The following is a 57,671-nucleotide window of genomic DNA, read 5'->3' as shown; positions in this document are numbered from 1 at the left end:
GACCAATTCCATTTACAGATACGTAAACTCTATTGGCTGGAATCAGGCTGGCCAGTAATCTCTGCTTCAATCTATCAAGGAAGTGTTTCACGAATGCCAGAGCAGGAAACTCTGTTAGGAAAGTGGGAAATCATCCAATTTGATCATGAAGCTCAAGTTATATCTTCTCAACTGCAAGAAATAACAGCATTAAAAAAAGAAGGACGAAGTTACTTGTGGGGAGAAAACGAATTTGTCCCATATTATGAGTACATCGACCAAAAAGAAAGGTTGTTTTTCTCTGGAATCAATGATCAAGGCGTTGCGTTTCTTGGTCGAAAAGTGTACGAAGAATAAAAAACAAGCAGCACAATGAGTAGGTTACATTGTGCTGCTTATAAACGTATGCTGCTGCCGGCTTTACTAAATACTGCCTTTGAATAATCGGACACCATGAGTAGGAACCTCAGCATCGGCAATTGTTTGTTCTTTTTGTTGCCATAACTCAGTGCCGCTTTTAATTGGTAGTAAAGCAGCGATCGATTTTGGGATGGTTTGTGTTTGATCAGAAACATTGAAAATGGCATAGTAGACTGCTGTGTCGCTCAACGCCTCCCAAATGATCCACTCTTGATCACGATAGAACTCTTTTTTCGTATGGATTCTTCGATACATTTCTAAGACTTCAGTATTCGTCAATAAACGTAAGGTAAAAGGATCGATGTCTGGTAAAGTACCACCGAACATCAATGGAGATTGGAAGATCGTCCATAAACTCATCAATAAGTATTGCTCGTCTTTCGTAAAACGTGTCCAGCTGTCACCACCGCCACCATCAACTGCTCGAATGCCGATATGACCCAGCGGTAGCATATCACAGTCAGGCCAGTTACCTGGACGAACGAAAGGTGCCCACTCTGCTGCTCGGTCAAACATGGAGTAAAGGGCGTCCCAATGATCCCAAAAGTCATCCGTCAAGCGCCACATATTGGCATGATTTTGAAAGAAACTACCATTTTTGAGGGCAGCTGGTCCGGGAGACAAAGAAAGGACGATCTCTCGACCCGATCGATCGATCGCACGGCGAATCGCTTTGATTTCTGCTTTATGGGCATCACCGTAAATTTTCGAATCGCCGATATCATCCACCTTTATAAAGTCAACACCCCAAGAAGTATATAATTCGAGCAAGGAATCATAATAAAGCTGTCCTTCAGGCAATGAAACATCGACCCCATACATATCGGAATTCCAAGGACAGATTGAATTCATAGCAATGTCCCGTGCCCGTTTATCCGTTCCTTTGATCGGCGTATTTTGATGAACTGCTTGTCGTGGAATGCCGCGCATGATATGGATACCAAACTTCAGCCCTTTTTGATGCAGATAGTCACCAAGTTTTTTGAAACCAGCGCCATCTGTTGCTGAAGGGAAGCGGTTCTCAGCAGGAATCAAGCGAGAATAGTCGTCCATACACAACGGATAAAAATCATTGTACCTTGTAGACTTTGCTTCTGGTTCGCTCCATTGAATATCCACGACGACATACTCCCAACCATAAGCTTTCAAATGCTCTGCCATAAAATCAGCATGGGCGATCACTTCTGCCTCGGTTACAGAAGCGCCATAGCAGTCCCAAGAATTCCATCCCATTGGGGGTGTTTGTGCAAAATGTAAAAAAGACATCGATTTCCTCCTAGTACGTTTTTCTTATAGTATAGTAAGCAATAAAAAAGAGAGGGAAAGTTTTGTCTACTAGAAATAAAAAAGAAAGAAATCGTCAACGAATGAAAAAGGAGTTGATCAATGGTGTTTCCACAAGAAACAAACTATGCGAAGATTACAGCATACTATAGTGTTGCCCTTGAGCGTTTTTCCATGGATCCACATCAACACCCAGCGTGTGAGATCATGTTTGTGACCAAAGGGAAGTGTAAGATAAAGGTGCAAGATCAAGTAATTGTTCTGGAAAGAAATGATTTCGTTTTCATAAATGCGTTTGTGGAACACGCCTTACTCGTTGAAGGAGATTCCTGCACATTACTGAATATTGAATTTCTTCTAAGTGAGACACCGTCCGCCCTTTGTGTTCGTGATGTTTTTGCATACATCAAAGGAAATGTACAATTGAATGAGCCTTACGCGAAAAGTCGCGATGTCCGCCAATTTGGACAAGCGATCAAGTCATTGCTGCAGCTGCTAATGATCGATGATACTCAAGAGCAACCGTCTGCTGAACGGCAATTTACGATTGAGCTCTTGTTTAAGCGGATGCTGATGGAATTAGCCTTTTCATTACGTACGAAAGAAACCAAACGGGGCAATTGCTATGTGAACGCTGCGATCGACTATATTCAACAGCATTTTGATGAAGATATTCAAGTCCCCCAAATCGCAGCGGCGGTGGGGATTACGAAAGCCTACTTGCATAAACTCTTTCATGAGCAACTGGGAGTGACGGTCAACCATTTTCTCACCAGTGAGCGTCTGAAGCAGGCAGCATTTTTACTAAGCAATAGTCAGCTGCCAATCGTCGAAATTGCCGCTCAAGCAGGATTCAACAGCAGGCAGCACTTTAGCAATACCTTTAAACAGAAAAAAGGCATGAGTCCTAAAGCCTACCAGCTCTTATATAAGCAAACGATCAAAGAGGAGGCAGGGCAACATATCACAGGAGATGATCCGAACTTTTTATTAATGAAGTAAATATGAATTGAATGATCAAGCATAAAAAAGTAAAAGAACAGGAGAACGTAATGAAAGAATTCGCATTAAACAAGATCCAGCTCACGGACGAGTTTTGGCAAGGATACCAAGAGCTTGTTCGCAAAGAAACGATTCCTTACCAATACCAAGTCCTAAATGATGAAATCGATGTAGATGTTCAAGCAGAACGGGAAGATCCCAATTTGCCAGCTGGGAAAAGCCATGCATTGGCGAATTTTCGCATCGCCGCAAGGCAAATGGAAGGAGAACATTTCGGCTGGTTTTTCCAAGATAGCGATGTCTACAAATGGATCGAGTCAGCTGGGTATAGCTTGTTGAATACTAGCGATCCGCAATTGGAAAAGACAGTAGATGAAGTGATTGACTTAGTTGCTGCGGCGCAAGAAGCAGATGGCTACTTAAATACCTTCTTTCAATTGACCCGACCGAAGTTAAAATACCGTCAGCTGTATTTCAGTCATGAACTTTATTGTGCCGGGCATTTAGTCGAAGCGGCTATCGCTTATGATCAAGCGACAGGCAAGGATAAATTACTGACCGTGGCAGAGAAAAATATCGCCAATATTTGCACGCATTTTGGGCGGGAGCCTGAAAAAATTCAAGGTGCAGATGGCCATCAAGAGATTGAATTGGCGCTGGTGCGTTTGTATGAATACACCGGTAAACAAACCTATTTGACATTAGCTGATTTCTTTCTTGAAGTACGTGGGGAAGATCCTGCCTTTTACGAAAAAGAAATTTTGAAAAACCAAGCGGATGGCTTATCGGATGAAACGCCAAGGGTAGACCTCACCTATTTACAAGCCTACGATCAACCTAAAAAGCAGCATGAAGCCAAAGGTCATGCGGTACGAATGCTGTATATGGCAAGCGGGATGGCAAAAGTCGCCCAGCATACCCAAGATCAAGAATTAATCGACGCTTGTGAAGCGATTTGGGAAGACATCGCCTGTAAGAAAATGTATGTGACCGGTGGCGTCGGCTCAACCGTTCACGGGGAAGCCTTTGTCGGTCCCTATGATTTGCCAAATGATACGATGTATTGTGAAACCTGTGCTGCCATTGCATTGGTCCAATTTTCTTTTGAGCTGTTCAAACTAACCAATGAACCAAAATATTTAGCGACGATGGAACGAGCGTTGTATAATAGCGTCCTTTCTGGTGCGGCAATTGACGGCAAACACTTTTTCTACGTGAATCCTTTGGAGGTCAATCCCCAACGAGATCAAGAAAATCCTGGCAAAGGTCACGTCAAAGCCCAACGACCCGATTGGCTCGGTTGTGCGTGTTGTCCGCCGAATTTTGCACGGATGGTCGCTTCGCTGCAGCGCTTGGTTTACACTTGCGATCAAGAGAAGCTTTACGTGAATTTATTTGTAGCAAGCCGTTTAGAAGAACCTGATCAATTTACGTTTGAACAAACGGGCGGGTTTCCTTTTACAGAGGACCTCACGATTCGCTATCAAGGCATTCCAAAGACGCTTATCATCCACAAACCTAACGGACTAAGTAAGTTTCAAATCGATAGTGAACACGAATGGCAGGAGACGAACGAGGCAATCATCTTTGAGGCAGTCGAAAACGTGACGGCCAATATCCGTTTTGAACAACCATTGCAAATCCTGCGTGCGAATCCTCAAGTTATTCAAGCTATCAATCAAGTCGCATTGCAACGTGGCCCCTTCGTGTATTGCATAGAAGAAGCCGACAATGGTCAAGCACTCTGGCGTTGCCGCATCGACCCACAGGCGCTGGAGGCGACCTTTTCGAAAGAGGATACGTTGTTGCCAACTACTTTACGTTTGGCGATCAAAGGCTACCAAAGCGAAGAATGGTCGGGAACAACCCTTTACGAAGAACGAGCGGAAACGGTCATACCTCGTACGTGGCAACTGATCCCATACCATTTATGGGGCAATCGGGGCATAGGCGAAATGCGCGTTTGGCTGCCGCTCGTTGGAAAGGAGTAAGAAGTAAGCAGGGCCAAAGAGCTTCCCAAAAAGGAGGCTCTTTTTTTTCTAAACCTAACCTTCTTGGATTTGTTGCATGATTTCTTTAATTTGTTCCTATATTCCGATCTTTGAAAGCGTTATCGTTTTAGTGTAGGAATGTTGGCGGGTTTATGTAAAACAAGGAGGAAGAAGTGTGACAAGGAAAATCAGTAAAGTTGGCGTATCTTTGTTGGTATTGGCAGCGGCAACGGCAATCGGTGGCTGCACCCAAAGTGAGGCGAAGACAACTGGAAAAGTCGTTTACCAAGAAACAGCCAAAAGTACGTTGGAAAAAGCGATGGACAATCAACCGGAGTCGTCTTATTGGTTCCCAGAGGATTTGTTGGCATGGTCTTTTGAAAAAGATCCAGATGCGAAATACAATACCAGCGTTGTTCCATTAGCGCAGCGGGCAGCTAAAGAGACGTTGCCGAAGATGAATGACACGCAAACGGCAGAAACCAAAGTCGTGGCGCTTTCGATCATGAATAGCAGTACGAGCGGCAATGCACCACGAGGGATCAATACCTTTGATGCCAATGTCTTTTCTTATTGGCAATACATCGATCAATTGGTTTATTGGGGCGGCTCTTCTGGCGAAGGGATCATCGTACCGCCAAGTCCTGATGTGACAGATGCTGCTCATAGGAATGGCGTGCCGGTTTTAGGAACGATCTTCTTTCCGCAAACTGCCCATGGTGGGAAGCTGGAATGGCTAGATACGTTTTTAGCTAAGGATGAGGACGGCAATTTCCCGATCGTAGAAAAAATGATCGAAGTTGCCAATAGGTATGGCTTTGATGGCTGGTTCATCAATCAAGAAACCGATACGGCGGTCACTAGTTTTGATGATGCAGCGGAAGGTGTCGAACAATCGGGGGCTGATGGTAAAGGACTAAATGAAAGCCACGCCAAAGCGATGCAAGAACTGATCGCCCAATTCAAAGAACAAGCCGACGATCATTTAGAGATCATGTGGTATGATTCCATGACGAGTGATGGGAAAATGGATTGGCAAAATGCTCTGACGGATAAGAACAAAGCCTATTTAGTGGATGCAGAGATGAACCCATTGGCAGACAGTATGTTCTTGAATTTCTGGTGGACCACTGACAAACTGGCGGACAAGGAGCTGTTGAAGGCCTCCAATGAAAAAGCCCGTGAAATCGGTGTCGATCCTTACGATCTTTTTGCTGGGATCGATGTACAAGAAAATGGCTATGCAACGCCTGTGCGCTGGGATCTGTTTACGGATGAAAAAGGCGTTCCTTATACTTCATTGGGCCTGTATGTGCCTAGCTGGACCTATTCTTCTGCTAGTACGCCGGATGACTTCCAAAGCAAAGAGAATGCTTTTTGGGTCAATAACACGGGTGATCCTCGGGAAAGCCAGCTGCCAGAAGCGACAGAGTGGCCTGGGATCTCCACCTATGCCTTGGAACAGACCGCTATCACAGAGCTGCCTTTTGTGACGAATTTTAGTCTGGGGAATGGCTACAACTATTTTATCGAGGGAGAAAAAGTGTCCAGCCGCAATTGGAACAATCGGAGTTTGCAAGCTGTTTTGCCGACCTATCGTTGGGTCTTTGACCATGGAAAAGACAATGATTTGGCTGTATCAATCAATTATGCGGATGCCTACAATGGCGGAAATGCACTGAAACTACGTGGACAGATGACAAAAGGCAGTACCAGTCACATGGCATTGTATCAGACAGCATTTCCTGTGACGAAAAAGACGAAGCTGACGACGACTGTCAAAGCAACGGTACCGACAACTCTTGATTTGGTCGTGACCTTAGCCGATGGTTCGACACAAACAATCAAAGGAGACAAAGAGGTCGCAACAGACTGGACGACGATCACCTACTCATTGAAAGACATCAAAGGAGAAGTGACAGCGATCGGTTATGACATAACCACGAAAGAAACCAGTGATGTCTATGAATTGAATTTAGGGCAATTAACGATCGGAGATCAGAAAGCGGAGAAATTCGCTGCCGAAGCATTGACGGTTGAGGATGTGCTCTTTGATGAAGAAGAGGGCAACTATGCGGGTGTCCGTTTAACGTGGGAAGCTGCCAAGGACAAGACAGCTGCGGTTTATGAGGTCTACCAATTGAACGATGACGGCTCACGCTCTTTCTTAGCAGCTACGCCAGCAACCAACCACTATTTGAATGCCGTTGAACGACCAAAAGGGACGAGAACCAAGTTCGCGGTGGTGGCAGTGGATCGCTATGGCAATCGCGGCAAGCTATCCGATACGGTGGAGATCACTTGGCCGAACAATCAGCTGCCAAAAGCAGCCTTTACAGCCTCTAAAACCTTAGCGGCACCGGGGGAAACGATCACCTTCACGAATACCTCATCTGCGAATGCCGAAGCATTTGAATGGACGTTTGAAGGCGGCGATATCACCAGCAGTACAGAAGAAAATCCCCAAGTGACCTATTCGGAACCAGGTACCTACAAAGTCACGCTTGTTGCCAAAAACGAAGCAGGAGAGACCCCTCTGGAAATGGCGGGATTGATCACGATTTCTGCTGATGCGCCGAAAGAGTTGCTGCTGCTTTCAAAAGATGCCGAAGCAACTGCTTCATCGTTTGTCAATGATGCCGAAGCACCGGCTTTTGCCCTCGATGGTGATTTGAGTACGAAGTGGTGTGCGACAGGCAATGCGCCTCATGAGTTGATGATCGATCTCGGTCGACCACAAACGGTCAGTGAAGTACGCCTCGCTCATGCGGAGGCTGGTGGAGAAGGTCCAGACATGAATACGCGGGCGTATACGGTGCTCATCAGTGAAGATGGCAAAGACTATGAGCCAGTTTCACGAACGTTGAAAAATGAAGCCGGCAATAGCACCAATACGTTTGCCGTCCAGAAGGTGCAATATGTAAAAATCAGTATCGATAAACCAACACAAGGAGCAGATTCGGCAGCCCGAATCTATGAAGTCGAAGTATACGGAATGGATAAATAGCAAAAAAGAGCAGGGCGTTAACCCTAAAAAGGGAAGCGGCTGAAGCGATGCTTTTCTGAAAAATGACCGAACCAAAAAAGCCGTTGCGACCAATAAATGGTCACAACGGCTTTTGCTTTTTCCCAATAAGTTTAGCGTGAAGTACGGCTGGCGGGATCTAAGCGGCGTTCAATAAAGCTTAGCCCAAGATCCGTAATGATTGCCATCAAGGCAGTTGGTAAAGCACCGGCTAAGATGATCGATGCTCCATCTGTCGCATTGGTTCCGCGGATGATGATGTCCCCCAGTCCACCAGCACCAACGAAAGCGCCAATGGCGGTGATACCGATCGCCACGACTAAGGCGTTTCGAATCCCTGCCATGATCACCGAAACAGACAATGGCAATTCGATCATATACAATCGTTGCCAGCTAGTCATCCCCATCCCTTTGCCGACATCTAACGTATTGCGGTCGACTTGGCGCATGCCGGTATAGGTATTTTTGATGATCGGTAACAAAGAATAAAGGAAAATCGTTAAAATCACGACATTCACACCTAAGCCCATGCCGATCATTAAAATCGAGATCATCGCTAAAGATGGAATCGTCTGGATGATATTGGCGAAACGAATCACCCAATCTGCCAAACGCATTTTTTTAGAAATCAAGATCCCGATTGGAATCCCGACGATCGAGGCAAAAAGTACCCCGTAGATTGAAATCAAGAAGTGACGAATGAACTGGGCAAAAACATAGCCGCCATTTTCTTGAAAATAGAAAAGAAATTGTTGGAATAAATTCATGTCTGCCATTTCGTCACTCTCCTTCGAAGTAATTATTTTCTTCTAAGAAACGTTCAGCAACTACCGTTGGTTCTAGAAGGTCATTATCCACTTGGTAATTCAATTCTTGCATTTTTTCGGTATCAATTTTGCCTGCTAATTTGTTCAGGGCATCGCCGATTTCAGGTGTTTCTTCCAATAATTTGTCATCGACGATCGGTGCGGCATCATAAGGCGGGAAGAAGTTTAGATCATCTTCTAGCATCACGAGATCGTAACTGCCGATCCGGCCGTCGGTTGAGTACCCTAAAACGATATCCATTTTTCCGTTATCAACAGCATCATAGACAAGACCGATCTGCATCGGTAGGATATTTTGGAAAGAGAATCCATAGGCTTTCTGGAAGCCATCGTACCCATCACCGACCCGTGTGATCCACGCGGTATCGACCCCTGCGACCAATTGATCTGCGACATCTTTCAAGTCACTGACTTTTTCCAATCCGTATTTTTCGGCAGTGTCTTTCCTGACAAGAAAGACATATGTGTTATCAAAGCCGTAAGATGGGAACCAAGTCTGTTGGTACCGTTGCTCAAATTCTGATTTGACTTTGTCAAAGGCGGCTTGCGGATCAGATTCTGGTTCCAACCCTAACGTAGTGGTCAAGTCAGTTCCTGTGTAGCGGGCAGCTGAGATCGACGCATCGCCATTCATCATCGCTTGGTGATTGATGGTCGTTGTTGCTAAGTTGTTAATGACGGTTGTGTTTTTATCCGTATAGTGTTCGACCATACCGGCAACCACCGCGCCAAGAATTTGGGCTTCGGAAGTGATCCCACCTGTGATCGCCACGGTATTCTCATCAGAAGTCGAAGCTAAACCGGGAAAGGAACAGCCGGACAGTAAAGCGACACTTAAGGAAAACAACAGCGCTAATTTTGAAGTTTTTTTCATTACGCATCCCCCCTTAAGGCAGCTGGTGTCAGTTTGTTTTCTAACAAACCCAGTAACCAGTCAGCTAATAAAGCAAAGATCGTCACTGGAATCGTCCCAGCAAAAATCAAAGGCGGTTGGTAGTTGTTTAGTCCGCTAAAGATCAAATCACCAAGTCCACCGGCACCAATGTAAGAAGCCAAGGTAGCCCAGGCTAAAACATACACGGCCGATAAGCGGATCCCTGCCATGATCGTTGGGATCGCTAGAGGTAATTCCACACTGATGATCGACTGCAAGTTGGTCATCCCCATCCCTTTGGCAACATCGCGGTAATTCCAATCGACTTTTTTCATTCCAATGTAGGTATTTCGCAAAATCGGCAACAAGGAATAAATGAAAAGAGCGACGATAGCAGGGACTTTTCCGACACCTAAAATCGGGATCATCAATGCCAATAGTGCCAAAGAAGGCACGGTTTGCAGCGCACTGGTGATGCCGATCACGACCGTTGCTGCTTTGGGGAAACGGGTCAAGATCACACCGATCGGTACAGCAACAAGAATCCCTAAGAGCAAAGCCGCAAAGGAGATATACAAATGTTCGAGACTTTTGGTGACCAATTGGCCGCCATATTCATTAAAGAAGCTTTGCATGCGCTAGACCTCCTCAGTTTCTTCAGGTTTCGCCGACTCAATGGCTTCCATGATCGATGGCTCATCGCCCCAAATCACATCATAAACGATATCAACTAAGGAAGCACGGGTCAAAATCCCGACTAAATGTTTGTCGGCATCTACTACTGGGACATATTTTAAGCCGCGTTTTAAGATACGTTGCAAGGTATCCCGCAACAAGGCGGTTTCGCGAACGAAAAAGACATCTTTGTTCAAGATATCGCCGACACTAGTAACTTTGCCACGGTTGCGGTCGATGGATTCGACATCGATGTAGCCTTTTAGCACGTTGCTATTGTCGGTAACAAGCAAGGTATCGACCCGTTTTTCCCGCATCAAGTGAATCGCTTCTTGTAAGGATTTTTCTGGTGTGATAGCGATCGGGGTATTTAACATTACGTCTTTGACTGGCGTCGTGTCAGGTTTTGCTTGTAACAAGCGGTCTTCACCGATCAACTCTTCCACAAACGGTGTTGCTGGGTGTTGCAGAATATTTTCTGGTGTATCAAATTGAATGACTTTTCCTTCACTCATGATCACGATGCGGCTAGCAAGCTTCAATGCTTCGTCCATATCATGGGTAACAAAGACGACAGTTTTTCCAAGCCGTTCTTGCAAGTCTTTAACCAAATCTTGTAAGGAGTCACGAGTGATTGGGTCTAGTGCGCCAAAAGGCTCATCCATTAAAATGACATCTTGGTCAGCTGCCAGGGCACGGACAACACCGATCCGTTGCTGTTGTCCTCCAGACAATTCGTTGGGGTAACGGTCGAGCATTTCTCGCGGCAATTCCACTAAGTCGATCATGCGCTCGGCAGTTTTGTTGCGTTCTTCTTGGCTGACTTTTAACAATTTTTGAACCAATGTGATGTTTTCCCGAATCGTCATGTGAGGCATCAAACCGATGCTTTGGATCACATAGCCGATTTGACGGCGTAATTCCACGGGGTTGATCTCTGTAACGCTTTTTCCATTGATCAAGATTTTTCCTTTAGAAGGATCCGTCATACGGTTGATCATCCGCATACAAGTCGTCTTTCCACTACCACTTGTCCCGATGAAGCAAATGAATTCGCCTTTTTCAAAGGAAAGATTCACATCTTCAACAGCGACTTTACCACCTTTGTAAATTTTGGATACCTGCTGAAACTCAATCATGATGTCACCTCTATTTTTATTTAAGCAATCTGAATAATGGCTTATAATCTGTACTAAGTATGCCGAAAAGTCACGTGTTATTCAAATAATCTGCCCATTTTTTTCATAATTGTATAGACAAAACTGAAAATAGCGCCATAAGCAAGTCCAAATTAAGGAGCGATGCATAGAGAAAAGAAGCAGCGGAAATATGTCGTTATTTTTCATTGGGAAAAAGGAGACTTTTTTGCTGAACGCCTTGGCAGCAGTCTCTTTAATTTTTTCTAAGAAAGGGCAGAATTAAAAGCTGTTTTTTCAATTTTTATAAAAACATGCTAGAATAGAGAAGAATTTAGGGAAAGAGAGGAACAACATGCTTACAACTGAAGATTTTGATTTTGACTTACCGGAAGAACTGATCGCTCAAACGCCATTAAGTGATCGCTCAAGTTCCCGTTTATTAGTGGTTGACCGCGAGACTGGCAAATTTGAGGACAAGCACTTCTATAACATCATTGATGAATTGGAACCAGGGGATGCCTTGGTGATGAATGATACGCGGGTGCTACCAGCTCGTATTTATGGCGAAAAACAAGAAACAGGTGCCCATCTGGAAATCCTTTTACTGAATAATATTGAAGGGGATACGTGGGAAACCTTGATCAAGCCAGCCAAAAGAGCCAAAGTCGGCACGAAGATCACCTTCGGCGACGGACGATTAGAGGCAGTGGTGGAAGAAGAGCTCGATCACGGCGGCCGGATCATTCGTTTTCAATACAAAGGAATCTTTTTAGAGATTCTGGAATCACTTGGCGAAATGCCGTTACCGCCTTACATCAAAGAACGGCTAGAAGACCCAGACCGCTATCAAACGGTTTATGCCAAAGAAAACGGCTCAGCTGCCGCACCAACTGCCGGCTTGCATTTTACCCCAGAATTGCTGGAGCAGATCGCCGCAAAAGGCGTCAAGTTGGTTTATCTGACTTTGCACGTTGGTTTAGGAACGTTTCGTCCAGTCAGTGTCGATAATATCGCTGATCATGAGATGCACAGCGAATTTTACCGTTTGACAGAAGAAGCTGCCGCGCAATTGAACGAGGTTCGGGCAAATGGCGGCAAGATCGTTGCAGTCGGAACGACTTCGATCCGTACATTAGAAACCATTGGGACCAAGTTTGATGGGCAAATCAAAGCCGATAGTGGGTGGACGAGTATTTTTATCACGCCAGGCTATCAGTTTAAAATCGTGGAAGCTTTTTCTACCAACTTCCACCTACCAAAATCAACCTTAGTGATGTTAGTTAGTGCCTTTGCAGGACGCGACCTAACACTTTCTGCCTACCAACATGCCATCGATGAGCGGTATCGCTTCTTTAGCTTTGGCGATGCGATGTTCTTAAAATAAACAAAAAAACTGAGCGACGTAAGCGGCTCTTTAAGTTGAATCAATTTCTCAACTTTTAGAACTGCTTTTTTTGTCGCCCAGCTTACTACTAGAGGAAGGTATAAGTGGTGGTCGCTTTTTGTGGTCCATGCAAAGCAATGTTTCTCGAAAATTTGTTTTCATTTACAAACTTACACATGTTTCGTGTATTCCGATACAAAATGAGACGTATCATTTTTCGATATGGAAATGTTCGATCCTTGTTACGTTTTTCTTCTTGTTACTTTACACGTTTGGTACTAGGTGAAACTTGTACGTTCAACAACTTTTAGTAGATTGAGTTTGCGATATTTACGAAAACCACCAACAGAGTTGCTACCTTCCTTACACGTATACTATAACACGAAACGGAAGCGTTTGCAAAAGAAAACGATTCTTTTCTTCAAAAAAAAGACCGGCGAACCGATCTTTTAAGCAAGTGCTCGTTTAGGCAGATTGTCATAGAATGCTGCTTTGGTTGCACTGATGTATGGCGTCAACCATAAGTAGCCGATTCCTGCTGTCATGATGGCCAAAATGTGCCAGCCGATGAAGCTCAAATCTAGGATGAACAATTGTCCTTTGTAGCCTTTCATTAAATGACGACTCCCCGTGATACAGCTGAGAAAATCTGGCCGCATACCGGTTTCTTCGTAGGTATCATAAAAGACAAAATATGCTTGAGAATAAGAATAAGCTTTGATGATCCCAGGAATGATAAACAGGAACGTCCACAACGTCGTGAAAATAGTCGACAAAATATAGATGACGATGATCCCTAACACGAAAGCACCACTGAAGCCACGAAAGACATCAGAAAAGGGCTGGATCGATTGCTTCTTACCGCGTAAAATGTCAAGGAAAGTCCAAGAGATCCCCGCACCGAATAAGGCAGAAAATAGACCGCTGATCAAACCGCCGCCACCACTGCCACCGCTTCCGCCAGCGGAATTGACTGCATCGGTAGAACCAAGATCATTGAACATACCGCTTTGATACAATGGAATAACAGCAAGAACGATAATGACGAGTGCGATAGCGATCGAGATCAAAGTCGGTACAATACACATCAAAACACTGTCTTTCCAGCGGCCTCTCAGGATTGCTTTTGCTTCTGCTTTTAGTTCTCTATTTGATTTCATTTCAAAAAACCTCCCTTCAATATAAATAACATGATAGCAAACTTTCGCTAAATCTTCAAAAAAAAGTAATAGATGTTTCGCATAACTAGGAGAAAATACTCTTAGTTTCTTTAAACTTCCTTGCAAAATGTAAGGGCAACCCTTATCATAGATAGGGTTGCACAGTTAATCGAGTTTAGAGAGAAAGTAGGGAAATGAATGACGGAACCAGCCATTCGTTATCGTCTGATAAAGAAAGAAAAGCATACCGGTGCCCGTTTAGGCGAACTGATCACGCCTCACGGAACCTTTCCAACGCCAATGTTCATGCCAGTCGGCACATTAGCAACGGTCAAAACCCTTGCCCCTGAAGAGTTGAAAGAAATGGGTGCAGGCGTCATTTTAAGCAATACCTATCACTTGTGGTTGCGTCCAGGAGAAGACATTGTTGCAGAAGCAGGCGGCTTACATAAATTTATGAATTGGGATCAACCGATCTTAACAGATTCTGGTGGTTTCCAAGTCTTTTCATTAGCCGAAATGCGCAACATCGTCGAAGAAGGTGTCCATTTCAAAAACCATTTGAATGGGTCGAAAATGTTTTTATCTCCTGAAAAAGCGATTGATATCCAAAACAAATTAGGATCAGATATCATGATGAGTTTTGATGAGTGTCCGCCATTTGATGAAAGCTATGACTACGTCAAAAAATCGGTGGAACGGACGTCTCGCTGGGCAGAACGTGGCTTGAAAGCTCATGCCAATCCAGATCGTCAAGGCTTGTTTGGGATCATTCAAGGTGCAGGCTTTGAAGACTTGCGCAAGCAAAGTGCCCAAGACTTGATCAGTATGGACTTCCCAGGTTATTCCATCGGCGGCCTGTCAGTTGGCGAACCAAAAGCGGAAATGAATCGCGTGTTGGAATTTACGACCCCTTGGATCCCAGAAAACAAACCACGTTACCTGATGGGCGTTGGGGCAGCGGACTCCTTGATCGATGGCGTGATTCGCGGTGTCGATATGTTCGACTGCGTTTTACCAACACGGATCGCAAGAAACGGTACCTGTATGACTTCAAAAGGTCGTTTAGTCGTGAAAAATGCGCAATATGCCCGTGACTTTCGACCAATCGACGAGAAGTGTGATTGCTATACATGTAAAAACTATTCTCGTGCGTATATTCGTCACTTGATCAAATGTGATGAAACCTTTGGTATGCGTTTGACGTCTTACCACAATGTCTACTTCTTATTGAATCTAATGAAAAATGTCCGTCAAGCCATCATGGACGACAACTTGTTGGAGTTCCGTGAGCATTTTATTGAAGAGTATGGGTTCAACAAGGAAAATGCGAGGAATTTCTAACATTCTCTACTAAAATGGTGGGAATAATAGAGGAATTCTGATAAAGTATCTTATAGGAAAGAAAATAAATCGAGGTGAAAAAAATGGCACAATCTTTACCAATGCTCTTTATGCTGGTTGCTTTAGTGGCAATGTGGTTCTTTATGAGTCGTTCACAAAAGAAACAACAGCAAGAGCGTAAAAATCTTTTAGAAAATATGAAAGCTGGCGATGAAGTCGTAACCATCGGCGGACTCCACGGCGTTCTTTCTGAAGTCAACACAGAAAAAAGCACCGTGATCATCGACTGTGAAGGAATTTTCTTAGAGTTTGATCGTTCAGCGATCCGCACAGTGAAACCTGGAACTGTTGCATCCGTTGAAACACAAATCGAACCAGCTGATGTCGAAGACGCAACGAGCATCCAAGACGAAACCAAAGAATAAGCACAAACGCACCGTCGCTTTCTCAGAAGCGATGGTGCATTTTTTTAGTAGTCGGACAGTTTCTAAAATAAAACAAACACCGCAGCAAAACAGAGATCGCTCGTTTTGCTGCGGTGCTTTGATTGCCTTCGTTACTCGATCGGAATCAGTTTCTTTGACGCTTGTTTGCCTTGGTCTTTTGGCAACGTCAATTTCAAAATTCCTTCAGCGTAAGAGGCTTTGATTTCATCCTCTTTGACGTTTTCTAACAGGTATTGTCGCCGAACGCTTGTCAAGCTGCGCTCGCTGCGAACCAGACGTCCTTTTTCATCTTCGGTCGCATGATCCGTCTGGTGTTGTCCCGTAATCGTTAAAACCCCATTCTCATAGGTTACTTGAATATTTTCCTTAGGGATGCCAGGCAGTTCTGCTTCAACGAGAAATTCATGGTCATTCTCGTGAATATCGGTTTTGATCAGGTTCGATGGAAACCCATCAAAAAAACTGCGGCCAAAATCTTCAAAGAAATCAAAAGGTGTCATACTGTATGAATCTGAGCGGCGTGGCACAATCTCATGTGTCATAAGAATCATCCTTTCTTTATTCTTTTGTTTTTACACTTTTTATTTTATTCATTTTTTAGCGAATTTCAAGTGATTTACTCGCTTTAAAAAAATCTTAAAAAACCTTTGATACCAACGTTTTACTCCTTGATTTTGGCGTTTTTTTACATTGCTTTGTTTCCATTTCCGCCTTCATTTCGCCTGCTTTTTTCGCGTGACAGTATATACTTAATGATATATACTAAAAGCGAAGTGGAGGAGGAAAAACATGGCACGTTATAGAAAACGAATGCTTGTTGCTTTGATCTATGCATTGTTGTCGTCGATTGCTTTAAATCTCTTTTGGCTGCCGGGAAATATTTATGCGAGTGGGATCACTGGTTTGTCGCAATTGTTGTCGCAGCTTTTAGACGAGCAGTTGAATCTGCAGCTTTCGATCCCGCTTTTGGTGCTTTTTTTTAATGCGCCATTGTTAGCGGTTGCTTGGGTCAAAATCGATCGAGAATTTACCATTATGACGGTTTGTACCGTCGTCCTGTCTTCTGTTATGATGAAGGTGGTACCGATCATTGCTTTAACGACCGATCCGGTGATCTGTGCCGTGTTCGGCGGATTGCTGCACGGGGTGTCGGTGGGCTTGACATTGAACGACGATTTTTCAACGGGTGGGCTTGATATTTTAGGGATTTTAGTGAAAAAAGCCACTGGTAGAAGTATCGGTAGCTTATTTATCGGCTTCAATGTCAGTTTGCAGCTAGCAGCCGGACTGATCTTTGGCTGGCCCTATGCTTTTTATAGTGCCATTTCCTTCTTCATCAGTGGGCGGATGGTCGACTACGTCAACCTGAAACAGCGGCGTGTGCAGCTGCTGGTCGTTACAGAAAAAGCAGAACCCGTCATTACGACGCTGCAATGTGCCTTGCAGCGAGGCATCACGGTCATCAACGATGTCGAAGGTGGATTTGATCATAAACAGAAAAAACTATTATTACTGGTCATTTCCCATAGAGAACTCAAGACCGTCGAAGGCATGATCCAAGGAATCGATGAACAAGCGTTTGTCAGTGTTTCTTCTGGCGTCAGTGCCAATCGATCGTTTTATGAATGGTAGCAAAGTGAAAGAAAGTAGGAGAGACGTTGAAAAAACAAGCAGTATTTCAAGAAGTTGCCCAGCAGATTGCGCAACGGGTTCATGAAGGTACGTACGTGACGAGCCAAAAGCTTCCTTCCGATTATGATTTAGCAGAGGAATTTCAGTGCAGCCGTTTAACGGTGCGCAAAGCCATCGATCTATTGATTGGCCAGAATTTGTTAGTGAAAGAAAAAGGCAAAGGAACCTATGTCATGAAACAGCCCAAGATCCAAAGCGGCTCTGGCGGGCTCCAAAGTTTTACTGAAACTGCAAAGATCCAAGGGAAAAAGACCCGTACGGAAGTTTTGCATATCGAAACTGTCAAAGAGCTCCCGATAGAGATTGGGCAGCTGTTTGGCGATTATGCCAAGGAACCGATCGTTTATTTGGTGCGTTTGCGTTACTTTGATGATGAGCCGATGACGGTGGAAAATCTTTACGTACTGAAACGCTATCTGCAAGAAGACACTGCAGAACTCACGAAAGCTCAATTAGAGTCGTCTTTGTATCAAGTCATTGAAGCCAACATCGAGATTGGTTATTCCCATCAAGAGGTGGAAGCTGTGAAAAGTCCTGCCGATATTGCGAAACTTTTGCAGGTACCTCAAGAGGAACCGATGCTTTTGGTCCATTCGATGACCTATTCCGCATCAGCCAAACCGATCTTATACGATACATCCTATTACCGAGCAGACAAATATACCTTCAAAAATACATTAGTGCGTCAAAAATAAAATCAATCCTTTAGAGGTGAAGACAATGGATCCACTCACAGCAAGTATTGAAGCCAATTGGCCAGAATTTCTCACGCTTTTGGACGAAGTGATGCAGATCGCAAGCGTCAAAGGTGAGCCGGCGCCTCATGCGCCTTATGGCAAGGGACCACGAGAAGTGTTAGCATACGTCATGGAAAAAAGCGCAGCATACGGGTTTCAAACAACGGTCATTGATGATGCGATCGGCTATGCCCATTGGGGACCAACGGATACCGACTATATCGGTGTGTTAGGACACTTGGATGTCGTCTCGGCAGGTTCTGGCTGGAGCTACCCACCCTTTGCACTAACTGAAAAAGACGGCAACTTTTATGGCCGAGGGATCTTAGATAACAAAGGCCCGATCATCAGCTGTTTGTTTGCCATGAAATTATTGAAAGACCTTGGTCATCAACCGCAATTACCGCTGCGGATTATTTTCGGTACAGATGAAGAAAGCGGCATGTCGGATATCCCGCATTATCTAGCGGTTGAGCAGCCACCGCGTTTTGGTTTTACGCCAGACTGCAAGTATCCAGTGGTTTACGGCGAACGAGGTGTCGTCAATGTGCAACTTGATTTTCCATTGCCCGCCCAAGAACAGCAGCTGTTAGCGGCGTTTTCTGGCGATCAATTCCGCGATCATGTGCCAGACCACCTATCGGTAACCGTAGGCAGCCAGTCCTTTGAAGCACTAGGCAAACGTTCCCCTAGCAATGCCCCTGAGCTAGGGGACAATGCCATTACAAAGCTTGCCCAGCAAGCAGCACCGCAACTAGCAGCGACACCATCCTTGCAAGCAGCTTTGCAGTGGATCGCCCAAAGTTTTCACCAGCAGCACTATGGCGAAGGCATTGATTTGGTACTAGAAGATGCTGATTCAGGAAAGTTGATCTTGACCCCTGTGGTTCTCCAAAAATCCGCCAGTGGACTAGCGTTAGAAGTGGCCTTTCGCTATCCGGTATCGGTAACGGAGGAACAAGTACTCGCTGGGGTGCAAAAGGCATTGCCAAAAGGGGCAAGTCTTACGATCCTTCGCAGCATTCCGGGGTTCTGCCGATCAAAAGATGCCCCCGAAATCCAAACGCTATCGACGATCTATCACCAAGTAACGGGCAATGATCCAACCCCCGTGACGACTACAGGAGCAACCTATGCCCGCAAGATGCCAAACATCCTTGCTTTTGGTCCGTCTTTTCCAGGGCAAAAAGGGATCGCTCATAACCAAGATGAGTACATGGCGGTTGCCGATCTACGGATGAATCTTGAAATTTATTTGCGCAGCTTACAAGCACTGACAAAATAAGCGAAGACACGGACGAAGAAGAGTTTTTCCAATTTTTTTGAGAAACTCTTTTTTTAGTATAGACATAGTAGTATATACCGTATAGAATATACTTGAAAGCGCTATGAAAAATGGAGGGATATTTATGTGGGGAATGATTGCTACATGGCGGATGGCATACGATGGCGTGCTCGCTGCTAAAGCACTATTAGAGCAACAAGGCTCCTGCCAAGATGCAGTAGAAACAGCCATTAAAGCAGTGGAAGATTATCCATTTTATAAATCGGTGGGGTATGGCGGACTGCCCAACGAAGAAGGCGTGTTGGAAATGGACGCTGCCTTTATGGATGGTGATACCTTCAAAATTGGTGCCGTCGCTGGGATCGTCGATGTGGAAAATCCTATTTCCGTGGCACGCCGCCTAAGTGAGGAAAAATTCAATAGTTTTCGGATCGGCCAAGGAGCGGTCGCTTATGCGCTTGCTGAAGGATTCCAGCCCAAAGAGATGTTGACACCGCGAGCCAAAACCATTTGGGAAAAGCGCAAAGCAGAGATCGCTGCCAACAACCTCGATCCCTATGACGGCCACGATACAGTGGGAGTAGTTGCGCTGGATGAGCACCAAAGCATGGCAGCAGGAACCTCTAGTTCTGGTCTATTTATGAAAAAAAGCGGTCGTGTCGGCGATTCACCGTTATCTGGTTCTGGTTTTTATGTGGATAGTGAAATCGGCGGTGCCGCCGCCACAGGGTTAGGGGAAGACTTGATGAAAGGCTGCCTTTCCTACGAGATCGTCCGTTTGATGGGAGAAGGGCTAGCACCGCAAGAAGCATGTGATCAAGCCGTTTACGACTTTGAAGCGCGATTGAAGAAGCGCTACGGCAAAGCCGGCGCCTTCTCGCTGATCGCCTTAGATAAACAGGGGCGCTGGGGCGTGGCAACCAATGTAGAATTTACCTTTAGTGTCGCAACCACCAATCAAGAGCCAGCTATTTTTATGGCAACACCAGGACCTGAGCAGACAACCGTGATCGAACCCATCACGCAAGAATGGTTGGAGGCTTATGAAAAACGAATCAAAGCGCCGGTCTAACAACCGCGATTGAGAAAAACAAACATTGGAGGAATGGATATGGCAACGAAAAAAATCTATTTGTTTTGTGAAGCTGGAATGTCAACGAGTATCATGGTCAATAAAATGATGGAAGTCGTCAAAAAGCACAACATGCCTTTGACGATCGAAGCATTCCCTGCGATCCATGCAGAAGAAAAAGTCGAACAAGAAAAACCAGTTGCTATTTTGTTAGGTCCACAAGTACGACACTTAGATAGCAAAATGAAAGCAACTTTCGAGCCAATGGGGATTCCAGTCGGCACGATCGCGACAGAAGCATACGGCATGATGGATGGCGAACGAGCATTGAAAGATGCCTTGAGCTTGATCAAAAAAGCCAAAGCAAAGTAATAAAAGTGTTGGAGTAACAGGGGACTACGTGTTATCTGCCAGATAGCACGCAGATGGGAGGAAGAAAAATGCAGAAATTTTTAAACTGGTTAGAAAAAGTGTTAACACCGATGGCAAAGACGATTGGTGAAAACAAATACTTGATTGCGATTCGCGATGGTTTCTTATTATCCACACCGTTGTTGATCGTGGGTTCACTCTTTTTAGTCTTGACCAATTTTCCGATTCCAAATTGGAACGAGATGATGAGCGGTTTGCTGGGAGACAACTGGGCAACGATGTTGAATATGCCAGCAACAGCCAGCTTTGACATTATGACGATTTTAGCCGTTGGTGGGATCGGGTATAGTTTGGCAAAACAGTTTAAAGTTGATGCCATGCAAGCAGCCATTATTTCACTCGTTTCTTTTTTTATCGTGACACCATTTACGACCGTTTTCACACCAGAAGGCTCTACGGAAGTATATGAAGTTGGCAGCCTGCCATTACGATGGATGGGTTCTAGCGGTTTGTTCTTAGGGATGGTCGTTGCCTTGATTTCCACCAGAATGTTCGTTGCGTTATTACGCAAAGGGTGGACGATCAAAATGCCTGACGGTGTTCCCCCAACCGTGGTGAAATCCTTTGAGGCATTGATTCCCAGCTTTGTGATCGTGACGGTTTTTATGATCGCCAACTGGTTAGCCAACTTAACGTCTTATGGCAATCTGCAAGAGATCCTCTTTAAGTTCTTACAGACACCGTTGTTAAGTTTAGGAAATACTTTAGGTGCCATGATCATAGCCTACCTATTTTTGCATTTTTTCTGGTTCTTTGGGATCAATGGTTCCAGTGTGGTCGGCGCTGTCTTCAACCCTATCTTACGGGCATTATCTATTGAAAACTTAGATGCTTTCAAGAATGGCGCAGAAATTCCTAACATTATCACCGGTCAATTTCAAGACATGTTCGCGACCTTTGGCGGGGGCGGTTCGACATTGTCTTTGATTTTAGTCATGATCTTAGTCTGTAAAAGCCAAAGGGTCAAAAAACTATCACAGTTATCGTTGATACCAGGTATCTTTGGGATCAATGAACCAATCATCTTTGGGTTACCGATCGTCTTGAATCCAGTTCTGCTGATTCCTTTTGCTTTAGTGCCAACGATCAATATTATTATCTCTTACTTCTGTATGGATCTTGGGTTAGTCAACTATACCAATGGAATTCAACTGCCCTGGACCACGCCACCGATTATTTCTGGTTTCTTAGTCAGTGGTTGGCAAGCGTCTGTTTTACAAGTCTTGTTGATCCTCTTAGGAATGGCTATTTATTATCCGTTTATCAAAGTCTTAGATAATCAATATCTAAAAGAAGAAGCGGATGCCGTTGAACAAGAAGAAGAGGAAATCAATTTTGACGATTTCGATTTTGATGATCTATAAGAAAAGAGGCGCCGCTCATGAAAAAAATAATTTTGATTCTCAATCATGTCACTGCAGGGATGGGAAGTGATGAAAATGCTCAGTTGCCGCCAAGCGGCAAAAAAGCTGCCCTTGGTCCAGGTCGAACCTTGAATCCACTTTTTCAAGAGCAAGACGCACAAATCGTTGCAACGCTTTATTGTGGTGACCAATATTATCACGAGCATCAAGAAGAAGTGAACAAAAAATTTGTGGGGTTTGCTAAAAAATTTGATGCCGATGCCGTTCTTTGCGGACCTGCGATGCATTATCCTAATTTTGGCGAAATGGCAGCAGGATTGACGAAAGTATTCAACGCGCAAGGAATTCCAGGGGCTGCAGCGATGTCAGAGGAAAACCCAGCAGTGGCAATCTATGCCAAAGACATCTATATTTTGAAGATGCCGAAAAAAGGCGGGATTGGATTGAATGATTCCTACAAAAAGATGGCGCACGTTGTTTCCCAGCTTGCCCACGGAAAGCCTCTAACAGAAGCAGACCAAGACGATTTGTTTTAAAGAGAAAGACGATCAGCGTTGGCTGGTCGTTTTTTTGTCCTCAATAGACACTAATAGCCATTGAGGGAGGGACAGAATACTAGAGGGAGTATACGGCAATCTTAGATAAAATAGTAGAAGGAAGAGTGATTTTTTTCCAAAGTGAACAAAAAGTTTTTTTACCTATTGTTCAACTGAGCACATGACATTTTTCTTAATAAAAATCGAAACTTTTGTCCACTTATTTTCCTTGAAAGCTCTTGAAAACGCTTAATTTAAAGGGAGTTTAATAAAACTGTGAAAAAAATCACAAAAACTATTTACAAACAAAAAAAGATGTTGTATGATCTGTATGTGAAGTAGTTAACAAACAAAACATGTTTAAAAACTAGGAGGACATACAATGGCTAAGACATTGGAAAAAGAAGTGACAATCGACGTACAAGCAATGATCGACGATTTAGCAACGAAGGCAAATGTGGCGTTAAAAGAAATGGAAAGCTTTGATCAAGAAAAAGTGGACCACATTGTTCATGAAATGGCAATGGCAGCATTAGACAAACACATGCCTTTAGCTAAAATGGCAGTAGAAGAAACTGGCCGTGGCATCTATGAAGATAAAGCGATCAAAAACATGTACGCTTCAGAATATATTTGGAACAGTATCAAACATGACAAAACAGTCGGCGTGATCAATGAAGACAAACAAAAAGGCTTGATCGAAATCGCTGAACCAGTTGGTGTCGTTTGTGGGGTAACACCAACAACCAACCCAACATCTACAACGATCTTTAAAGCAATGATCGCTTTGAAAACACGTAACCCGATCGTTTTTGCTTTCCACCCATCTGCACAAAAATGTTCAGCAGAAGCTGCACGTATCGTTCGTGATGCAGCCATCGCTGCTGGGGCACCTGAAAACTGTGTGCAATGGATCGAGCATCCATCAATCGAAGCGACTGGCTTATTGATGAACCACCCAGGAATTGCGATCGTATTAGCAACTGGTGGGGCTGGCATGGTCAAAGCAGCATACTCAACTGGTAAACCTGCATTAGGTGTTGGACCAGGGAACGTACCTGCGTATATCGAAAAAACAGCGAAAGTGAAACGAGCAGTCAATGACTTGATCGTATCAAAAACCTTTGATAACGGAATGATCTGTGCCTCTGAACAAGCAGTGATCGTTGATAAAGAAGTCTATGCCTCTGTGAAAGCAGAATTTGAAGCACATCAAGTCTATGTTGTAAAAGCAAAAGAATTACAAAAACTTGAAGATGCCGTGATGAACGAAGGAAAATATGCAGTAAATCCAGCAATCGTTGGACATTCAGCAATGGATATCGCGAAATTAGCAGGCATCAACGTACCAGAAGGAACAAAATTATTGATCGCTGAACTTGACGGTGTCGGTGCTGATTACCCACTATCAAGAGAAAAACTTTCTCCAGTTTTAGCAATGATCAAAGCAAACAACACAGAAGACGCGTTCGAAAAATGTGAAGCAATGCTTGATTTAGGCGGATTAGGCCATACAGCGGTGATCCACACTGAAAACGAAGACTTGCAATTAGCCTTCGGCCTACGCATGAAAGCTTGCCGTATCTTAGTTAACACACCATCTGCAGAAGGTGGTATCGGAAATATCTACAACGAAATGATTCCATCATTGACACTTGGTTGTGGTTCATACGGGAAAAACTCTGTATCACGAAATGTTTCTGCCGTGAACTTGATCAACGTGAAAACTGTAGCGAAACGGAGAAATAATATGCAATGGTTTAAATTGCCACCAAAAATCTTCTTTGAAAAGAACTCTCTAATGTACTTGGAGAAAATGGAAAACGTTGAACGTGTCATGATCGTTTGTGACCCTGGTATGGTTCAATTCGGCTATTGCGATACGGTTCGTGAAGTACTTGCTCGTCGTAAAAATGACGTGAAAATCGAAGTCTTCTCTGACGTAGAACCAAACCCATCAACAAACACCGTTTACGCTGGAACAAAAATGATGGTTGATTTCAAACCAGATACAGTGATCGCCCTTGGTGGTGGATCAGCAATGGATGCTGCCAAAGGCATGTGGATGTTCTATGAGCACCCAGATACTTCATTCTTCGGCGCGAAACAAAAATTCTTAGATATCCGTAAACGGACATACAAGATCGACAAACCAGAAAAAACCCAATTCGTTTGTATCCCAACAACGTCTGGTACTGGTTCTGAAGTAACCCCATTTGCGGTTATCACTGACAGTGAAACACACGTGAAGTACCCATTAGCTGATTACGCATTGACACCAGATGTTGCAATCGTTGACCCTCAATTCGTAATGTCAGTACCTGCTTCTGTTACAGCAGACACTGGAATGGACGTCTTGACTCATGCGATCGAATCTTATGTGTCCGTAATGGCATCTGATTACACTCGTGGATTGAGCTTACAAGCAATCAAGTTAGTCTTTGACTACTTAGAAAAATCAGTGAAAACACCTGATATGGAATCTCGCGAAAAAATGCATAATGCCTCAACAATGGCAGGTATGGCCTTCGCCAATGCATTCCTAGGTATTTGTCACTCTGTAGCTCACAAAATCGGTGGTGAATATGGTATTCCTCACGGACGTACAAATGCGATTCTTTTACCGCACATCATCCGTTACAATGCCAAAGACCCACAAAAACATGCAATGTTCCCTAAATATGACTTCTTCCGTGCCGATACAGATTACGCAGACATTGCGAAATTCTTAGGCCTTAAAGGCAAAACAACGGCTGAATTGGTTGAAGCATTGGCAACAGCTGTTTACGAATTAGGACAATCTGTTGGAATCGACATGAGCTTGAAAGCGCAAGGCGTCACTCAACAAACACTAGATACAACAGTTGATCGCATGGCTGAATTGGCTTACGAAGACCAATGTACAACAGCAAATCCAAAAGAACCACTAATCTCTGAATTGAAACAAATCATCGTTGATGCCTATAACGGCTAAACAATGAATCAAGAACACCCTGCGGTATCTTAGCTGCCGCAGGGTGTTCTTTTGTCGTCTCTTTTTTTAAAAAACAAGCTGGCAGTTGCCGCCTTTTTGCCCAGATCAGTTAAGAATGCGAAAAATAGCAATTGAACAGGGTGGATCATAAAAAAAGAGTGGATTTCTCCACTCCGTAAAAGTCTCATTTTTTCAAGATATCACCAAGGCTGCTGCTTTTTTTTTGCTCAAACAGATACGCTCGTTACTTGCTGACGTTTTTCTTCAAGCGTAGCATCTGGAAGCTTTGTTTTTCCAAGACGACACGCAAAATGCCGTCATTCAATTCCGCTGTTTTTCCATTGACGGGCACAACGTTGTTCGGGGTTGCTTCGGTATTGACGGCATGCAAGTCTGGGTGGTGCAAGACTTGATGGGTAGCGATTTGCAATGAATCATATTGACGCAAGTCGCAAGTGAATTCGTTGGCATCTTGCAAATCCTTATTCACCAAGAAAAAGGTCAAATAGTCATCTTCGTTTTCGATCGCAATGGCATCCACATAAGAAGCTTTTCCGTGGCTGCTATCGAAATCAGCCCCTTGAAGAATGCTATGCAACACGTGACCGCGACCATAGTTGCTGATCATTTCATAGGGATAAAAAATCGTTTGTTTCCAAGCGGCAGTATCGGAAGTCATGATCGGTGCGATCACGTTGACCAGCTGTGCCATGCAGGCGATTTTAACGCGATCTGCGTGATGAAGCATCGTGATCATCATGCTTGCGACGAGTAACGCATCTTCAAAGTGATAGACGTCTTCTAATTGTGGTGGGTGTTGACTCCAAGGTTCAATTTTTTGATCCTGTTCATTTGAGTGATACCAGACGTTCCATTCGTCGAAGGAAATATTGATCGTCTTCTTGCTTCGGCGTTTGGCTTTCACTGCATCACAGATTGCTGCGACTTGACTGATGAACTGATCCATTGCGACATTGCTTGCTAGATAGTCTTGGCTATCGCCGTTACGGTTGCCATAATATTGGTGCATGGAGATGTAGTCGACTTGGTCGTAGCAATGACTTAATACTGTATCTTCCCACATGCCAAAGGTCGGCATCGTGAGAGAAGAACTACCACAAGCAACGCTTTCGATCGTTGGGTCCACCAGACGCATCGCTTTGCCAGCTTCTTCTGCGAGACGGCCATATTCATCGGCTGTCTTATGTCCTTCTTGCCAAGAACCGTCCATTTCATTGCCTAGACACCAAAGTTTGATGTCATGAGGATTGGCCACCCCATGGGCACGACGGAGGTCACTATAATAGCTGCCGCCTTTTAAATTGGTATATTCGATCAAGTTTTTCGCTGCTTCGATTCCTCGTGTCCCAAGATTGATCGCCATCATCGGTGCCGTATTGACTTGTTTGGTCCAATCCATAAATTCGTTTAAGCCGAACTGATTGCTTTCAATTACCCGCCAGGCCAAATCGATTTTTGCTGGCCGTTGCTCTTTAGGGCCGACGCTATCTTCCCATTTATACCCAGAGACGAAATTGCCTCCTGGGTAACGGACGATCGGCACATTCAACTGCTTGATCAAGGCAGCGACATCTTGACGAAAGCCTTGCTCATCGGCAAAAGGACTTTCTGGTTGATAGATCCCTTCGTACACACAACGCCCTAAGTGCTCCACAAAAGAGCCATAGATCCGTTCGTCGACTGGTGCCAAAATAAAGTGTTTGTCTAAATAAATCGTAGTTTTCTTCAATTTTGCAACCCCTTTCTTTTCTTTCATTGTAGCGATAGTCCTTGAAAATAAACACTACATTCTGTCTTATTCTATTGACGTTTTGTCCGTTTTCTTTATACTAAAGGCAAGTAGGAAGGAGTGAGAAGTTGAACGTAACCTATTCAGGATTTCAAATGCACAATGCTGTTTCCGATCATATTTATCGACCCTCTGGCTTAAAGCATTATCTTTTCGTGTTGACGTTGTCTCCAATGGTTTTCACTTTTGAAGATAGTCATCAAGAAACCAGTGAAAAAGGTAGCTGCATTCTTTTTCCTCCAACCGTCTATCAAGATTATCGTGGCAAAGAAGATTTTTTTAATAGCTTTGTTGAGTTTCAAACGGATCAGGTGATCGAAGAAACCTATGCGATCCCTTGCAACCAACTGTTCCAGCCGAAAAACATTCAACAAATCAACAAATTGATCCAAAAGATCAATCATGAATCCTTGTTGCCGCAACGGCACACGGAAGAATTGATCGCGGCGTATATGACAAATCTATTGGTCTTACTTGAACGCAATTTTGAAGAAAGCATCCCGCAACCACAAAACGAACACTATCAACTGTTTCAAGCGATGCGGTTGAAAATGTTAGTCAATTGCGAACAGCAATGGGATTTTTACCAGTTTAGCCGAGAGCTTTCCATCGGTAAAAGCCAATTCTATAAGCTCTATCAACAATTTTTTCATACCACGCCCAAAGAAGATTTATTGCAAGCTCGGTTTCAAAAGTTTTTTTATCTACGCAGCAACGAAACGCTGACGATTCGAGAGGCGGCCTTTCAATCTGGGTTCCAAAACATCAACCATTTTAATCGGCTCTTTGCGAAGCGCTATGGCTGTGCACCGACAAAGTACCAACAGGAGCAATAGGCAGGTCTGATCGGTAAAAACACAGAAAAAAGTCCGACGAATTCTTGACGGATGCAAGAGAAAACGGGACAATGTCATTAGGAGGTGGCGTATGGATACAGAAACGATCGTAAGCGAACTTTCTAAACGTTCAAGCGAAATGGAAGCGCTACAAAGAAAATTGAGTCAAAGCCAATTAATGAACAATGAAGCGGCACAAACGTTCATTTTTGACTTAAAGGATTATTTAGATAGCTTAAAGCTCGTAACGGATTTAGTACCGTCAGCGGCAACTACAACAGTGGAAGTTGACCAGTTGTCGTACGTCTTAGGTGAACAAAATCAAAGCATCCAGCAGCTGTTGGTTATTTTGGAAGAAGCCGAAGCAAATGACGACCAGCGCTTTTTTGGCAAAAGTGCGGGAGAAGTGCGGCGGATGATTGGCAGTCTGACCGGGATTTTGGAACTAAACGGTCTGTTGCTGCAAGACAATCGTGGTTTTCAGCAAGTCGTGAAGGAAACTGGACCGCTTCAGGTGACTGAGACAAAGGAAGTCCCTGAGAAAAAAGGGTTTCTCCAAAAGCTTTTCGGGAAATAAGCACTGATCGTCAATCAAAACATGAATCACTTGTACCAAAAAAAAACGGCGCTTCACAATGCGTGAAGAACCGTTTTGTGGTACAAGTATTTTTTTGCTCTTTGCCAATAGAAATGGAGAGATCAGAAGGTACCGACGCTGAAACCTTAGACTGAAAGCGAACTTCTGGGGGGACATTCTTCAATCCCGTAAATCAGAAAGGTGTTTTCGGTAGCTTTTCTACTAGCATTTGCCAGTAATTTTTTGCTAGTAGTTAAGCTGAATAGTTTTTCTCTGATTCCCTTGGCTCATTGTTATTTTGTCCGCTGTGATAGTGACATCAAAGGGTGGGATCTGATCAGAAAAGGCATTGCCTAAACACGCAACGAGCCATTCCTGTTGTCCGGCGAGCACGGTTTTGCTTACTTGAGGGATGACGGTTCGACTATAAAGTAGATTCGTGTTGGGTTCTGGCATCAAGAGGGTACCCTCTTGATGCGTCGGGAAGGTTTTGATACCGACACAGCCAACCGAGCTTTGATAAAAGGTGCCTTCTTTGCTAGAAAACGCAGTACCATCAGCCGGTGCTGCAAAGCTGCCATTGACCAGTTGCAACCTTCGATCCGTTTGAATCCGATGGTAACGCAGATGCCAAGGATACATCGGAATCACAAAGGTTTCGATGATGACCTGTTCGTAGGGACGCCAGCGACTATAGACGTAGTCATCTTCAATCGCAAAGGCTTCATAACCAAAAGCCGTTTTAAAATCCGTCTGCCCTTCTGAGATCGCCAATGTATTATCATAAGCACCTTGTTTCAATAAAACGGTTGCTTTCGGTACGCTAAACCCAAACGTTGTCGAATAGACAAACTTTTCGTATTTGGCATTCCCGTGAGCATGTTCGTGGGAATGTTGCCCCGCAGTGAAAGCTTGCAATTCTGTCCCTTCTTGGTTATGCACCAAGAGCATCCGACTATGCGGATTGCGCACCTGTGTGGCAAAGGTTGGCACCTGCTCCTCAAGCGTCCAAAATTCAGCATCCGCTGGGATGGCCAATACACAGAAATTTTTGAAAGCCCAATAAGGCGATCCTGGTGCGTTATAGCCTTCAGCCATATTTAGGTTGGGATAGGCATAGCCAATACTTAAAAAGCCTTCTTGCGTAAAGATTGGTTGACGGAACCAGTAACGCATGTTTTGTAACAGTAAGTATTTTCCTTCATTTTTGGTGAAGCCTTCATATTCTATATCAGCAAAAGCACCGACAGCAAAGAAACTTGATTGCGCAAACCGATACGTTAGACTACGACCAAAAGGCAATGCCGCACCGGTTTTTGTGAACCACTGCTTAAAGGATTGCGCAAACGTAGCGGCTCTTTGACGGTAGCTAAACTGATACGGGCATTGGGAACGACAGGTAAGAACACTGTAAAGGAGTCCGTAGTATTGCATCCCAAAAGGAATATAATAGTCGATTTGGTTTTCATAGCCATCAAAATACCAGCCGTCTGCTAAGTAATACCTCTCGATCTCTTCTTGATCAGCCAAAAGGGTGGTTTCTACAAAAGGCAATGCTGCCATTTCAAAGAAGGTATTGACTAAAATCCGAAAGAAGAGCCAATTGGTTTTAGGGATCGTGTGCTGATTGATCTGATTGAGCCAATCAAAGAGATTCGTTTGCTCTCTTGGTGTGAGGCGATCCCAAAAGACGGGTTTGGTAAAAATCAAATAGCTAGCAAGGGCACCCATTTCCACAAACAATTGGTCGTAGTCATGCAGTTTTCCCCAGTATTCCTGAGAGGTCGGGGTGGTGCCTGCAACGATCCCGGCATTGGCTTGTTGAAAAAGTTTTGAGTAACGAAGACACGCTTCTTCTTGGCTGAACAATGGGCCCAATCCCCAGAGTGTCCGTAAAAAGCCTTCGATGTCACCCTTTTCCTGAGTGTACACCGCTCCTGAATTTCCTAGGTGGACCCTCCCGGGAGTTCCTTGTTGTGCCATACATTCGTATACGGGAGTGACCAGATCAACTAGGGCTTCTTCAAGATCGGTTTTGGTTCGAAGAGGGTTCTTACTTAATGCTTCTTGAAAGTTTCTCATGCAAACAGCTCCTTTTAGTTGTTATTTTACTTTATTTAGTAAAATAAAGAAATGGAAACTGTTACATTTCGTGATTTTAAGTAAAAAAATAGTAAAAAATCGCTGGAAACAGTTACATTTTTTTGTCGACATCGCTATAATGGAGAAAATACGAGAGGAGCTACATGCAATGACCCAGATTTCCTTAACGATTTATGACCAAAAGCATCAAGTAAAACAAGGCAAACGAACACCTGAAAGTGAACCTACCCTTCTGCAAGCGACGGCGGAAGACTTTGTCACGTTGGCATCCCAAGAGTGTTGTTACGAGGACGGAGATAAAATCGTTGTCTCGCTCTCACGCAGTGGACAATTTGTGTGGGTCACACTCGATGAAACGCTGGCGACTACTTTGGTGTACATCAAAGGCAACGAGTGGATCTACCCCGTACATCTTAGTGAAAATGCCAAAGAAGCCGCGCCAGAAGGCCGTTTTGCTGGGAAAAGCCATTATTTGAGTGTGCGGGTAGCAACAAAAGAAGAACTAGCGGCTTACCGCAACGTCGCCTTAAACCCTCATGATCAAAAAGAATTCTTGGGTGCCTATCCGCATGCCCATGCCAATGTTGAAACAAGAGATGATGCGACGTTTTTCGCTTGTAACGCCATTGATGGTATTTTTGCCAATACGTCTCATGGCAATTATCCCTATGGCTCATGGGGGATCAATCAACAAGCAGATGCCGCTTTGACGATCGACTTTGGTCATGAGGTCCGCATCGACCAATGTGCGCTTACGTTACGGGCGGATTTTCCCCATGATAGCTATTGGCAACAAGTCACGTTGGCGTTTTCCGATGGGAGTCAAGAAATCTTGCAGACGGTCAAAAGCAGCCAGCCTCAACGGTTTTCTTTCCAGCCGCGAACGGTCACTTGGGTGAAATTGTATGAGCTGATCCAAAATGACGATCCCTCACCATTTCCAGCGTTGACCCAAATCGAAGTCTTCGGACGCTCTATTCAGGAGGAAAACGCGTGAATCCAGCAGAGGTAAAAGAAGAAATTTTACAGGCGGCACAGGCTTACCTTGACACTGGTGAGATTCCCTATTTGCCTTATCAAGGCTATCAAGAGTATCTCGAATCGGGGAATCGTGTTGGCTTCGAAACCCATTATTTTGCCCGCCGACGGATGTTGGTGGTTTTAGGACTTGCTTATGAAATGGAGCGTAAGGCAGCGATCAAAGAGCTACTGGAGCAAGTGATTTGGGAAATCTGCAATGAATATACATGGTGTCTGCCAGCGCATCTGCCGATTGTCGATGGCCAGTTTTCTTCGCAAGCGCGCCACACAGTCGATCTTTTTGCAGCTGAAACTGGGCAATCCTTAGCGGAGTTGTTTATGTTGGTTGGGGGAGACCTTTCACCAGTCATCACAGAACGAGTGTTGTATGAGATCGATCAACGGCTTTTTTTGCCCTTCGAGGAGCAAACCTGGGAGTGGGAGACAAAAGAGAACAATTGGTCCGCAGTTATTGGTGGCTGTCTTGGAATGACGGCGCTCTATGTATTGCCGAAAAAAAGCGAGCGACAATTGCGGATGATCAAACGATTGGATACTGCAATGCAAAGCTATCTTAACAGCTTTGGCGAAGATGGGGCTTGTGTGGAAGGTGTCGGATACTGGGCGTATGGGTTTGGTTATTTTCTGTATTATGCGCAATTGTTGGCAGAAGTATTGCAAGAAGATACCTACCTAAAACAGCCTAAAACCAGAAAAATTGCTGCTTTTCCTTACTACACGATGATTTCTCCAGGGCATTACATTCCTTTTTCTGATTATTCGGCGATCGAACTGCCTAGTGGCTTGGTCAGTTATTGCTACGAGCATTTGGGCGTGTCGGTTCCCCAATTATCGGGGGTCAGTCCGTTAGATTTTGATCCTTGCTACCGGTTTGCCCACAGCTATCGAAATTTGTATTGGCATAACGAAGCGATCACACGAGAAACGAATGCCTCGTATCATCACTATTTTGAACAAGCGCAGTGGTTCGTTGCAAAAGATGTGCAGCAGGATCTCTTTTTTGCTGCCAAAGGGGGGAGCAATCAAGAAAGCCACAATCATCTCGATGTCGGTCATTTTGTCTTAGGAACGACAGAGGAGTTGTTTCTGACGGACCTTGGTGCAGGGGAATACAACAAAGAGTATTTTGACGAGAACACGCGCTATCACTACTTTCCCGCAGCCGCAATCAGTCATTCGCTGCCGATCATCAATCAGCACACCCAACGCGCAACAGCCGAGGAAGCAACGGTGCTGCAGGTCGATGACCAGCGATTTGACTTAGACCTCAGTGCGTTCTATCCAAAAGCAGCGGTCACTGAATACCAGCGGCGCTTCGTTGTCTCGCAGCAACAAGTAATGATCGAAGACCATTTTGTCTTTGACGAGCACCAACCAAAGAATCTGGTGGTGGAAAACTTTATTACGGACATACCACCAATGGTGCAAAATAAGACCGTCCAGCTAATGACAAAAAAAGCGCGCTGTGTTCTTTATTTTACCAGTGATAAGATCCAAATACAGCCAGTCACTTATCAAGATCACCATGGTGGACAGGCACAAGCGTATTTGATCCAAGCCGAACACGCGCTTGAGCAGACAGGAGAAATCAAAACGACCATTAAAATAAAAAAAGGCTGAGAAGGATGCGGTGCTTCCTTGCAATGACGTTGATCAATGCAAGAAGACACCGCAGCTTCTCAGCCTTCTTTTGGTTTTGCGGTAGATTGACGAATCACCAGCTGTGTACTTAAAAAGATGCGTCTGGCGATCCCAGGATTTTCGATGCGGTTATAGAGTAGCTCTAACCCCGTTTCACCCATCTCTTCAGTAAATGCTTGGACTGAAGAAAGGGGTGGAGAGACATAGCGGGACACCGAAATATCGTTGATGCCCATAACACTGATGTCTTCAGGAATCTTGATTCCATGAGCCGTTAACGTATGGATGACCCCGATCGCAAAGGCATCATTGGCTGCCAAAATCGCAGTCGGCAAGCGGTCTTGCCACAAAGCCAAAGCCTGCTCCGTTAATTCTTCCCCCGTTTGGACATCCAACCGACTATTTTCTTTCACGATGAAATAATCCTCATCAAACAGCTGATAATGCTGCATCATATCGACATAGGTGTTGACCGTTGGCGTTTTGTACCGCCGATACCCATACATATTTTGACTTTCCTCGGCGCCGATAAAGGCGATTTTTTGATGACCAAGTCCCATCAAGTGAGAAAGAGCCAACTCGGTTGCTTGCGTAAAATCGGTATTGACAGAATCGTAGTCATCCAGTGGAAAGTTACTGCCAATCACACAGAGGTTGGGGTGTAGCTCATGGAGTTTCTTGACCCGCTCTTCTGTAAACTTGCCGATTGCCAGTAAGCCATCGACGGACTGGATCACTGACTCATCAAGGTTGGAGATTTTTAACAGGTCACAACCCAGTTCGGCGGCGCGTTTTTCCACACCCAAACGAATCGACATATAGTAAATGTCTTCTAATTCTTCATCATCCATCCGCCACTGAACGATCCCGATCGATTTGTTGTGTTTTTTTGGTACATCCACTGGTAGTTCACGCTGCTTTTGCTTGTTTTTGTATTTCGTATAATTTAGTTTTTCAGCTGCCTCGAAAATCTTTCGTTTGGTTTCTTCGGTCACTGAAAGACTAGGATCGTAGTTCAGAACCCGTGATACGGTTGATATTGATACCTCAGCTATGGTCGCTATGTCGGTAATCGTAGCCATAGAATCCCTCCTCCAATGCTTCTCCTCTTCAGTATATTTCTTTTTAGTAAAAAAACCAAGAGAGAAATTGCCCTTAAGTAAAAATTTTACTTTTTTTAGGAAAAACTATTGATTATTTTCCTAAAAAAAAGTATGATTTGAAATGAAGAAAGCGTTTTAAAAATGAGGGTGGCATGAATGAAGTGGATTAATTCGTTATTTATCCTGGGTCTACTTATAGGGTTGACTGCTTGTTCTTCAAATGAAGCAACGCAGACGCAAGCATTTTCCCAAAGCAGCGAAAAGCAATTAAAAGAACGAGCGCTTTGTTATTCTGACGAAGATTTTTCGCAAGGTGTCGTCCCGTTGCATGAATTCGTGAAGCTATCTGGCACCATCGTAAAGAGTGATGCGAAAACAGCAGACATTGAGAAAGGGGATCGATTTATTCTAGAAACAGCGGCTGGACAGTACCAAGTATTCAATGAACAAAGTCAACAACTGAAACTGCAAGATGTGGTGACGGTCTACGGAGAATATTATGGTTTTATTAAAGCGACATTGATTGAAAGGAAGGATGCGGATGCAATTACAGAAGCTGCAGCAATTGAAAAAGAATAAATTTGAAAGTTATGAAGATGTAGCAGCCGGCTTCAAAACGATCATGGATCAACTCAAACCCGCTTTTGCAAGCAGTCGTCCTGGTCATTTGGCTTTAGGCAGCCATGGGACTGTCTATGAGAAAGAGGTACAGGAACTTGAAGCGTTCTTGCGACCGCTTTGGGGACTCGCGCCTTATCTAACCCAGCAAGAAGATTCATTCATGGAAACCTATCTCTCAGGAATTATTGCGGGTACAGATCCAGAGAGTCCCGATTATTGGGGTGTTGTGGAAGACTTCGACCAACGAATCGTGGAAATGGCTTCGCTAAGTACCTTTTTACTATTAAACAAGGAAAAAACGTGGGATGTTTTATCCCAACGCCAAAAAGATAATCTCCATGCGTGGTTGATCCAAGTCAATCAACGAGAAATTCCCGCAAACAATTGGCATTTCTTTCGGGTTCTCGTCAATGTAGCCATGAAGCGTTGTGGCAGCAGCTTTTCCCAAGAAAAGATCGATGCTGACTTGGCATTGATCGAGACCTTTTATTTAGGGGAAGGATGGTACTGTGACGGAGTAGCCACTCAAATCGATTACTATGTATCTTTTGCGATCCACTACTATAGTCTTCTGTACTGTCGATTTGTCCCTGAGGATCTTGAAAGGGGAAGGAAGTTCAAACAACGAGCCACCGAGTTTGCTCAAACCTTCAAGCATTGGTTTGCAGCAGGTGGAGCTGCCGTTCCTTTTGGTCGAAGTTTGACGTATCGCTTTGCGCAAGTTTCTTTCTTCAGCGCATTGGTTTTTGCGGATGTTGAAGCATTGCCATGGGGAGAGGTCAAAGGGTTGATCAGTCGTCACCTGCATCAGTGGATGCAGCAAGACATTTTTACTTCCGAAGGGATACTGACGGTCGGCTATTCGTACCAGAATCTGATCTTTGCCGAAGGCTACAATGCACCAGGTTCACCTTATTGGGCGTTAAAAACCTTTCTTTTGTTAGCGGTACCAAAGGAGCATCCCTATTGGCAAGCCACCCCAACGCCATTAGTGATCACTGAAAGAACACTGGCTCATCCCATCAGTAAGAACTTTTATCAACACAATCAAGACTTGACGCATGCCTTGATGTTTCCTGCAGGACAATGTATCAACTATCAAAGTCATGCCAGCAGCAAATATAGCAAATTTGTCTACTCAACGACGTTTGGCAATAGCGTGCCCAAGAGCAATTATTGGTTTTATGAAGGAAATTATGACAACACTTTGGCTTTATCAGAAGATGACCATTACTTTCGCACCAAAGGATTGGATCGCCAGTATCAGCTTTTACCTGATCGGATCATTCATGAATGGAATCCATGGGAAGACGTCCAGATAAAAACAACAATCATTCCACTGATAGGCAGTCACCTTCGCATTCATGAGATCAATTCTCAGCGCGCCCTTTCTTTCTATGAGGGTGGGTTTTCATCACCGAAAGAGGCAACTGCCATCACTGAAAAAACCGCAAGCAGCGCTGCGGTACGAACATCGATCGGCTATTCGAGAATCGAGGCAATCGCTGGCTATGAAACGAGCGATGTCTTACGAACGGAGCCAAATACGAACCTCTTGTATCCTGCAACGTGGCTGCCGTATTTAACTGCTCAACGACAAGCGGGAAAGCACCTGTTCGTTTCCCTCGTCATCGGCTTGCTTCCACAAGAACAAGAACAAGCAGTGACCGTCGAAGTGACAACAAACAACATTACGATCAATCAATCCGGACATATGATCCAGGTTGAGCGAATAGGAGGAAAAAATGGAAACCAGCTATGACGTACAGCTATCACAATGGGTAGCCGAGCAAATCGACTTCACCGTTAATCAAGTAAGAAAGAATACTAAGACCTTTGACACGTTGGTCCCACCTGCAGCAAGTGAACAGCTTGTCTATCGACCAGAAGCCAACCATGATTGGACGGCGAGTTTTTGGACTGGCATGTTGTTTTTGAGTAAAGAACTGACGGGATCAACAGAATTTGATGAAACCATCGAAAAACAGCTGCACTCTTTCCAAGAAAGACTGGAGCAAAGAATTGGACTAGAAACCCATGATATCGGGTTTTTGTATAGTTTGACTGCGATTGCCGACTATCGAGTGAACGGACGGGAATCTTCGAAAAAACTCGCGATTGCCGCCGCCGATCTATTGATGGCCCGTTACTCACCCAAAGCCCAAATCATTCAAGCGTGGGGCAATCTCGATGATCCGCAACAACGGGGGCGCATCATTATTGATTGCTTGATGAATTTGCCGCTATTGTATTTTGCTTCCCAAATGACGGGGGATGAATCCTACAAACAAGCAGCCTATGCTCATGCCAAGCAGACCCAGAAATACATCGTGCGAGACAACGCCACGACGTACCACACCTATTACTTCGACGTTGAAACTGGAGCGGCGATCGGCGGCAATACCCAACAAGGCTATGCCGATGATTCCTGCTGGGCGAGAGGGCAAGCGTGGGGAATCTACGGATTTACGCTGAGTTACCTTTACACCGGTGATACCAGTTTCTTGAAGACTGCTCAAGACCTTGCGGATTACTTTATTGCGGAATTACCGGCGGACAAGGTCAGTTATTGGGATTTAGTGTTTAACGATGGTAGTCAGGAAGAAAGGGATAGTTCGGCCGCCGCCATCGCAGTCTGTGGCTTGCTAGAACTGGCGAAACATTTACCGATCACGCAGCCAAACCAAGCCGCCTATCAGGAAAACGCCTTGGCGATCTTGGCGTCGTTAGCCCAAAACTATACAACGATCGACCATCCCGAATCAAACGGACTTTTGATGCATGGGGTTTATGACAAGAATTCCCTTAAAGGGGTCGATGAATGCATGATCTGGGGCGATTATTATTATATGGAAGCGCTGATGCGGGTGTCACAAAGTTGGTATTCCTATTGGTAGTTTTAGGGGCGACCCTTTAAAAAAATGTTTAATGGAGGAATGAACATGCACTTTTTGAAAAAAGGTTTATTAGCAGCAACGATGTTTGGGACGATCGCAGCCTTGGCAGCGTGTGGAGGCGGAGCGACAGATGATTCCGCTGCTTCTGAAGATGGCGACATCAAATTGACCGTAACCACTTGGAATTACGATACGACACCTGAATTCGAAAAACTGTTCCGTGCCTTTGAAGAAGCGAATCCGGGCATTACCGTTGAGCCTGTCGATATTGCTTCAGATGATTATGATACCAAACTGACCACCATGCTCTCTTCCGGAGACACGACGGATATTTTGGCCATGAAAAATTTGCTTTCCTATTCCAATTATGCGTTGCGGGATCAATTAGTCGATCTCACTGACCATATCGGGTCGTTGGATATTGCCCCAGCACAAGAAAGCTACGATATGTATGACATTGATGGTAAGACCTATGCACAACCGTATCGGACGGATTTTTGGGTCTTGTATTACAACAAAACAATGTTCGATGAAGTAGGCTTAGACTACCCATCAAACATCACCTGGGACGAATATGAGGAGCTTGCCAAGCAGCTAACAAAACCAGACGAACAAATTTATGGTGCGTATCAACACACGTGGCGTTCCACTACCCAAGCGATTGCAGCTGCTCAAAATGGTGCCAACTTGATCGATCCTCAATACGACTACTTAGAAGAATATTATGATCGTGCATTGCGGATGCAAGACGATAAAGCACAAATGGACTTTGGGACAGCAAAATCAACGAAAGTTACGTATCAATCACAATTTGAAAATGAAAAAGCAGCCATGATGTACATGGGAACTTGGTATATGGGTGCATTGATGACCAATATCGACGATGGCAAGACAGATGTCGAGTGGGGCATTGCGGAAATGCCGCAAAATGAAAAAGGGGAAGTAACGACATTTGGTTCTCCGACTGCTTTTGCCATCAATAAAAATTCAAAACATCAAGAAGCTGCACAAAAATTCTTAGACTTTTGTGCCGGTGAAGAAGGCGCCAAAGTATTAGCAGAAGTCGGTGTCGTTCCTTCGTATAAGACTGATGCCATTGATGAACTTTACTTCTCCCGTGAAGGCATGCCTGCCGATGAAGTATCGAAAAAAGCCTTCAATCCAGAAACCGTCGCGATCGAGTTTCCTGTCGATGAAAATGGACCAGCGATCGACAAAATCTTGCAAGAAGAACATGACTTGATCCTTGTAGGGGATGAAACACCAAAAGAAGGCATTGCGAATATGGAAAAAAGGGTGAAATCTGAAACAGAATAGTCCTAACGAGAGAAGGGACTTGGGCAAAAAAGTTCCTTCTCTTTATTAATGAAAGGGGGCCTGCTGGCAAGCAGCAGGAGACAAATATGGAAATAACCTCAAAATCAAAAGCAGCCAATAAGTTGAAACGCAAAAATACGCTAACCGCGCTGTCTTTTATTGCACCGAACTTTATCGGCTTTTTCTTATTTACCTTAGTGCCAGTTGTGTTCTCATTGATTCTGGCTTTCATGGAATGGGATTCCTTTAGTTCGCCTAAATTTGTGGGAATGAAAAATTTCAGCAAAATGCTAGGGGACGACACCTTTTGGATCTCATTAAAGAACACCTTTCTCTATACGATTGGCGTCGTTCCATTGACGTTAGTATGTTCCTTAGGCTTAGCGATTTTATTGAATAAAAAAGTACGTGGAATGAAGTTTTTCCGTACTGCCTTCTTCTTTCCTTATGTCACCTCGTTAGTTGCGATCGCTGTCGTGTGGAACATGTTGTTTCACCCAACGATGGGACCAATCAATCAGTTTTTGAAATTTTTTATTGAAAATCCTCCTGGTTGGACCTCCAGCTCTGATTGGGCTTTGACGGCGATCATCATAGTCAGCGTCTGGCGTGGCATGGGGTATTACATGATCTTATACTTGGCAGGGTTACAAAGTGTGCCAAAGGAATTGTATGAAGCGGCTTCGATCGATGGCGCCAACAAGTGGCAGCAGTTTCGCAACGTGACTTTGCCGTCCTTGCGACCAACGACCTTCTTTGTTTCGATCATGCTGGTCATCAACTGTTTCAAGATCTTCGATTTGGTCCAAGTCATGACTGCCGGCGGACCCGGTCGAGCCACCAATGTCTTGGTGTATCAAATTTACAACGAAGCGTTTGTGAAATTTAATTTTGGTTACGCATCTGCGATCGCCATGGTCTTGTTTGTGATCGTTTTGGGCATCACGGTGATCCAGTTTAAGTGGAACCAAAGACAAGAACGGGTGTAAGGAGGGAGTACAGATGGAAAATACACTGAGTAAAAAGAATGTTCAAGCCAAACCAAAACAAAAAGCCAAGCTGTCGGTCGGCAGTGTCTCCTTGATTCTTTTATTAACATTTCTCGCGTTAGTGACACTGATCCCGTTTCTCTGGATGATTTCTGCTTCTTTTAAGACCAATAACGATGTTTTTAGCGTACCGATCCAATGGATTCCAAAAAGTTGGCACCCAGAAAACTATACGGTGATCTGGGATCGCATTCCTTTGCTGACTTTTTTCAAGAATACAGCATTTTTGAGCGTCATCATTACCTTGATCCAACTGTTTACCTCTAGCTTTGCGGCTTATGGATTTTCGAAGATGCATTTCAAAGGACGCGACCTGTTGTTTCTGACATACATCGGTACGATTGCGATTCCTTGGCAATCCTATATGATTCCTCAGTTCATCATGATGCGCCAGATTGGGCTGACAGACACGCTTTGGTCTTTGGTCCTCTTACAAGCCTTCAGTGCCTTTGGCGTCTTTTTGTTGAAACAATACTATAGTAGTATTCCTGATTCATTGTGTGAAAGTGCGCGGATCGACGGCTTGAGTGAGTGGGGGATCTATCGAAAAATCATTCTACCACTGACGAAGCCCGCTTTAGCGAGTCTGACCATCATCACCTTCGTCAATACATGGAACGATTATATGGGACCATTTATCTACCTCTCCTCAACCGAAAACAAAACCATTCAGTTAGGGTTGAAAATGTTTGTCGGCTTATATGATGCCGAGTACGCCCTGATCATGGCAGCATCTGTGGTCTCCATTTTGCCAGTAGCGATCGTCTTTTTAGCAATGCAAAAATACTTCGTAGAAGGAATCGCTACTTCGGGAATGAAAAATTGAGGTGATCAATCATGTTTACCAAACCTACCTTTGAAAACAATCTTTACATGCGGATCTTCCGCTGGCTATATATTGGCTTTGCCCTGAATATCAGTTTTTGGGTCGTGAATACACCCTACACCCTCACGGCAATGTTCTTGGCAGTCGATCCTAGAAACCTCCTTTGGTTTGCATTGGCACTCTTGCTGATTGGTCCAAGCATGATCAGCCTCCTGGCTGCGATCGATCGCTTTGCAGAACACAAAGACATCGATCCAGTAAAAGATTTCTGCTACTTTTTACGAACCTTTGCCGTGCGCGGGTTTCTCTATTGGCTCATCGGCTGGCTGGGAAGTGTCATTGCGATCGTGGATATTCTGTTTGCGGTTCAATTTGAAAGTGGCAAATGGCTCGTTCCTTTCTTTCTTTTGTTAGGGATGCTTTCCATAGCTCTTAGTATCAACGCTTGGTACTTCCAAGTGCGTAATCCAAAAGCCGCTAAGAAAGATGTCCTGCGTACCGCACTTTTTTTCACTTTGAAAAAATGGCCTGTTAGTTTGTTAGCAACCTTTTTGTTTGTTGCCGTTTTTGTCGCCTTGATTTTGAAGCCGCAATTTGGCTTTACTCTTTTTCCAGTCCTTTTTTTCGGACTCCTTTATTTAAACTTACGGAAATTTCAGATAAAATAGAAAGAAAGTCGTCTACGAATAAAGGAGACGACTTTTTTAGGAGAAAGGGGGGCTTGAAGATGGCAGAAACAGTCACACTTCAACCGATTACCGAAGAAATGATTGCTGAACTTTGGTCGATCAGCTATGGACCAAAGGCAGATTTAGAATGGAAAAAATGGGACGGACCGTATTTCCAAGACCCCGTGTTGACGTGGGAAGAATTTCGAACGGGGTTTGGCGCTAGCTGTATCGACAACCCGTTACGTAAAGCGATCAGCTATCAAGGTAGAATCGTGGGGATCGCGACCGCTTATTGGGAAGACAATACCTTGCAGCAGTGGTTGGAATTCGGTATAGCCATCTATGATGCTTCCCTTTGGAATCAAGGCATTGGCAGCCAAGCAATTCGCCAGTGGATCAATGAGTTGTTTGATGCACAGCCTCATATCCAGCGTGTCGGTTATACCACGTGGTCGGGCAATCACCGCATGATGAAACTAGGAGAAAAGCTAGGGATGACCAAAGAAGCCCAGATCCGCAAAGTCCGTTTCTGGGAAGGCACCTATTATGATTCCATCAAGTATGGCATCTTGCGAGAAGAATGGGCACAGCAGAAGTGAAGGTAGGCGATGCGAAATTTTTTCGTGTCCTCTTTTGTTGTTGATGATTGATCAGATGCATTTTGCGTATAGTAAAGTACCTAGTAAAAAAGGGCTGATCTCCTAGCTGTATTTTGTAATTACAGTAATTACTTGGTAAAATAGACTATATATGTTATGAAAGAAAGGTGATTGTTTTGGATACAGTGAAAACAAGAAAGCAAGGAAATGCGGTAATGGTCACGCTAGCAAGTAAGTTTGAGATTCCTGCTGGTAAGACCTACTTTATCAGCAAAGAAGACGATGGTACGATTTCCTTGATTCCTAAGATCGATGATTATTTTTTAGCTGCTAAAGAGAAAGAATTTGTTGATGAAGAAGATATGCTAGCTGCTGATTTTATTGTTGAAGGCAGGCTGCTTGATGAATAGGCTTGAACAAGGGACTCTTGTATTTATTGATTTTGATCCCTCGAAAGGGAGTGAAATCAAAAAGCGCAAGCCTGCTTTAGTCATCAGCAGGGATGAGTACAGTTACACCTCAAATTTGATCATTGTTTGTCCAATAACGAGTACAGATCGGAAGCGTCCTTACTTTGTCGATATTCAACACGACAAATTGAAACCTGGGAGTAAAGTAAATACAAAGCAAGTTTACACGCTAGATTATTCCGAGCGTGGCGGTAGAAAGATTGAAATTTTAGGGAAACTATCAAAAAAAGAACTGATTAATGTTGCACAGCATTTTATGATGAACTTTAATTTTCCATTATAGTTAAAAAAACAGCAGGATGGAAAAAGTGAAGGACCCTCACAAAAAACGAGTGAGGGTCCTTCACTTTGATTTCCTAAGAATACAAGGTTTCAACAATAAAGAAAAGAAGATAGTGGAAAGATAAAAGTAAAATTTCAAAAATAGTCGACTTTCTGAACAATAACCATGTACTATCTCTATGTAATACTTTATAATAATTCCAATGTACAGATTAGAAATATTTTAAAAAAGTCGGGAATAGCGTTTGAAGTTCATTCTCAATTAGTCTAAAATAGTGAGAAAGAAAAGATACTGGAGGGAAAGAAATGTCAGTTTTAGAAATCAAAAATCTACACGTCCAAATCGAAGATAAAAAGATCTTAAAAGGCGTTGACTTAGTGTTAAAAACTGGAGAGATCCATGCCATCATGGGACCAAACGGTACAGGGAAATCAACCTTGTCCGCTGCCATCATGGGCAACCCGAATTATGAAGTGACAGAAGGAGAAATTTTGTTCGACGGCGAAAACGTCTTGGAAATGGAAGTGGATGAGCGAGCTCGTTTAGGTCTGTTCTTGGCGATGCAATACCCAAGTGAAATTCCAGGCATCACCAATGCAGAATTCATGCGGGCAGCGATCAATGCCAAACGTGACGAAGACGACAAAATCTCTGTCATGGATTTCTTGAAAAAATTAGATGAAAAAATGGATTTACTGAATATGCCCGAAGAAATGGCGGAACGCTATCTGAATGAAGGCTTCTCTGGTGGAGAAAAGAAACGAAATGAAATCTTACAATTGTTGATGCTAGAGCCAACCTTTGCAATTTTGGATGAGATCGACTCTGGTCTAGATATCGATGCCTTGAAAGTCGTAGCAAAAGGCGTCAATGAAATGCGCGGCGAAGGCTTTGGCGCTTTGATCATCACCCATTACCAACGTCTGTTAAACTACATCACACCAGACGTGGTTCATATCATGATGGAAGGCCGTGTCGTGATGACCGGTTCGGCAGATTTAGCCAAACGCCTAGAAGCAGAAGGCTATGCTGGGATCAGTAAAGAGTTAGGGATCGACTACAAAGAAGAAGAAGCGTAAGGAGGCAAGGTAAATGGCAAAATTACAGGATTATCTTGAACAAGTCAACGTTTTTTCAGCGTTAAAAGAAGAGCCTGAATGGATGTTGGAATTACGCCAAGCAGCCCTTGCGAAAGTGGATGAACTTGCGTTTCCAAAAATCGAGCGGGTGCGTTACGAGCGTTGGCCATTGTTCAATATCGACGAACAAGCACTTGCTGGTGAGTACGCTTTGTCAGAAGAAGAAGTGGCAGGCGCAGTTCCCGCCTTTGACGCGATGGATAACCATCCGACCCTCGTTCAGTTCGATGATACCACCATCTTTGAGCAATTACCGCAAGAGCTGATCGACAAAGGCGTGATCTTTACCGACTTGTTTACAGCAATGAAAGAAGTACCAGAGTTGGTCAATCAATACTACATGACCAAAGCAGTGCCAATGGACGAAGACAAAATGACCGCAGCACATGCGGCGTTTATGAATAGCGGCATGTTCTTGTATGTACCAAAAAACGTGGTGATCGAAGAACCCCTTGAAGCGATTTTCTACCACAATGGCAATAGCCAAGCGCATTTCTTCAAACACATTTTGATCGTTGCCGATGAACACAGTGAGTTCAGCTACTTGGAACGTTTCCAAACCAAAGGCGACCAAGCGAAAAAACTGTCAGGCAATATCGTAGTGGAAGTAATTGCCAAAGCAGGCGCGAAGGTCAAATTCTCTGCGATTGATCAGTTAGGTGTCAACATTACTACGTACATGAATCGTCGCGGCTACGTATTACGAGATGCGATGGTAGATTGGGCGATCGGAGTCATGAATGACGGCGACGTCGTGGCAGACTTTGATTCTGATCTTGTAGGCGAAGGCGCGCATTCGGAAGTCAAAGCGGTCGCAATCAGTGCTGGACGCCAAACACAAGGGATCGATACCCGCGTCACCAATAAAGCACCGCATTCCATTGGTCATATCCTGCAACACGGCGTTATCAGAGAACGCGGCGTCTTAACCTTTAACGGTATCGGACACATTTTAAAAGGAGCCAAAGGAGCGGACGCGCAACAAGAAAGCCGTGTCCTAATGCTTTCAGACCAAGCCCGTGGCGATGCTAACCCAATCCTTTTGATCGATGAGCACGAAGTAACAGCCGGACACGCAGCCAGTGTGGGACGGGTCGATCCAGAAGAAATGTACTACTTGATGAGTCGTGGGTTGCGCAAAGAAGAAGCGGAACGTTTGGTGATTCGTGGTTTCTTAGGATCCGTCTTGACCGCGATCCCAGTCAAAGAAGTGCAACAAGAATTGGTTGCCGTTATCGAAGGGAAGTTGCTCGCATGATCGATGCCCAAAAAGTGAAACAAGCGTTTCCCATCTTGGATCAGCTCGTAAATGACGAACCATTGATCTACCTCGACAATGCCGCCACTACGCAAAAACCAGAGGCGGTGCTGCAGGCGATCACCGATTATTACCATCAAGACAATGCCAACGTTCATCGTGGGGTCCATACCCTCGCAGAACGGGCGACCCATTCCTATGAAGGCGCACGAGAAAAAGTTCGCCGTTTTATCCATGCGAATGAGACGGCGGAAGTGCTGTTTACTCGCGGGACGACCACTGGTTTAAATTGGGTCTCCCGCAGCTACGGCGACCGTTTTGTCAATGAAGGCGATGAAATCGTGATTTCTTATATGGAACATCACTCCAATATCATCCCTTGGCAGCAATTAGCTGCTCGGAAAAAAGCTACCTTGAAATATATCCAGTTGACACCAGAAGGCACCTTGGACATGGAAGATGCCAAGAAACAGATCACAGACAAAACCGCCATCGTTTCGATCGCTCACGTTTCCAATGTTTTAGGCGTGATCAATCCGATTGCAGAGCTAACCAAATTGGCGCATCAGCACCAAGCCGTCATGGTAGTGGATGGTGCTCAGGCTGTTCCACATATGGCAGTTGATGTCCAAGCACTGGATTGTGACTTCTATGCCTTTTCTGGCCATAAAATGTGCGGACCAACTGGTATCGGTGTCTTGTACGGCAAACGGCAATGGCTGGATCAAATGGAGCCCGTCGAATTTGGCGGTGAAATGATCGATTTTGTCCATCTGCAAGAAAGCACGTGGAAAGAGCTGCCGTGGAAATTTGAAGCTGGTACACCAAATATTGCTGGTGCGATCGGCTTAGGTGCAGCGGTCGATTACTTAACAGAAATCGGCTTAGAGAACATCCACGCCCATGAAGCAGACTTAGCTGCCTACGTTTTGCCAAAACTGCAAGCCATTGAAGGCTTGACCATCTATGGTCCCCAAGAAGCAGCAAAACGCACGGGAGTGATCGCCTTTAATCTAGCTGGTATCCATCCTCATGATGTTGCTACCGCTTTAGACATGGAAGGCATCGCGGTACGGGCAGGTCATCATTGTGCCCAACCCCTCTTGACCTATTTGCAAGTCCCAGCGACTGCACGGGCCAGCTTTTACCTGTATAATACAAGAGAGGACGCCGATCGACTGGTTGACGCCATCAAGCTGACGAAGGAGTTTTTCCAACATGGCACTAACGAAATTAGATAATTTGTATCGACAAGTCATTCTGGATCATTCCAGCCACCCACATCATCGGGGCACCTTGGATGATTCAACGTACAAAGTCGAATTGAATAACCCTACCTGTGGCGACGTGATCCACTTGGAGCTCGCTGTCGAAGGAGACACCATCAAAGACATCGCGTTTACTGGCGAAGGCTGTTCCATCAGTACCGCCAGTGCATCCATGATGGGGGATGCGATTATCGGTAAGACACTAGCCGAAGCTGGTGAACTTTCAGGCTTGTTTTCTGAGCTCGTCCAAGGAAACGACATTCCCCAAAGCGATCGCTTAGGCGATGCTTCCATGCTTGGGGGTGTGGCGAAGTTTCCTGCACGCATCAAGTGTGCGACCTTAGCTTGGAAAGCATTAGAAAAAGCCATTGCTGCCGACAGTACACAAGCATCTGTCAGTCACAGCCACGCCAATGAATCTGACACTGAAGAAACCAGCGAATAGACAACCGCACTACAAAAGGAGTGAGAACCATGGGTGTACCCGAATTAGAAGAATATAAATTTGGCTTCCACGATGACGTGCAGCCTGTTTTTAGTACCGGCGAAGGATTGACCGAAGACATCGTCCGTGAAATCTCACGGGTCAAGCAAGAGCCAGAATGGATGCTTGAGTTCCGTTTGAAGTCTCTTGAAGCCTTCAACAAGATGCCCATGCAAAACTGGGGCCCAGACCTGTCTGACATCGATTTTGATGCCATCAAATATTACCAAAAACCAAGTGATCGTCCTGCCCGTGATTGGGATGACGTACCAGAAAAAATCAAAGAGACCTTTGAGCGCATCGGTATTCCAGAAGCCGAGCGGGCATACCTGGCTGGCGCTTCTGCCCAATATGAATCAGAAGTCGTTTACCACAACATGAAAGAAGAGTTTGAAAAACTTGGCATCGTCTTTACCGATACCGATTCAGCCTTGAAGGAATACCCTGAGCTGTTCAAACAATACTTCTCAAAATTAGTCCCACCAACCGATAACAAGCTTGCTGCTTTAAACTCAGCCGTTTGGTCAGGTGGTACCTTTATCTATGTACCAAAAGGCGTTCGTGTCGATGTGCCATTACAGACCTATTTCCGGATCAATGCCGAAAATACCGGTCAGTTCGAACGAACATTGATCATCGTTGACGAAGGCGCCAGCGTCCATTATGTTGAAGGCTGTACCGCCCCAACCTATTCAAGCAATAGTTTGCACGCAGCCATCGTTGAAATTTTCACCCTAAAAGACGCTTACTGCCGCTACACCACCATTCAAAACTGGTCAGACAACGTCTATAACCTAGTAACCAAACGGGCCAAAGCCTTAGAAGGTGCTACCGTTGAATGGATCGATGGCAACCTAGGAGCCAAAACAACCATGAAATACCCAAGTGTGTATCTTGATGGTAAAGGCGCACGGGGCACGATGCTTTCCATTGCCTTTGCAGGTGCCAACCAAATCCAAGATACTGGTGCAAAAATGATCCACAATGCACCAAACACCTCCAGCTCCATCGTCTCAAAATCAATTTCTAAAGACGGCGGTGCAGTAAACTACCGTGGACAAGTCACCTTCGGCAAGAAGAGCGCAGGTTCTATCTCCCATATCGAGTGTGACACCATCATCATGGATGACCTATCGAAATCCGATACCATCCCATTCAATGAGATCCACAACAGCCAAGTGTCCCTAGAACACGAAGCCAAAGTCTCCAAAATCTCAGAAGAACAACTGTACTACCTAATGAGTCGTGGCCTCTCCGAAAGCGAAGCAACCGAAATGATCGTTATGGGATTCGTCGAACCATTCACCAAAGAATTACCGATGGAATACGCAGTCGAATTGAACCGGTTGATTAGTTATGAGATGGAAGGGTCAGTAGGGTAACTAGAAAATCACGCTCCAGAATCGTTGATATATAAGCGATTCTGGATTTATTTTTAGTGCTTAAAATGAAATTGAATGCCATTTTGAATGCCATTTTTTAAAAATTGACATAGTTGGCAAAACGTTCGCCAGTTTCTTGTATTTTTTCAGGTGTGACATGAGTATAGATATTCATTGTAGTTTTTATATCTTTATGTCCTAATCGTTCTTTTACTTCGGCAAAATTTGCACCTGATTCGAATAACAAACTTGCGTGAGTGTGTCGAAAACCGTGCAATGTAATTTTGGGTAAATTATATTTTTCGAGAATATTGTAAAGCCAATCATTAGGAGCCTGCGGATAATAAAGACTGTTAAATTTATTTGTAAATAGAAATTGCTCTTGATTCAAAGTATTGAAACCGCGTTCCAAGTACCATTTCTTTTGATTTGTTCTCCATTGATCTAAAATTCGAACTGTTTCTTTATCTAGTTTTATAGTACGTTGAGAACTTTTAGTTTTAGGTTCTTGAACAATAATCTCGCCAAATTCGTCTAACGCTATAGTTTTTCCAATTGTAAGTTGATTCTTAAAAATATCAATGTCAGTCCATTGAAGTGCAAGAGCTTCTGATTTTCTCATACCAGTGAAGGCTAGTAGTCTGAAAAAGGCAAGCAATTTTGTACTTGTTCTTCCGGATTCTGAAATATGGTGGTCTAGACAATTAAAAAATGTTTCTAATTCTTCTTTGCTGTAAAAATTAGGAAATTGTTCAACTTCTTTTTTTCTAGGCAAGATAGTTTTTCTCATTGGATTACTATCAATCATTTCCATTTGAACACCGAATTGTAAAACCTGTCCTACTGCCTTTCTAAAATAAGGATACTGTTTATATTTTTCATGCCATAAATTTACGATTCTCTGGCAATATATAACGCTAATATTTTTAACTTCCATATTTTCAAAATGACACAAAGCATAGTCCTCTATAAACCTTTTTGAAGTTGCCACTGTAGAAGGTTTAACACGCAATCTATATTGTTCTAACCATAAGAGATACAACTCTTTAAATGTAATTGCAGACTCTTTTTTTAATAAACCGTTATTCTTTTTGAATTCCACTTGAAGCCTAGATAATTCTAACTGGGCTTCTTTTTTCGTTCTGAAATTTCTTCTAGTAGTTTTAACAGGCTTCCCTGTTAAAGAATTTATTCCTAAGTAAGCTTGAAATTTCCATGCTTTACCGCCATTTTTCTTTTCGTATTGTTTAAATGTTGCCATGATTTCCTCCATTAATTGCGTGGGGCGCAAAATGAGGATTTTTATAAGAATTACTTTTTATTTTCTTTATTGTTAATAGTTTTGATGGCATCGGCAATTTCAAGAATTGATTTATACCGTTTATAAAGATCATTAGAGTCAACAGAATCAAATTTGTTAACTAAGTCAATGGCATCAGCAATTTCAAAAATTGGTTCATATCCTTTATAAGGATCATCAGATTCAAAATAAAAATTATTAATTGTCTTAATGGCATCAGCAATTTCAAAAATTGGTTCATATCCTTTATAAGGATCATTAGATTCAAAGTAAAAATTACTAATTGTCTTAATGGCATCAGAAAGTTCGAAAACTGCATTTATAGCATTTAAACTATCTCGATCTAACGTTGAATTATTGTATTCTCGCATTTGATTGATAAAATATTCTGCATGTAAAATAGCTTTTAACTTTTCGTCATATTCATCAATTTTATTTAGGATAGCTGGAGTATCAGACAAAGCAATTTCTTTCTCTGAACCAAATAATTGAGTTGGCGTAGCTTTAAACACTTCACTTATTTTTTCGATTGTCTCGAGATTAGGGTTACCAGTTCCCCTTTCAATTTTTGATATGGTTTGTCTGTTAACTCTAATTATGTTTGCTAGTTCATCCTGAGAATAACCAAATTTTTTTCTCAGGCGAGCAACGTTTATTCCAAAATTTTCAATCATATATAAATCACCTCATTTCAATATTATAGAATGTGTGGATATTATGCAATAATTATTGGTTGTTTTAATAATCAAAAATATATTTTAATTTCTTATTGACGTTTATAAAAGCTTTTGTTAATCTATACATGTGGTTGATAAAATAAACATATGGTTTTTAAAATGTACATTATAGGAGGGGAATAATTGACTACAATAGAGGGAAAGTTATCTGTATGGGAAAAAGAAATATATGATAAATCCTTTACCTTAATTCAACGTGCGCTTGATGATGTAAAGAAAGAGCGTGATGTTGTTAAACAAAAGCACTGTGCGGATTACTTTGATATAAGTGTGACAACTCTTAAAATGTGGGTTGCACATGGATGTCCTGAAATTCGTTTAGAAACTGGTACACCGCTTTATTCAAAGTCTTCAATTGAGAGTTGGTTACTATCGCAACAAAAATAGCGTGGGGCGCAAAAATGCATAGAAAGCAGGAGAGATAATGATTCTAAAATTTGTTGATGTAAAAGAAACAGTGCTACAAGATGAATATCCAGTAATTAGAGTTGAAGAATATCAAAATTTTAATTATCAAGAGGAAGTAGGGGAATGTGGCACAGAATATACTGTAGTTTTAGAAAATGCTGATTTTGAAAAAGCCAAAATTCGAGTTCCTTTTCAGAAACCAGCACCTTTTTATTTGTGTGAAAAAACCAGTAGGTATAGAAAAGTATCGTTTGAGAATCTAAATTTACATTTAGTGATTGAAAATGGAATACTTCAGGTGAAAGGATATGCTGAAAAAGCCACGCCAACGAAAAAAAGAGACTAACCAGTAATAAACTAGGAAAGTCTCTAAGAAAAAAACATACAATTAATATTAACATTTTTTTTGAGATTTTCCAATAATTATGGAGGATTGTCATGTCTAATGAGTATATTCAGAATTATTGCGAAGAGCTATCTGTTTTATCTGTTTTTAAGGCAAATTATTTCTTTGTTGAAGATGGTATTGACTTAGCGAAGTCGTTAATCAATCCGTTGTATTACAAATGGGAGTATGAACTCACGAAAGAGTATTTAACTGTTCAAGAAGATAGAAAATATGACACTATAAACTATCATGAAATGCAATCAGCACTGCTGAAAAAATATAAAGAATTCAAAGAGTTCTCAGACGAAGAATGGATGCAATGGATAATTAGATCTTCTGAAAGATTAAAAAGAAAAAAGAAGTTATCGCTGCATTCGAAATTCCGTTCACACAAAATCTCCACGTTTGAAAGAGAAAACATAGACTGTAGTGAGTTGGCTAATGAAAAAACAAGAATTGTTGATTTATTCGAAGATGATTCTCTATGTGAAGAAGATGATTTAAAATTTGATGACAATGAGAATTTTGAAAAAAATCAAATTGATGTAGTTAAGAAGTCCTCTGAACTAAAAAAGATTTTTCGAATTTTAGGAATTATGTCTGAAATTGCTGTGTAAATTATTTCAATTTTGGTTTATTTAAATTTGTAATTAAGTTTGTTGTATTAATATGTGTTTAAAAGGACCTTAGAACGGTTTCTTATCAGAGACGGGTATTAAAAAGAATGAAGCGACTGCACCTCCCAGGGCGCCCCACAGGCGCCCTGGGTCACGATAGTGATTGGTCGCCTGCCGTGCAGGCGAGTGCGCTGTGCGCACAAAGTTGATTCATTCTTATGTCTCTGTAAAAGAAAAAGTCGAGGGTGTCCCTCTAACAGCACCCTCGGAACGACAAAAATTAAATGAATTGACCACAAAAATAGTGATTAAAACGTTGATTTATCAGCTTTTTTCAAAAGAAATAAAACTTGCAAAATTTGCAAATTTTTTTAAGTGAAATTGAGGCAAGAATTGCCGATATTGAGGTGAAAAATGTCAAATAATGGTCGAGTGTTATCGTCTTCGAATGTTATAGGAAAAGTAGATTGGCTACAAATAATATTTCAAAATATATCATGGGAAGAATTGTTCACCACTATACTAGGAATCACATTAGACAGTGTTTCAAAAAAAGCTGGTACATTGAAGCATGAAGAATATGATGTGATTTATAGTTGTGGATCAATAAAATACTATACATTCGATGATGAAACAAAATCTTTTTACAGAGGTACATTAGTAATGTCAGGTCAAGCTTGCACTATGTATGAATTCGCAAATAGATCGGGTAATAGTCCAAACAATGTATTTCAAGAACTAGCTTGGAGAATTATTTCAAATTCAATCGATACAAGTTGTAAGTTTACAGTAACCCGAATTGATTTGGCTTTAGACGATTACAACAAACCACCATACTTTACGGTAGACACTATTATTAGAAAGGTTCAAAAAAAATCTTATTATTCGCGTGGTAGAAGTGATCAAGTATATGATAGTGAGTTTACAAAAAAAGAAAGGGCGAAAACTCAGCAAATAGGGTCAGGCGGTTCGGAATGCTTATTCAGGTTCTATGAAAAATCAAAAGAGATGAGTAAAGGATTGGATCCTGAAAAGGTTGAGCAAATAATGAGTAATGCGCCACTAACAAGACTTGAAGCGGAGATAAGAAAAGACAAAGCAGATAGTCTGTTTCAATCTATAGCTTACCTACCAAAAGATATGCCATTATCAAATTTAATAAGAGGTTTTATAAAAAATGAAATATCTTTTTATTCTGATTCTTCATGTGAAAAAATTTGTAGATGGTGGCAAGAGTATTTAAAACCAAGTATTGAACCGATTTTAAGAAAGAGTTATGACGTAAGTAATTTTGAACGAACCTTGAATTGGTATCAGTATCAAGGTGGTTTAGCAGTAACGCAAGCGATTTTCTTTTTAATAGAAAATGGTGTAGATTTGGATTTTAATTTGACTGATTTCAAACAAGAATGTAGATGGTCTACAGAAATGGTCGAAAAAATGATTGATTTTGTTAGTAAAGAGAATAGAACGGATCTTATCCCCTATATCTATGAAAAACAAAAATATTAGAAACGAGAGGAATTTTTCAGTATGGCTAAAATGTTAGAAATAAGAGATTTTGATTTAACAGATATTGGAACAAAATTTGAATTGGACGAGGTACTACCAAAATTTGCGACTGAGGAAAGGAAAGATTCAGATGGGGAAACTATCATGGATAAAGATGGTAGACCCAGAAAGTTCCAAACAGATGAAATTATAGGTTATAAATACAATGTCACAATTTTGGAAGGAAAATATCGGAAAAAATCAACTCAAATTTCAATAGATGGTATGGACAAAGTGATTTCCAATGAAGAGATAATGAAATTAGATTCTGTAAAATGTCGATTTGCCAATCTAGCTGTGACAATGGCTCAAAAAGTTATTTATTATAAAGCAGATAGAATTGAATTGTTCGAGAATAAATAATATATAGAAAATTTGTCTTTAGGTTGAATTTAGAAATAAATATTTTTCCTAAAGACACTTTTTGTTTTAGGAGATGTTAGATTTAGAATATGAAAAGAAAATTTATATTAGTATTTTTATTAATAATGAGTTTTATTTTTTGTAACGTTTCTGCTTATGCCGAACAGACACCAATTGCAGATACTCCTGCAGTAGATCAAAGTGGTACTTACAATCTTGATTCATATAGTAGTCAGATGGCTACCAAAAATGCGTGGGAGTCGGTTTTTAGCTTAGATACAGGCGAATGGGTAAACAGTGGAGCAAATCTTTTTTTTGAGTTTAACAAGATTATATATTCTGTCTTTAAATATGGCATTAATTTATTTGGCAAATCGGGCGTATTACAAGATAACGTATCTACCTTTACTCGTTATTCAAGTAATATGTTTGATACCTTATATGGACAATTTGGACTGACAATATTAGTGATCATGGCAGTGTATATTTTTTATTTATATTTTGCTAAAAGTCCACAGCGGGCAATGAGTCAATTCGTATCTTTTTCGGTGGTTATAATATTCGCTTTTGGGTGGAACTATAAGGGAAATGACCTAGTTAAGTGGTTTAATAACATTTCTAATGAAATACAAACTACTATGATTCAATCTAATTCTATGGATAAAAATGGGTCTGAGAAAAATTCGCTTATTTCTATTCAGAATACGCTATTTGATTTAGGAGTAAAAGAACCTTACTATTTAATAAATTATGGTAAAACTACAAAAATTAATACTCCTGAAGAACCAAGAAAAAGTACTGAGTTTCTATTTACAGGGGAACCAACTGAGAAAAAGCTAAAGGATAATATTGAAAAAGTGAATGAGGCTGCAAAAAGTAATCAGTTTTTACAGCCATCTAAAGCTGGATGGAAATTTACTGTTAGTTTTTTATCGCCTATTATGACAATAGCATTAGGAATTCCTTTATTAGGAATACAATTTTTGAATTTTCTAGTAGAAGTTGTCGCTCTTTTAGTATCAGGCTTTGTTGGATTATCAGCATTTTTAAGCCTAATACCTAAATTTCGTCAGGCATTTTGGAAAACTATGCAAATATTACTAGGAGCATTTGGTATTCGAGTATTGATCGGGATATTTTTCTTAGTTTTAGTTTCAATAATAGATGTGATCAGAAGCACTATTCCAACTACCGGAATTTCAAGTTATATGTTGCAAATCGGCTCTATATGTATCGCTATAACATTAATATGGAAAAATAAAGACAAGCTTATCTATGTTGTTACTGGCGGCGTAGTTACGTCTATGGACAAAGGAATACTTCAAAAAGTTACTAGGCCAGTTAAAGAAAAAGTTGGTCAGGGAGCAAAGTTTGCAGGAGATGTTGCTGGTTTAGCAACAGTAGGAGTACCTTTGGGCAGTAGTAGTGAAAAGTTATTACAAAAACCAGCGGATTATATGAAAAATAATGCCTGGGATATTTATGACGATCGGCAACAAAGAAAATTTGATAATGCAAATGATTTCATTAGTGATAAAAGCATTCCAAATACAAATAGGATAATAAAAAATGAAGATCGAAAAGAAAATAATATCATTCAAAACGAAGGAACACTTAATACAGAAAGCGATATTCCTACTATGACTAATTTTGCTGCAACTGACAATAGAGGTACGGAAGGAAAGCTTGATAATATAGCTGATTCCCTGAATAGTGTCGAAGGAAAAATCTTAAAAGATGTTGATTTTGATACTGATATTACAAAACAGATTGAAGAAAATAATGTTTATTATGAAGAGAATTCTGATGGTATTGTAGATGGTAAAGGAGAAAGTAATGATTTGGATAGAAGAGATAGATTTATGATTTTCTCGCCAAAAAGTATTCAGAGTTCTCAATCGATTGAAGAAAATGCCAATTATTTACTGTCTGAAGAATTCAGTTTTAGTCAAAGAGAAGCTGATGATGAAATTAAGTCGAATGTACAAGAATACGAGAATTCTTTTGAAAAAAATGGTTCTGTTCCTGATTTAACAGTAAATAATTTGGTTTCAGGTAATTATGATAAGATACTTGAATTATCTGATAAAAGCCATGATATAATTAGTAGTAGCTATGAATTAGGTGAGAAAGAAGTGTTTAATTATGAAGGAAATAATGATAAGCGGATTGATTGATGAATCTGATGTTGTATACTTTTATAAAGCTAAAAACAAAGATGGAATAACATACCATTATTTAGGAACTCCAGTTGATAAAAATAAAAAAACAGGGACATTGAAGGATTTTGTAGATCATTTCAATTATCAGGATAAAAATGTTATTGAGTTCTTAGAAAAATCACTTTCTTAGTAGACATTTTAAACGCCCCACGCGGTTTATTTTTGAATGCCATATTGAATGCCATTGAGTTGATATTTATTGATTTTTAGTGATATTAAAATATGATTTAAGGATGGTGAAACGTTGATATATCAACAATAGTATAAAATTGAAAATTAGATTCTCAAATGGAAGGGTCTGTGGGGTAATAGGGGTACACTATTACATTCAAAGCTTCATTGACTTGATTAGTATGTTACTGTCTTCCATAAAATAATGAAAAAGGAGTACTCTAAGGAGTGCTCCTTTTTGTATCTTCTTTAGGCTTATTGTTATTAAATTCCTTCAAGAAAAAGGTAGTAATGTCCAACCTACAAAATATAGATTGAACATTACTACCTTTTTCTTAGAGTTTTATCAATTAATAGTTTTCCGAGTTCATAAATTGCTGTTAAAACTGCGATACAAAAAAGTAGTGCAGTATATTGTACAAGAAAAACTATGTTGAACCATAGCCCATAGACCATTGGGAAAACGACTAAAAGACAAACATATAATTCTATCTTTCGTCTTTTTCTTATTTGGAACCATCTTTCGTCTGTCAAAACTAAAACCCCTTTAAGTTAAATTAAAACCGTTAGCCCGTATTCGATCATTGAATTTTTTGGTCAAGCAAGTGATGCCCTCAGCTAAGTATAAGAATAATTGAGAGCTACCAAATAAATATTACCTTATTATCTATATTGGAATAATTTTATCGCAAAAGAATAAATTTAGAATATTCGGACTGTTTTCTCGTCCCAAAATAAGTTGACAATCCGACGAAAAAACTGATTGATAACGGTATCAATCAGTAAGAGCTTAAAACGATCGAAGATTAGTATTACTTAGCATCGTTTTCTTTAAAGTAGTCATCAATGTAATCCTTAATTTTTTCAAAATCTTTAGTCAGAAAAAATTTAGAAGGA

The 57,671-nt window shown here is 42.5% G+C and carries 54 protein-coding genes (2 of these 54 running past the window's edge); 41 read left to right on the top strand and 13 right to left on the bottom strand.

The genetic code is table 11. The annotated features are described in order from the left end of the window. Positions 1-336 carry the end of an arabinan endo-1,5-alpha-L-arabinosidase gene (locus IAE45_RS11075; RefSeq protein ID WP_200126216.1) on the top strand. Its footprint begins 855 nt before the window's first position, so only the last 336 of its 1,191 coding nucleotides appear in the window; the start codon falls outside the window, past its left edge; the stop codon is at positions 334-336. Between the two features lie 66 nt (positions 337-402). On the opposite strand, the gene IAE45_RS11070 is transcribed toward IAE45_RS11075, so the two are convergent. Then, entirely contained in the window at positions 403-1,665 is a 1,263-nt protein-coding gene (locus IAE45_RS11070) for a glycoside hydrolase family 27 protein (RefSeq protein WP_200126214.1), read from the bottom strand. A 120-nt stretch (positions 1,666-1,785) separates the two neighbouring features. On the opposite strand from IAE45_RS11070, the gene IAE45_RS11065 reads away from it, so the two are divergent. The 3 genes from IAE45_RS11065 to IAE45_RS11055 all read left to right on the top strand — a co-directional run bounded on the left by IAE45_RS11065 (position 1,786) and on the right by IAE45_RS11055 (position 7,683). Continuing rightward, the gene (locus IAE45_RS11065; RefSeq protein WP_200126212.1) at positions 1,786-2,685 is read left to right on the top strand and encodes a helix-turn-helix domain-containing protein; all 900 of its coding nucleotides are present in this window, start codon (positions 1,786-1,788) and stop codon (positions 2,683-2,685) included. A 50-nt stretch (positions 2,686-2,735) separates the two neighbouring features. Further along, positions 2,736-4,676, top strand: a complete 1,941-nt coding sequence (locus IAE45_RS11060; protein WP_200126211.1) for a glycoside hydrolase family 127 protein — start codon at positions 2,736-2,738, stop codon at positions 4,674-4,676. A 175-nt stretch (positions 4,677-4,851) separates the two neighbouring features. Continuing rightward, positions 4,852-7,683, top strand: coding sequence for an endo-beta-N-acetylglucosaminidase (locus IAE45_RS11055; protein ID WP_200126209.1), 2,832 nt, complete (start codon positions 4,852-4,854; stop codon positions 7,681-7,683). Between the two features lie 131 nt (positions 7,684-7,814). Here the strand turns inward: IAE45_RS11055 and IAE45_RS11050 are convergent, their stop codons facing one another. From IAE45_RS11050 to IAE45_RS11035, 4 genes are read right to left on the bottom strand one after another with little or no spacing between them, the layout of a single operon-like run. Beyond that, positions 7,815-8,477 carry an ABC transporter permease gene (locus tag IAE45_RS11050; RefSeq protein WP_005227316.1) on the bottom strand — a complete coding sequence of 221 codons (663 nt, stop codon included), beginning with the start codon at positions 8,475-8,477 and terminating at the stop codon, positions 7,815-7,817. 4 nt (positions 8,478-8,481) lie between these two features. Next, entirely contained in the window at positions 8,482-9,402 is a 921-nt protein-coding gene (locus IAE45_RS11045; RefSeq protein ID WP_200126207.1) for an osmoprotectant ABC transporter substrate-binding protein, read from the bottom strand. After that, positions 9,402-10,037 (bottom strand): ABC transporter permease, encoded by a 636-nt coding sequence (locus IAE45_RS11040; protein WP_016609633.1) that lies wholly within the window; start codon positions 10,035-10,037, stop codon positions 9,402-9,404. Before IAE45_RS11040 ends, IAE45_RS11045 begins: the two co-directional genes overlap by 1 nt. Positions 10,038-10,040: 3 nt before the next feature. Continuing rightward, positions 10,041-11,216, bottom strand: a complete 1,176-nt coding sequence (locus tag IAE45_RS11035; RefSeq protein ID WP_005227327.1) for a betaine/proline/choline family ABC transporter ATP-binding protein — start codon at positions 11,214-11,216, stop codon at positions 10,041-10,043. Between the two features lie 352 nt (positions 11,217-11,568). On the opposite strand from IAE45_RS11035, the gene queA reads away from it, so the two are divergent. Next, positions 11,569-12,600 (top strand): tRNA preQ1(34) S-adenosylmethionine ribosyltransferase-isomerase QueA, encoded by a 1,032-nt coding sequence (gene queA / locus IAE45_RS11030; protein ID WP_008376077.1) that lies wholly within the window; start codon positions 11,569-11,571, stop codon positions 12,598-12,600. Between the two features lie 449 nt (positions 12,601-13,049). On the opposite strand, the gene IAE45_RS11025 is transcribed toward queA, so the two are convergent. Continuing rightward, a complete protein-coding gene (locus tag IAE45_RS11025; protein ID WP_061053705.1) occupies positions 13,050-13,760 on the bottom strand; it encodes a DUF975 family protein in 711 nt (236 codons plus the stop codon). A 198-nt stretch (positions 13,761-13,958) separates the two neighbouring features. On the opposite strand from IAE45_RS11025, the gene tgt reads away from it, so the two are divergent. Continuing rightward, positions 13,959-15,104 carry a tRNA guanosine(34) transglycosylase Tgt gene (gene tgt / locus IAE45_RS11020; protein WP_005227333.1) on the top strand — a complete coding sequence of 382 codons (1,146 nt, stop codon included), beginning with the start codon at positions 13,959-13,961 and terminating at the stop codon, positions 15,102-15,104. 83 nt (positions 15,105-15,187) lie between these two features. After that, positions 15,188-15,529, top strand: coding sequence for a preprotein translocase subunit YajC (gene yajC / locus IAE45_RS11015; protein WP_005232170.1), 342 nt, complete (start codon positions 15,188-15,190; stop codon positions 15,527-15,529). A gap of 131 nt (positions 15,530-15,660) precedes the next feature. On the opposite strand, the gene IAE45_RS11010 is transcribed toward yajC, so the two are convergent. Next, a complete protein-coding gene (locus IAE45_RS11010) occupies positions 15,661-16,092 on the bottom strand; it encodes an Hsp20/alpha crystallin family protein (protein WP_200126205.1) in 432 nt (143 codons plus the stop codon). Between the two features lie 247 nt (positions 16,093-16,339). On the opposite strand from IAE45_RS11010, the gene IAE45_RS11005 reads away from it, so the two are divergent. The 8 genes from IAE45_RS11005 to adhE all read left to right on the top strand — a co-directional run bounded on the left by IAE45_RS11005 (position 16,340) and on the right by adhE (position 25,642). Beyond that, positions 16,340-17,182: a YitT family protein gene (locus tag IAE45_RS11005; protein ID WP_200126203.1), complete on the top strand. Its 843-nt coding sequence runs from the start codon at positions 16,340-16,342 to the stop codon at positions 17,180-17,182. A gap of 26 nt (positions 17,183-17,208) precedes the next feature. Then, complete coding sequence (locus IAE45_RS11000) at positions 17,209-17,937, top strand: GntR family transcriptional regulator, LSA1692 subfamily (RefSeq protein ID WP_016609636.1); 729 nt, start codon at positions 17,209-17,211, stop codon at positions 17,935-17,937. Positions 17,938-17,962: 25 nt separating this feature from the next. Continuing rightward, positions 17,963-19,264, top strand: coding sequence for a Sapep family Mn(2+)-dependent dipeptidase (locus tag IAE45_RS10995; RefSeq protein WP_200126201.1), 1,302 nt, complete (start codon positions 17,963-17,965; stop codon positions 19,262-19,264). A gap of 124 nt (positions 19,265-19,388) precedes the next feature. Next, on the top strand, positions 19,389-20,336 hold the full coding sequence (locus tag IAE45_RS10990; protein ID WP_200126199.1) for a N(4)-(beta-N-acetylglucosaminyl)-L-asparaginase: 948 nt from the start codon (positions 19,389-19,391) through the stop codon (positions 20,334-20,336). Positions 20,337-20,375: 39 nt separating this feature from the next. Continuing rightward, positions 20,376-20,708, top strand: a complete 333-nt coding sequence (locus IAE45_RS10985) for a PTS sugar transporter subunit IIB (RefSeq protein ID WP_005227348.1) — start codon at positions 20,376-20,378, stop codon at positions 20,706-20,708. A 68-nt stretch (positions 20,709-20,776) separates the two neighbouring features. Further along, positions 20,777-22,132: a PTS cellobiose transporter subunit IIC gene (gene celB, locus IAE45_RS10980; protein WP_008376054.1), complete on the top strand. Its 1,356-nt coding sequence runs from the start codon at positions 20,777-20,779 to the stop codon at positions 22,130-22,132. A gap of 17 nt (positions 22,133-22,149) precedes the next feature. Further along, positions 22,150-22,668 carry a GrdB-related putative oxidoreductase gene (locus IAE45_RS10975; protein ID WP_086293925.1) on the top strand — a complete coding sequence of 173 codons (519 nt, stop codon included), beginning with the start codon at positions 22,150-22,152 and terminating at the stop codon, positions 22,666-22,668. A gap of 382 nt (positions 22,669-23,050) precedes the next feature. After that, on the top strand, positions 23,051-25,642 hold the full coding sequence (gene adhE, locus IAE45_RS10970) for a bifunctional acetaldehyde-CoA/alcohol dehydrogenase (protein ID WP_008376050.1): 2,592 nt from the start codon (positions 23,051-23,053) through the stop codon (positions 25,640-25,642). A gap of 244 nt (positions 25,643-25,886) precedes the next feature. On the opposite strand, the gene arfA is transcribed toward adhE, so the two are convergent. Next, on the bottom strand, positions 25,887-27,419 hold the full coding sequence (gene arfA / locus IAE45_RS10965; RefSeq protein ID WP_200126197.1) for an arabinosylfuranosidase ArfA: 1,533 nt from the start codon (positions 27,417-27,419) through the stop codon (positions 25,887-25,889). Positions 27,420-27,520: 101 nt separating this feature from the next. On the opposite strand from arfA, the gene IAE45_RS10960 reads away from it, so the two are divergent. Further along, a complete protein-coding gene (locus IAE45_RS10960; RefSeq protein ID WP_200126195.1) occupies positions 27,521-28,288 on the top strand; it encodes an AraC family transcriptional regulator in 768 nt (255 codons plus the stop codon). A 91-nt stretch (positions 28,289-28,379) separates the two neighbouring features. Further along, positions 28,380-28,865 (top strand): hypothetical protein, encoded by a 486-nt coding sequence (locus tag IAE45_RS10955; protein WP_077453701.1) that lies wholly within the window; start codon positions 28,380-28,382, stop codon positions 28,863-28,865. A 246-nt stretch (positions 28,866-29,111) separates the two neighbouring features. Here IAE45_RS10955 and IAE45_RS10950 read toward each other — a convergent pair whose 3' ends face one another. After that, positions 29,112-30,947, bottom strand: coding sequence for a DUF2264 domain-containing protein (locus IAE45_RS10950; RefSeq protein WP_200126193.1), 1,836 nt, complete (start codon positions 30,945-30,947; stop codon positions 29,112-29,114). Between the two features lie 169 nt (positions 30,948-31,116). Here IAE45_RS10950 and IAE45_RS10945 point away from each other — a divergent pair, with 169 nt between their 5' ends. Together IAE45_RS10945 and IAE45_RS19290 are read left to right on the top strand one after the other, a co-directional pair. Then, positions 31,117-31,965, top strand: coding sequence for a hypothetical protein (locus IAE45_RS10945; RefSeq protein WP_200126233.1), 849 nt, complete (start codon positions 31,117-31,119; stop codon positions 31,963-31,965). After that, on the top strand, positions 31,962-33,629 hold the full coding sequence (locus IAE45_RS19290) for a heparinase II/III family protein (RefSeq protein WP_200126191.1): 1,668 nt from the start codon (positions 31,962-31,964) through the stop codon (positions 33,627-33,629). The genes IAE45_RS10945 and IAE45_RS19290 overlap by 4 nt, the downstream gene beginning before the upstream one ends. A gap of 59 nt (positions 33,630-33,688) precedes the next feature. On the opposite strand, the gene IAE45_RS10935 is transcribed toward IAE45_RS19290, so the two are convergent. Beyond that, positions 33,689-34,732 carry a LacI family DNA-binding transcriptional regulator gene (locus IAE45_RS10935; RefSeq protein ID WP_005232137.1) on the bottom strand — a complete coding sequence of 348 codons (1,044 nt, stop codon included), beginning with the start codon at positions 34,730-34,732 and terminating at the stop codon, positions 33,689-33,691. Positions 34,733-34,909: 177 nt separating this feature from the next. On the opposite strand from IAE45_RS10935, the gene IAE45_RS10930 reads away from it, so the two are divergent. The 15 genes from IAE45_RS10930 to sufB all read left to right on the top strand — a co-directional run bounded on the left by IAE45_RS10930 (position 34,910) and on the right by sufB (position 49,017). Next, complete coding sequence (locus IAE45_RS10930) at positions 34,910-35,332, top strand: hypothetical protein (RefSeq protein ID WP_016609650.1); 423 nt, start codon at positions 34,910-34,912, stop codon at positions 35,330-35,332. Then, positions 35,295-37,136: a DUF2264 domain-containing protein gene (locus IAE45_RS10925; protein ID WP_200126189.1), complete on the top strand. Its 1,842-nt coding sequence runs from the start codon at positions 35,295-35,297 to the stop codon at positions 37,134-37,136. Before IAE45_RS10930 ends, IAE45_RS10925 begins: the two co-directional genes overlap by 38 nt. Beyond that, positions 37,120-38,271 carry a glycoside hydrolase family 88 protein gene (locus IAE45_RS10920; RefSeq protein ID WP_195961051.1) on the top strand — a complete coding sequence of 384 codons (1,152 nt, stop codon included), beginning with the start codon at positions 37,120-37,122 and terminating at the stop codon, positions 38,269-38,271. The genes IAE45_RS10925 and IAE45_RS10920 overlap by 17 nt, the downstream gene beginning before the upstream one ends. 45 nt (positions 38,272-38,316) lie before the next feature. Continuing rightward, positions 38,317-39,588: an ABC transporter substrate-binding protein gene (locus IAE45_RS10915; protein WP_200126187.1), complete on the top strand. Its 1,272-nt coding sequence runs from the start codon at positions 38,317-38,319 to the stop codon at positions 39,586-39,588. An 86-nt stretch (positions 39,589-39,674) separates the two neighbouring features. Further along, positions 39,675-40,577 carry a carbohydrate ABC transporter permease gene (locus tag IAE45_RS10910; protein ID WP_200126185.1) on the top strand — a complete coding sequence of 301 codons (903 nt, stop codon included), beginning with the start codon at positions 39,675-39,677 and terminating at the stop codon, positions 40,575-40,577. 13 nt (positions 40,578-40,590) lie between these two features. Further along, on the top strand, positions 40,591-41,463 hold the full coding sequence (locus IAE45_RS10905) for a carbohydrate ABC transporter permease (RefSeq protein ID WP_200126183.1): 873 nt from the start codon (positions 40,591-40,593) through the stop codon (positions 41,461-41,463). A gap of 11 nt (positions 41,464-41,474) precedes the next feature. Continuing rightward, entirely contained in the window at positions 41,475-42,131 is a 657-nt protein-coding gene (locus IAE45_RS10900; protein WP_010748767.1) for a hypothetical protein, read from the top strand. A 59-nt stretch (positions 42,132-42,190) separates the two neighbouring features. Then, positions 42,191-42,733 (top strand): GNAT family N-acetyltransferase, encoded by a 543-nt coding sequence (locus IAE45_RS10895; RefSeq protein WP_200126181.1) that lies wholly within the window; start codon positions 42,191-42,193, stop codon positions 42,731-42,733. 167 nt (positions 42,734-42,900) lie between these two features. Then, positions 42,901-43,143: a type II toxin-antitoxin system PemI/MazE family antitoxin gene (gene mazE, locus IAE45_RS10890; protein ID WP_005232116.1), complete on the top strand. Its 243-nt coding sequence runs from the start codon at positions 42,901-42,903 to the stop codon at positions 43,141-43,143. Then, the gene (locus tag IAE45_RS10885) at positions 43,136-43,486 is read left to right on the top strand and encodes a type II toxin-antitoxin system PemK/MazF family toxin (RefSeq protein ID WP_200126179.1); all 351 of its coding nucleotides are present in this window, start codon (positions 43,136-43,138) and stop codon (positions 43,484-43,486) included. The genes mazE and IAE45_RS10885 overlap by 8 nt, the downstream gene beginning before the upstream one ends. A 305-nt stretch (positions 43,487-43,791) precedes the next feature. Then, positions 43,792-44,565, top strand: a complete 774-nt coding sequence (gene sufC / locus IAE45_RS10880; protein WP_005227367.1) for a Fe-S cluster assembly ATPase SufC — start codon at positions 43,792-43,794, stop codon at positions 44,563-44,565. Positions 44,566-44,578: 13 nt separating this feature from the next. Then, positions 44,579-45,883, top strand: a complete 1,305-nt coding sequence (gene sufD, locus IAE45_RS10875) for a Fe-S cluster assembly protein SufD (protein WP_016619703.1) — start codon at positions 44,579-44,581, stop codon at positions 45,881-45,883. Beyond that, positions 45,880-47,124 carry a cysteine desulfurase gene (locus IAE45_RS10870; protein ID WP_200126177.1) on the top strand — a complete coding sequence of 415 codons (1,245 nt, stop codon included), beginning with the start codon at positions 45,880-45,882 and terminating at the stop codon, positions 47,122-47,124. Before sufD ends, IAE45_RS10870 begins: the two co-directional genes overlap by 4 nt. Further along, complete coding sequence (sufU, locus tag IAE45_RS10865) at positions 47,102-47,596, top strand: Fe-S cluster assembly sulfur transfer protein SufU (protein ID WP_005232105.1); 495 nt, start codon at positions 47,102-47,104, stop codon at positions 47,594-47,596. The genes IAE45_RS10870 and sufU overlap by 23 nt, the downstream gene beginning before the upstream one ends. A gap of 29 nt (positions 47,597-47,625) precedes the next feature. After that, positions 47,626-49,017 (top strand): Fe-S cluster assembly protein SufB, encoded by a 1,392-nt coding sequence (gene sufB, locus IAE45_RS10860; RefSeq protein ID WP_005232103.1) that lies wholly within the window; start codon positions 47,626-47,628, stop codon positions 49,015-49,017. Between the two features lie 97 nt (positions 49,018-49,114). On the opposite strand, the gene IAE45_RS10855 is transcribed toward sufB, so the two are convergent. Both IAE45_RS10855 and IAE45_RS10850 read right to left on the bottom strand, forming a co-directional pair. After that, complete coding sequence (locus IAE45_RS10855) at positions 49,115-50,278, bottom strand: site-specific integrase (RefSeq protein WP_200126175.1); 1,164 nt, start codon at positions 50,276-50,278, stop codon at positions 49,115-49,117. A 50-nt stretch (positions 50,279-50,328) separates the two neighbouring features. Further along, the gene (locus IAE45_RS10850) at positions 50,329-50,991 is read right to left on the bottom strand and encodes a helix-turn-helix transcriptional regulator (protein WP_200126173.1); all 663 of its coding nucleotides are present in this window, start codon (positions 50,989-50,991) and stop codon (positions 50,329-50,331) included. Between the two features lie 186 nt (positions 50,992-51,177). On the opposite strand from IAE45_RS10850, the gene IAE45_RS10845 reads away from it, so the two are divergent. The 7 genes from IAE45_RS10845 (at position 51,178) to IAE45_RS10815 (ending at position 56,733) form a co-directional block, all read left to right on the top strand. Next, entirely contained in the window at positions 51,178-51,441 is a 264-nt protein-coding gene (locus IAE45_RS10845) for a DNA-binding protein (protein WP_200126171.1), read from the top strand. 37 nt (positions 51,442-51,478) lie between these two features. Further along, positions 51,479-51,808 (top strand): hypothetical protein, encoded by a 330-nt coding sequence (locus IAE45_RS10840; protein WP_200126169.1) that lies wholly within the window; start codon positions 51,479-51,481, stop codon positions 51,806-51,808. A 92-nt stretch (positions 51,809-51,900) separates the two neighbouring features. Continuing rightward, the gene (locus tag IAE45_RS10835; protein WP_200126167.1) at positions 51,901-52,467 is read left to right on the top strand and encodes a hypothetical protein; all 567 of its coding nucleotides are present in this window, start codon (positions 51,901-51,903) and stop codon (positions 52,465-52,467) included. 414 nt (positions 52,468-52,881) lie between these two features. Continuing rightward, positions 52,882-53,979 carry a replication initiation factor domain-containing protein gene (locus tag IAE45_RS10830; protein WP_200126165.1) on the top strand — a complete coding sequence of 366 codons (1,098 nt, stop codon included), beginning with the start codon at positions 52,882-52,884 and terminating at the stop codon, positions 53,977-53,979. Between the two features lie 21 nt (positions 53,980-54,000). Further along, positions 54,001-54,381 (top strand): hypothetical protein, encoded by a 381-nt coding sequence (locus tag IAE45_RS10825; RefSeq protein WP_200126163.1) that lies wholly within the window; start codon positions 54,001-54,003, stop codon positions 54,379-54,381. A gap of 89 nt (positions 54,382-54,470) precedes the next feature. Continuing rightward, positions 54,471-56,558 carry a sugar ABC transporter permease gene (locus IAE45_RS10820; RefSeq protein ID WP_200126161.1) on the top strand — a complete coding sequence of 696 codons (2,088 nt, stop codon included), beginning with the start codon at positions 54,471-54,473 and terminating at the stop codon, positions 56,556-56,558. Further along, positions 56,527-56,733 carry a hypothetical protein gene (locus IAE45_RS10815; RefSeq protein WP_200126159.1) on the top strand — a complete coding sequence of 69 codons (207 nt, stop codon included), beginning with the start codon at positions 56,527-56,529 and terminating at the stop codon, positions 56,731-56,733. The genes IAE45_RS10820 and IAE45_RS10815 overlap by 32 nt, the downstream gene beginning before the upstream one ends. Before the next feature lie 853 nt (positions 56,734-57,586). Here IAE45_RS10815 and IAE45_RS10810 read toward each other — a convergent pair. After that, positions 57,587-57,671: the 3' end of a hypothetical protein gene (locus tag IAE45_RS10810; RefSeq protein ID WP_008377858.1), read on the bottom strand. The gene runs 224 nt beyond the window's last position; the window shows 85 of its 309 coding nt (coding positions 225-309); its start codon lies off the right edge, out of view; the stop codon is at positions 57,587-57,589.

Origin of the sequence: Enterococcus sp. S53 (assembly GCF_016516865.1) — a bacterium.
Lineage (GTDB): Bacteria > Bacillota > Bacilli > Lactobacillales > Enterococcaceae > Enterococcus_D > Enterococcus_D innesii.
Note: the sequence above shows the minus strand (reverse complement) of the source record. Positions and strands in the feature narration are given on the sequence as shown.

Bases quoted from the DNA above. Each gene is read 5' to 3' on its own strand.
- IAE45_RS10900 (WP_010748767.1), top strand. From the start codon at position 41,475: ATGTTTACCAAACCTACCTTTGAAAACAATCTTTACATGCGGATCTTC.
- sufU (WP_005232105.1), top strand. From the start codon at position 47,102: ATGGCACTAACGAAATTAGATAATTTGTATCGACAAGTCATTCTGGAT.
- yajC (WP_005232170.1), top strand. From the start codon at position 15,188: ATGGCACAATCTTTACCAATGCTCTTTATGCTGGTTGCTTTAGTGGCA.
- IAE45_RS10935 (WP_005232137.1), bottom strand. From the start codon at position 34,732: ATGGCTACGATTACCGACATAGCGACCATAGCTGAGGTATCAATATCA.
- adhE (WP_008376050.1), top strand. From the start codon at position 23,051: ATGGCTAAGACATTGGAAAAAGAAGTGACAATCGACGTACAAGCAATG.
- IAE45_RS11065 (WP_200126212.1), top strand. From the start codon at position 1,786: ATGGTGTTTCCACAAGAAACAAACTATGCGAAGATTACAGCATACTAT.
- IAE45_RS10925 (WP_200126189.1), top strand. From the start codon at position 35,295: ATGCAATTACAGAAGCTGCAGCAATTGAAAAAGAATAAATTTGAAAGT.
- IAE45_RS10870 (WP_200126177.1), top strand. From the start codon at position 45,880: ATGATCGATGCCCAAAAAGTGAAACAAGCGTTTCCCATCTTGGATCAG.
- IAE45_RS10815 (WP_200126159.1), top strand. From the start codon at position 56,527: ATGAAGGAAATAATGATAAGCGGATTGATTGATGAATCTGATGTTGTA.
- celB (WP_008376054.1), top strand. From the start codon at position 20,777: ATGCAGAAATTTTTAAACTGGTTAGAAAAAGTGTTAACACCGATGGCA.
- IAE45_RS10975 (WP_086293925.1), top strand. From the start codon at position 22,150: ATGAAAAAAATAATTTTGATTCTCAATCATGTCACTGCAGGGATGGGA.
- IAE45_RS10830 (WP_200126165.1), top strand. From the start codon at position 52,882: ATGTCAAATAATGGTCGAGTGTTATCGTCTTCGAATGTTATAGGAAAA.
- IAE45_RS10820 (WP_200126161.1), top strand. From the start codon at position 54,471: ATGAAAAGAAAATTTATATTAGTATTTTTATTAATAATGAGTTTTATT.
- IAE45_RS11045 (WP_200126207.1), bottom strand. From the start codon at position 9,402: ATGAAAAAAACTTCAAAATTAGCGCTGTTGTTTTCCTTAAGTGTCGCT.
- arfA (WP_200126197.1), bottom strand. From the start codon at position 27,419: ATGAAAGAAAAGAAAGGGGTTGCAAAATTGAAGAAAACTACGATTTAT.
- IAE45_RS10915 (WP_200126187.1), top strand. From the start codon at position 38,317: ATGCACTTTTTGAAAAAAGGTTTATTAGCAGCAACGATGTTTGGGACG.
- IAE45_RS10955 (WP_077453701.1), top strand. From the start codon at position 28,380: ATGGATACAGAAACGATCGTAAGCGAACTTTCTAAACGTTCAAGCGAA.
- sufD (WP_016619703.1), top strand. From the start codon at position 44,579: ATGGCAAAATTACAGGATTATCTTGAACAAGTCAACGTTTTTTCAGCG.
- IAE45_RS11060 (WP_200126211.1), top strand. From the start codon at position 2,736: ATGAAAGAATTCGCATTAAACAAGATCCAGCTCACGGACGAGTTTTGG.
- sufC (WP_005227367.1), top strand. From the start codon at position 43,792: ATGTCAGTTTTAGAAATCAAAAATCTACACGTCCAAATCGAAGATAAA.
- IAE45_RS10985 (WP_005227348.1), top strand. From the start codon at position 20,376: ATGGCAACGAAAAAAATCTATTTGTTTTGTGAAGCTGGAATGTCAACG.
- IAE45_RS11005 (WP_200126203.1), top strand. From the start codon at position 16,340: ATGGCACGTTATAGAAAACGAATGCTTGTTGCTTTGATCTATGCATTG.
- IAE45_RS10950 (WP_200126193.1), bottom strand. From the start codon at position 30,947: ATGAGAAACTTTCAAGAAGCATTAAGTAAGAACCCTCTTCGAACCAAA.
- IAE45_RS11070 (WP_200126214.1), bottom strand. From the start codon at position 1,665: ATGTCTTTTTTACATTTTGCACAAACACCCCCAATGGGATGGAATTCT.
- IAE45_RS10910 (WP_200126185.1), top strand. From the start codon at position 39,675: ATGGAAATAACCTCAAAATCAAAAGCAGCCAATAAGTTGAAACGCAAA.
- IAE45_RS10835 (WP_200126167.1), top strand. From the start codon at position 51,901: ATGTCTAATGAGTATATTCAGAATTATTGCGAAGAGCTATCTGTTTTA.
- IAE45_RS11025 (WP_061053705.1), bottom strand. From the start codon at position 13,760: ATGAAATCAAATAGAGAACTAAAAGCAGAAGCAAAAGCAATCCTGAGA.
- IAE45_RS11050 (WP_005227316.1), bottom strand. From the start codon at position 8,477: ATGGCAGACATGAATTTATTCCAACAATTTCTTTTCTATTTTCAAGAA.
- IAE45_RS10920 (WP_195961051.1), top strand. From the start codon at position 37,120: ATGGAAACCAGCTATGACGTACAGCTATCACAATGGGTAGCCGAGCAA.
- sufB (WP_005232103.1), top strand. From the start codon at position 47,626: ATGGGTGTACCCGAATTAGAAGAATATAAATTTGGCTTCCACGATGAC.
- IAE45_RS10945 (WP_200126233.1), top strand. From the start codon at position 31,117: ATGACCCAGATTTCCTTAACGATTTATGACCAAAAGCATCAAGTAAAA.
- IAE45_RS10855 (WP_200126175.1), bottom strand. From the start codon at position 50,278: ATGGCAACATTTAAACAATACGAAAAGAAAAATGGCGGTAAAGCATGG.
- IAE45_RS10995 (WP_200126201.1), top strand. From the start codon at position 17,963: ATGGATCCACTCACAGCAAGTATTGAAGCCAATTGGCCAGAATTTCTC.
- IAE45_RS10930 (WP_016609650.1), top strand. From the start codon at position 34,910: ATGAAGTGGATTAATTCGTTATTTATCCTGGGTCTACTTATAGGGTTG.
- IAE45_RS11010 (WP_200126205.1), bottom strand. From the start codon at position 16,092: ATGACACATGAGATTGTGCCACGCCGCTCAGATTCATACAGTATGACA.
- IAE45_RS10990 (WP_200126199.1), top strand. From the start codon at position 19,389: ATGTGGGGAATGATTGCTACATGGCGGATGGCATACGATGGCGTGCTC.
- IAE45_RS10850 (WP_200126173.1), bottom strand. From the start codon at position 50,991: ATGATTGAAAATTTTGGAATAAACGTTGCTCGCCTGAGAAAAAAATTT.
- tgt (WP_005227333.1), top strand. From the start codon at position 13,959: ATGACGGAACCAGCCATTCGTTATCGTCTGATAAAGAAAGAAAAGCAT.
- IAE45_RS11040 (WP_016609633.1), bottom strand. From the start codon at position 10,037: ATGCAAAGCTTCTTTAATGAATATGGCGGCCAATTGGTCACCAAAAGT.
- IAE45_RS10885 (WP_200126179.1), top strand. From the start codon at position 43,136: ATGAATAGGCTTGAACAAGGGACTCTTGTATTTATTGATTTTGATCCC.
- IAE45_RS10905 (WP_200126183.1), top strand. From the start codon at position 40,591: ATGGAAAATACACTGAGTAAAAAGAATGTTCAAGCCAAACCAAAACAA.
- queA (WP_008376077.1), top strand. From the start codon at position 11,569: ATGCTTACAACTGAAGATTTTGATTTTGACTTACCGGAAGAACTGATC.
- IAE45_RS11035 (WP_005227327.1), bottom strand. From the start codon at position 11,216: ATGATTGAGTTTCAGCAGGTATCCAAAATTTACAAAGGTGGTAAAGTC.
- IAE45_RS10895 (WP_200126181.1), top strand. From the start codon at position 42,191: ATGGCAGAAACAGTCACACTTCAACCGATTACCGAAGAAATGATTGCT.
- IAE45_RS10840 (WP_200126169.1), top strand. From the start codon at position 51,479: ATGATTCTAAAATTTGTTGATGTAAAAGAAACAGTGCTACAAGATGAA.
- IAE45_RS10825 (WP_200126163.1), top strand. From the start codon at position 54,001: ATGGCTAAAATGTTAGAAATAAGAGATTTTGATTTAACAGATATTGGA.